Raw genomic sequence first — 57671 nt, forward strand, 5'->3', positions numbered from 1 at the left:
TAATCGAAGTCTTTTTAAATATACAGGCTCAGCTATTGATTCACTTGCAAAGCGTCGTAATACAAAGTTAGCCGGCAGTAAAACTAAGCTAAGCAACAAAACAAGGGTTGGTAGGCCAAACCATAGCCCAGGTATTAAGAACGATTTAGGCGCATCACTGGCTAAAGAAGCAAACAGTATAGGGGCAGGCGTTGGTACAAATTCCAGATAATCTGGTACCCCCACTCCTTTTTCCAGACAGCTTGCATCTACATTATTTGGATTTGGATTATCGAAAAATGCATTTAGTACAGGTCCGGCGCATTCTGACATCGAACGGGTAGGGCCATGACCGGCGTATGGGACTTCTATATAACGGCCATTGCTAAAGCCTGGTGCAATATATCGAGCAAGTACGGCAGGTGTCACTGGATCCCAGCTACCGTTTACAATTAAGGTAGGTATGTCGGTTTCAACAAAGCGATAGTCTGATCTATCTCTGGGAGCCAAGCCTGATTCTTCACACATATTAGCGGCATATTTTGCGCCAGTCTCAGTTCGGATCATATTTGCAAAACGCGGATTTTCAGCCAGATCTTCTTTGATTACATTTGCGCTTGCGTGGGTGTATCCGTCGTTACATCGAATAGCCTGACTCATGCCCTGACTTACGGATATTCCGTCAGTTTCTCCCATAGACTCAGCGAAAACCTTATAAAAATTCTGGTTGTCAGTTTCAAAATATTTTACAAGTGATTGCAAAACAGCAGGCATGGCCGGGTGTGAATCCTGCTCATACGCCATCATAAATACTGCATACGGCAGTACGCTTGCATCTACAAGCATTTCTTTTTGAGGGAAAAGTTCTGTATCTTCCAGCGTTACTCGCACCGGCTTGCCTCGCATTTTATCCAATACTGCATCAAAGCGCTGTTCCAGTCCCTCGCATACGTCTGTATCAGCACAGGTCGCAAACATATTCTCTAATACCAGGTTCACCCAACGACCAATACGCATCAAATCTGTTAAATCATTAGGCACGATGGCATCAATTACCAACGCCTGAATGCCTTCAGGGTCTTGTAAAACAAGCATTTGACCCAGGTGCGAGCCATAAGAAATTCCCCAAACATTCCATTTTTCAAAACCTAATGCCTGGCGTAATGCTTGTACGTCTCTGGCGTTTTCCACCGTGTTATATGCGGATAAATCGACGCCGGCATCACGCGCTGCCTCAAAGCAATTGCGAGTGACATCTGCAGCATTGCGCTGGGCTTCTTCAAGATCTTTTGCATGCACAAGATCTCGCTGGTAAGCACCATAAAAAGGACAAAAGTTTCCGCTTGCGCCGATGCCGCGGTGTTCTAGAATGTAGAGGTCTCTTTGTTTAAGCAGATCATGATCTTTTAATCGTTTTACATACGTATTTACGCCAACACCTGGCCCTCCGGTTAAATAAATAACTGGGTCGCTTCGATACTCTTCCTCTTCCCCGGTTGCGGCAATTTTTACAAAATGCAGGCGAATCATTCGTGTGTCAGGGTCTTCCCGGTTTTCAGGAACCGTAATAAATCCGCAGCTTATTTCGCCTGGTTCATAGTCAATACTGTTTTTAAATGGGCAAACAAAATCAACAGGCTCAGGTATTGGCCAGGTGAGTTCTATTTGTTTTTCATCGATGCTTGATAAATCCGGCGCCGTTTGTGTCGATGTTGAAGAAGCGTTTTGCGAGTAAGCAAACTGGCATATTAAAATTATGCTAAGAGCGAATAGTAGTCTGACAATCATTTTTTAATCTCCATATATCACAGCCTGGCAGGCCTGGCTCGTGAGATACTTGATATGCCTGCCCCGTTATCGACTCACATTATGAGACAGGCGGGCTTTCGTATTTTTCTTGTATTCAAGTGAACGTTACCCGAATTTTTCGTCGCTCTCTAGACATTAATGCATGAATTGTCATTTAATTAGATAAAACACTTCGTTTTTGCTTCAGAATCTGTATAATTCGCGGCCTGCCCAGTTACACCCACCGTTGGGACGGTGGAAGATCAACAGGCTCGAAGGGGTCAAAAGGTTGATATAATTGAAATTTATTTTATTTTCGGGTGAATATTAATGAAAACTTTTGTTGCAAAGCCAGAAAGCGTTCAACGCGACTGGTTCGTGGTAGACGCCACTGACAAAACGTTAGGACGCCTAGCGTCTGAAATCGCGCGTCGTTTGCGCGGTAAGCATAAGCCAGAGTACACACCACATGTCGATACTGGCGATTACATTGTAGTTGTGAATGCTGAGAAAATTACCGTAACGGGCAATAAAGCTCTGGGTAAAATGTACTACTCACATTCTGGTTACCCAGGTGGCTTGAAAGAAGCGACATTTGAAAAAATGATCGAGAAGAAGCCTGAAATGGTGTTAGAGAAGGCAGTTAAAGGTATGTTACCTAAGGGCCCTCTTGGTCGTGCAATGTTCCGTAAGATGAAAGTCTTTGCCGGTCCAGAGCATACGCATCAGGCACAGCAACCTCAAGCATTGGATATTTAAGGAGCGAGCAACATGGCAGATACTCAATATTACGGCACAGGCCGTCGCAAAAGCTCTACCGCTCGTGTTTTCCTTCGTCCAGGTAGCGGTAACATTGTAGTTAACAAACGTCCATTAGACGTATTCTTTGGTCGCGAAACAGCGCAAATGATTGTTAAGCAACCTTTGGAATTAGTTGAAATGAGCGACAAGTTTGACTTATATATCACTGTTTCTGGTGGTGGTATCTCTGGTCAGGCAGGCGCGATTCGTCACGGTATTACTCGTGCACTAATGGAATATGACGAGGGTTTACGCCCAGCACTTCGTAAAGCCGGTTTTGTTACGCGCGATGCACGTAAAGTCGAGCGTAAGAAAGTGGGTCTACACAAAGCGCGTAAGCGTCCACAGTTCTCAAAGCGTTAATTACGTTTCGAATTTTCAAAACCCCGCCTTTGCGGGGTTTTTTGTTTTCAGCAGCCAAGTTTAGTATAGCAATGCTTTTTGCTTATTCCCGCTTGTTGGATCGTTCTCTGTTATCTCTAAAAGTGTTATCCAAAAAAGTGTTATCCAAAAAAGTGTTATCCAAAAAAGTAATAAGCGACAGAAAAAATGATAAGCTGGATAAAAGTAAGTACCCAAAAGTAAATTCCCCAAACCAGAATTTTTATGCCTGTATTTTCCAAATTTGGTTTACGACGAACAAAAAAGTAGGCGCCAAGACTCGAAGCAATGCTGATGCCTATCAAATACCAGTGCCAATTCCACTTAAGATTACCGAATGCAAAAGCTGAAGGACTAAACAATATAAGGGCTAGGCCCGCGGTAAAAATTAATGCACTATTTTTTAACATGTATTTGATTCGACGTTTTATTTTTAATGAACAACGATAAACAAGCTCTGATAGAAAAGAGAATCGATTATGCTTCATTGCTTTGACTTAAACAAATCCCGATTAATATAAATGGAAAGTGCGGTACTTAAGGTCATACCAAGAACCGTAAGGGTATCGACAATGCGAATTGAAACTCCCATTTGCATTTGATTATTGAGCAGATAAGCTATGAAAGAATGTGGTAAGTCCCGCTCTCCCATAGCCAGCTTGACTTGCCAATGCCAGTCGGTCAAAAAACAATAGCCTAAACCAAAATGCAGACCCAAAACGAGCCAGGAAAACAAGGTGAAAGATAAAACAATTAGATGAGCTCGTCGCGTCTTTTGCCATATCCAACCAAGCAGGTTAAATAAAATAACGATGACGTGCAGCCACCACAGCAATATATCAATGAAAGCTTCAATCAATATCTTTATCTCATTCTTGCTTATTAGTTGAGGCACACGTAATCGGCATTCCAACAATCTTCGACATAAATCTTCGACCCAGGTCGATAGGCTTATTTACCATGAAAGGCCAAGTTTTGCTTAAAAAAGACCAATGTCTGATGTGCAAATTGGCAAGGGTGTGCAAAATTGTTGACTCAAAACTAGCATGACATGGCTTTTTTAGCACTAATTCCTTGTGTTTACTAAGTGTTTTCTTTTACCATACGCGGTGAAAAATTTTAGCTAAAAATCCAATTTTTTAATTTCTTAAGTGAAGAGCACTATGTCAAGTGCGCTTAAGACTGTAAACTGGATGACTTTGTAGCAGGCAATAGCCTGACTAACCCTCGGAGAACAGTTGATGAGTGAAGTATCAGTTGATGCCAAAGAATCATCGCAAAACCCGTCTAATCCGTCGAGTGAAGGCCGACGGAAATTCCTAACGGTGGCAACCTCGGTGGTTGGTGCAGTTGGTGTGGCAGGTGCAGCGGTCCCTTTTATTGCATCATGGCAACCAAGTGCGCGAGCTAAAGCCGCTGGCGCTGATGTGGAAGTGGATATTAGTGGTTTGCAAGAAGGACAGCTTATTCGCGTAATGTGGCGAAGTAAGCCAGTATGGGTCGTAAAACGCACCCCTGAAATATTGGCAGAACTGAGTAAGGTTGAAGATAAACTTAAAGACCCGAACTCACAAGCGGAGCAGCAACCAGCTTATGCTTCAAATCAATATCGTTCTATTAAAGAAGATATACTTGTCTTGGTAGGTATATGCACCCATTTAGGTTGTTCTCCACAGTTTTTGGCTGAAGGGGCGTTTACCGAGTATGAAGAGGGTGTAGAAAACGGGTTTTTCTGTCCTTGTCATGGTTCCAAGTTTGATATGGCTGGTCGCGTTTTCAAAAATGTACCAGCTGGTTTGAATTTGGTTGTTCCTCCTTACAACTTCATTGACGACAATACCATATTAATTGGTTCAGACGCGGAGGTTGCATAATGTCTGGTTTTTTATCTTGGATTGAACAACGCATCCCGATGATGCGTGTGGCGAATATGCACGCCATCCAGTATCCAGCGCCACGTAATATGAATATGTGGTATGCCTTTGGCTTTTTGGCCACCATTGTTTTAGTGAATCAGATTGTCACAGGGATCTGGTTAACGATGAACTTTGAGCCTTCGGCTGAGCGCGCGTTTGCCTCTGTTGAATACATAATGCGAGAAGTGGATTACGGCTGGTTGATTCGCTACATGCACAGTACCGGCGCATCTGCGTTTTTCGTTGTTGTGTACCTGCACATGTTCCGAGGCATGATGTATGGTTCATATCAAAAACCACGCGAATTGCTCTGGGTTTTCGGTATGCTTATTTACTTGGCGCTTATGGCAGAAGCTTTCATGGGATATGTACTTCCCTGGGGCCAAATGAGCTATTGGGGCGCACAAGTAATCGTATCGCTATTTAGCGCCATTCCTGTTATCGGGCCCGATTTAGTTGAATGGATCCAGGGTGACTATGTTATCTCTGGTGCAACACTCAATCGCTTCTTTGCCTTACACGTGATCGCGCTGCCACTGGTGATTGTTATTTTGGTATTTTTGCACATTGTTGCTCTGCACGAAGTTGGCTCAAACAACCCTGATGGTGTTGCTATCAAGCACAAGAAAGGCAGTTTACCTGAAAGTGAAAAAACCAAGTGGCAAATCCATGAATACTACACCAGCAAATACGATATTGCTGATGACGTTGTGCCGTTTTTCCCACATATTGTCTTAAAAGACTTGGTAGCTTTTGCCGTTTTCTTATTTGCGTTTTGCTACATACTTTTCTTTGCGCCTGAAATGGACGGTAAGTTCCTGGAACACCCAAACTTTGAAATTGCGAATCCACTTAAGACGCCTGAACATATTTTCCCTGTGTGGTATTTCACGCCTTTCTATGCAATTTTAAAAGCCGTGCCTGATAAACTTGGTGGTGTACTGACTATGTTTGCGGCCATTGGCTTTCTGTTTGCTTTACCATGGTTTGATCGTAGTAACGTTCGTTCATGGCGCTACAGAAGCGGACTGCATAAAGTCAATCTTTTAGTCTTTGCGGCAGTTTTCGTATTCCTTGGCTATCTGGGCGGAACACCACAAGAAAACTGGAAAATCACAGCGTCACAAATTTGTACGGTTATGTACTTCGGCTTCTTCATTCTTCTGTTTATTTACTCCAAGAATGAAAAAACGAAACCGGTACCAGAGAGGATCCCCAGATGAGAAAATGCCTAGCACTTTTATTATTGATTCCGGGGATGGCGCTTGCTGCTGGCTCTAATTACCCGCTTGATGATGTAGATATCGACTTGACCGATAAAGCCTCTTTGCAAAACGGTGCAAAGATATTTATGAACTACTGTTTAGGTTGTCACCAAATGCAGTATCAGCGATATCAGCGTACTTTTAACGATTTAGGTATTCCCGAAGAATTAGGCGAAGAATATTTGCAGTTTACTGGTGAAAAAGTCTCTGACTACATCACCACTCCAATGCCACAGGAAGGCGCAGCAACCTGGTTCGGCGCACCTCCGCCCGATTTGACCTTGGTTGCACGTGTGAGAGGCCCTGAGTGGTTGTACACATATTTGCGTACATTCTACAAAGAAGAAGGAAAAACATTTGGTGTTAACAATCTAGTTTTTCCAAATGTAGGTATGCCGCATGTACTTGAGCCGCTTCAAGGTACGCCAGTGAAAGTTTATCGTGAAAAAATGGTAGACGGCGAGATGCAAAAAACAGAAGTGTTTGATGTTGTAGCCACTGGAGGTGCATTAACACCTGAAGAATATGACGAAACCATTCGTGATCTTGTTAATTTTCTCGAATATACAGGGGAACCAACTCGTCTGAAATCTGAAGCAATAGGCCGAAATGTGCTTATCTTTATCGCAATATTCTTTGTTTTGGCTTACCTGCTCAAGAAAGAATACTGGCGAGACGTCAAGTAATACTCTATAATCGCGAGTCTTTTTTTAAAGGGGCATTATGCCCCTTTTTACGCATAAGCTAAATATTTTATCAATTCTTTGTTTCAAAGAATGCGGAGGTTTTAATGGCAGTGGCCACCAATAAGCGCTCAATAATGACTTTGTTTTCCGATAACATTGACATTTACTCTCACCAGGTTCGTATCGTACTTGCTGAAAAAGGCGTGGGTGTTGAAATACTTTTTACCGATCCTACTCAAATGAATGAAGAGCTTCTTGAGCTTAATCCTTATGGGACCGTCCCAACATTAGTGGATCGCGAGTTGGTATTGTATAAATCGCATATCATTATGGAATATCTTGATGAGCGTTTTCCGCATCCACCACTTATGCCTGTTTACCCTGTATCTCGTGGCACAAGTCGGTTAATGATGCATAGGATTGAGCAAGACTGGTATAGTCTGGCTGGTAGAATATTCAGAGATGAAGAGGGTGCAGAGGAAGCACGTAATGAGCTAAGAGAAGCCATTTTGAGTCTGGCTCCGGTTTTTGCTGAAACCCCTTATTTTATGAGTGAGGAGTTTAGCTTGGTCGATTGCTATTTGGCTCCATTGCTATGGCGTTTACCTGCCTTGAATATCAGTTTGAGCGGAACAGGCTCGCGTGAAGTAAATGCGTATATGAAGCGTATTTTTGAACGAGGATCGTTTAAAGCTTCTTTAACTGATCAAGAGCGCGAAATACATAACCCTCTTTAACGATTTGCAGGGCGCTTGAAGCGCCCTGCTTAAACAAGGAGCATTGTATGCACGGCATGACATCCAATCAACCTTACCTTCTTAAAGCTTTCTTCGATTGGATCATTGACAATGGCTTTACACCTTACATGGTAGTAGATGCGAATGTCGAAGGCACTGAGCTACCCCAGGATTTTGTCAAAGACGGTCAAATCGTTTTAAACGTCTCTCCTAATGCGTGTATTAATTTCTTCATGGATTTGGATAGCATATCGTTTCAGGCGCGTTTTGGTGGTCAGCCTATGGTCGTGAAATTTCCTTGCAAGGCGGTAACGGCTATATATGCCAAAGAAAATGGTGCTGGAACGGTATTTTCTCCCGCATTATTGGGTAGCGACGACAAGAACTCTTCAGAGCCAGAAAAACCAACGCCTCCAAGTGGTGGTAAAAAAGCCAGTTTACGTGTTGTGAAATAGCGATTTTACGCTAGCGAGCGCACACATGCTCGCCAGTGTTTGCTTTATTTTTTACTGTCTTTAGTTGATTAACTCCATCACTCGAACGACACGGCTAACGCCCTGAACGTTTCGCGCAATCTCCACTGCCGCGGTCGCCTCCTGTTTTGTCAAGCGACCCATAATGAATACTTCACTGTCTTCCACAATTAAGTCTAACTTCAGCAAAGGCACTTTTTCATCAGCGGTCATCAAAGTTCGGATTTTAGTACTCAACCAAATATCATTCATTGTTGAAGTGGCCGGTATGGGCGGACCAAGGCGAATTTGATTATGGACTTTATTAACATTAGCGACTTTAGTCGCCGCATTTGTCGCCGCATCGATTAAGGCCTGACTACGAGACTGTCCGGTCAATAACACCTGACCGTTATAAACATGAACGCTTATAGCGGAGTCCTCATCTACCTTCGGGATTTCTGCGATTGCAGCGTTAACCCTTGCTTCTGTGGTTTTATCGTCAATTTGCGTTCCTACTGTGCGTCGGTCGTTTGCGGATACCGCAGCGGTGCCTGCTGCGCCTACGGCAACCACCGACACACAACCACTTAAAAGCGAAAGCACTATCAAAACAATGCCCAGTCGAAGCATAAAACCTAGTCCTCCGAACTACTAATTGGAAATAAGGTATTATCAATGCATTCGCAAAGATTGTGAATAACAAGCAGATGCACTTCTTGTATGCGGGCGGTCCGAGAAGAAGGTACTCTGATTTCAACATCATTTTCGCCAATAAAACCGGCCATTTCCCCGCCATCTTTTCCGGTGAGAGCAACTATGGTCATATCGCGCGTTAGCGCAGCCTGCATTGCGTTTATAACATTTGGTGAATTACCGCTTGTTGAAATCGCCAAAAGAATATCACCTGGCTGACCAAGCGCCTTTACTTGCTTTGAGAATACCTCATTATACGAAAAGTCGTTTGCGATAGACGTTATGGTTGAACTATCTGTAGTAAGCGCAATAGCAGGTAAGGGCGGTCTGTCTCGCTCATATCTGTTCAATAACTCAGACGAGAAATGCTGAGCGTCCCCTGCTGAACCGCCGTTCCCGCAGCTCAAGATTTTATTGCCTCTGATCAACGCTTCTATCATCATTTTCGCGGCTTTTTCTATGGGCTCTGGAAGCTCTTCGGCAGCGGCAATTTTTGTTTGTATGCTTTCAGTAAAACTTTTTTTGATATTATCAAGCATGTGCAATTCTGCTCCTGTAACGACTTACACGTTTTTTATCCAATTGAGTGTCTTATCGTCAATAGCGATAAGATCTATGCGCATTGGTGTATGATGGCAGTTTAATTCATGTGCTTGCAAATAGCACATAATTGCCCGAACGAATTTACTTCGTTTTGATTGACTAAACATCTCTGCTGCGAAACCGTGGCTATCACTTTCGCGATATTTGACCTCAACAAATACCCATTGTTGCGCATCTTTGAAAATAAGGTCTATTTCACCCACATTCGCTTTATAGTTTTGTTCAATGAAGCGTAGTCCGTTATCGATTAAATAAGCCTTAGCTTGCTGCTCTGCTGCTGCACCGGTACTCGTTGCTTTCCATTGTACAATTGCCAAAGAACCTCCTTGTCTTTTTTATCTTCAAATCTTATGGTTGTTGAGTGGATGCGTGGTTAACTACCTTGAATAATTAGGGTATCGAGTTCACGCTGAATAATGCCATCTTGATCAACGCTTAAGCGACCGCTTATCCCTGTATCCTCGACATGGTCAAATATTTGCATTCTCAGAATTTGTTGCGTTAGCTTGGCGGCATCAAACCCAAAAGCAAACAGGCGTAAAAAGGTACTGGAGGGGGAGTTAAAGACCTCGTCTACTTGCTTGGCCAACGACGTTTCTCGCATCTCTGGCATTAAAAATGGCATATCTAAAAAGACGAGGTTCCGTAAGTCGCGCAAGCTATTTCTATTTTGCTTATGGTTATAGCTCATCGAACTAGCATATACAGGGATCTGTTCGTCACTAAAAAGACTCATACTGCTTTCTATAATCGGGTTGATTAATTCTACTTCGTTGGGACGGGCAAATACGACAAATGCATCAACATCCCGACGATTGCGTGTGACGCTATAAACACGCTCATTCGCAAGATTAGACAACTGACTTATTCGTTTTTCGCTTTGCAATACGTCAAGCGCTGAGGTAATTCCTACTCGCATTGATTGATTGTCTGCATAAGAAACAATACTCGGCTTGTAAAGTTTATCTTCGTTTTTAAGCATGCTTTTTTGTGTGGATGTCCACTCATCTAGAAAGGCATCCAACATTCGATGCGTAATACTGGCGTTATCATGAATGATGATCGGATGTTTAATCCCTTCTGTCTGAATTAATCGTGCAAGGTTCACTGCTTCTTGCTCCGGCGAAAGTGCAAAAAATGCAGAAAGCGTTTGATGTGCTTCTTCGGCGTTTGGTGTGATCGCCTGGCTTTGATTTAACGCATGTTCCGCTTGCAATGGCTCAGAGTAATTAACAAGCAGACCTGGCTCATTCTTATCCTCTGTGTCTGCTTCGATAGTATTCAATGCGATTAATAAGGTATTTTTATCCACCATGTTTTTAACCGCATCAATGTGGGGTTTAAGCAAAGGCCCGACAACGCTCGTATAGGCAGATAAGCGCTCAGCGTTAATTGAATCGTTGAGTGTATTTTCTGAGCCGGTATCGATGAATTCTACTAACGGTGAAGGCACAACCGAAATCTCATCAAAGGCCGCGCTATTTGAGGAAACTAAGTTCTGCATATAACCGGCAATAATGCCCTGTTTGATTGCATCTCCCTGACTCGCTAAACGACCACTTAAAGGAAGTAATACGGCTATTTTTTGCTGTTCCGGAACGTCAACGCTTAAATATTGAGTGATTGCATTGGGAATAAGCAGGCCGGGGTTGTTATTTTGCTGTTGTCTGATTAGCGCAAGCAACTGTGCCTGCCGCTGTTTATCATTAAGTGAGCTATCCTCTATTACACTTAACCATTGTTGTGCAACAAAAAGACTGGGATAGCTTTGCACCATGGCAACTCTTGAGACAGGATCAAGTCGACTGTACCACTTAAAAGCTGCATTTTGGCTTTTATTCACTAGCGGTGAATAAATCAATTTGCCATCTTCACCACTAAAGCGATTTTCAGTCGCTTCAAACAAACGCGTTAACGCAAGTTCATAATTACTTTTGTAGGCTTCCAAATAGGCATCTAAGATATGTTTACGATTGAGCCAGGGTTGCTCTAAAACAATAGTATCGGGAATTTGCTTGAGCCATGTATCTACCCTTAAAATCCCGGTGTGCACTTTATTTGCAAGAGGATTATTTGCAACATTTGCTAAAGTTTGAGTCTGGCTGTCTAAATCCGAGTGAGTGAGAAAGGCGCACTCACTTCGAAGAATATTGCTTTTGGCCTTTTCATAAGGTTCCAGGCCAATTTCGAGTAAGTGTTTTAGGATTATCTCAGCTTGATAACAGTCTTGTTTATCAGAGAAGTTCAACACGAGTGAATCAGCAGTGTTGAGTAGGCCCTCGATCAAGCTTTGTTTGTTTTGGTCCCTGTTAAATTGTCTGATACTTTGACCGACCGTATCAATCGCTTCGCTTTCTGATTCTGCGAGCACTTGTTCTGACGTTGTTTTAACATCCTCTTTGGTTTCACCTTGACTAACAGCCGAAGGTGTTGTCGTGCAGGCAGCTAATTTCGCCACTACAATAACAATAAGAAACAAGCGAACAAAACGAGTTGCCATACTGATTTTTCTTTCCCAAAGTGTCACTTTATCTCCTAAACTCAAGCCCTTAATCGCGATAAGCTGTTTGTAGTTAAGCCCTTAAATTCATTACTGCCCTTAGTCTATCTTTATCCGTAAAAAATGCTAGCAAGATTAGAAGAAACTCAGCTAAAGCTCAGGTAGAATGAACGAAAAATCCATAAAGATATCTGTATGTCAGACACTGCTTGTTTATATATTGTTCCTACGCCTATCGGAAATCTATCTGATATAAGTACAAGAGCATTGGAAGTTTTAAATACGGTAGACCTCATAGCGGCAGAAGATACCCGTCATTCATCCCGTCTGTTGCAGCATTACGGTATTCAAACACGCACAATCAGCCTTCATTCTCATAATGAATCGCAGCGCAGTAAGCAACTCATTGAAAAGTTGGAAGCAGGAATTTCCGTAGCGCTGATAAGCGATGCAGGTACTCCCCTGATCAGTGATCCTGGCTATGAATTGGTTAATGAATGTCGCTTGAAGAACATAAAAGTGTCAGCCTTGCCCGGACCATGTGCGCTCACCACGGCCCTTAGCGCCTCAGGTCTTCCTACCGACAGGTTCATGTTTTCAGGTTTTTTGAGTTTAAAAAAACAGGCAAAAGAACAGGCGTTACTCGATGCAGCAAATAGTAATATAACTCAGGTTTTTTATGAGTCGCCTCGGCGGGTAAAGGATACACTCTTGTTATGCAAATCAATACTGCCAGCGTCAACCCGGTATACCTTGGCAAAGGAACTTACGAAAACCTTTGAAACTTACGTAACAGGCTCAATCGATCAAGTGCTCGATTATTTGCAAGCTGACCCAAGTCATGAAAAAGGGGAGTTTGTATTTATGCTTTATACACCACTTACCTGTAAAAATGACATTCCTTCAGAAGCCATAAGTTTACTGGAACAGCTTTTTGAGGTACTGCCACCTAAAAAAGCGGCATCTATTGTTGCTCAGCACTATGACCTAAACAAAAAGTCTCTGTATGAATACGGGCTTAAAGCAAAAGAAAATAGATGAAAGCAAGCTCAAATGAAAACAAGCACGAATGAAAGTGTATAAAAGTCGCTTCAACAGTTTTAGACTGAATCGAACAAATCCTGGACTTTTTGTCGCAATATTTCGATTTTAGTAATGTCTGCGGGCGCAATGAAAATTGTATCATCACCAGCAATCGTTCCTAACACGCCATCGGTATGACTCAATGAGTCCAAAAGTCGGGCAATAAGCTGTGCAGCGCCAGGACTCGTTCGAATAATTACCATTACATTGTTGTGCACGATATCCAGAACCAACTGCTTGAGAGGGCTTTTTGCCGTAGGCATGCCAAGTTCAGGCGGTAGGCAGTAAACCATATCGCCACGCGCATCTCGAGCTCGTACCGCGCCGAATTTACTGAGCATGCGAGATACTTTAGACTGGCTGATATTATCAAAGCCCAATTTTTTAAGGGCGTTGACAATCTCACCTTGAGAGCCATAGCTTTCAGTGTTGAGTATTTCACGAAAGGCTTTTACCAAGGCGTCTTGTTTGTTTGCACTCATAATTTATTGGCGATGATTGATGATGATTGCATTGTGCTATATGAATTCATGATAAGCAATTTATGCAGCGCAGTTTTATCGCATGATGACAAATTTTACCAGGTAAAAATATGGCTCGTGCCGCTTATTGGTATGTGCTTTATGGAATTAAGTACGCTTTATTTCAGGAATAAATCGTATCAGACCATTGTGTCATTGAGATATCACCCTATATAGATTATTCTCTCACCCGATTTTAATGCCTTCAAAACAGGAGATTGAACATGAAAGTAGCCGTATTAGGCGCTGCCGGCGGTATTGGTCAAGCATTATCACTTTTATTAAAAACCCAGTTGCCAGCAGGCTCTGAATTGTCTTTATACGATGTAGCCCCTGTTGTACCGGGCGTTGCAGTTGATCTTAGCCATATTCCTACCGACGTTGCAGTGAAAGGTTATGGAAAGGACGATTTAGCAGATGCCTTGACTGGATGCGATATTGTGCTAATTCCAGCAGGTGTACCAAGAAAGCCAGGCATGGACCGTTCCGACCTGTTCAATATCAACGCTGGTATTGTAAAAAATCTTATAGAAGCATGTGCAGATAATTGTCCGAAAGCCTGTATTGGCGTGATCACAAATCCAGTTAATACTACCGTAGCGATTGCCGCGGAGGCGCTTAAAGCGAAAGGCGTTTACGATAAAAACAAACTTTTTGGCGTCACCACACTTGATGTGATCCGCTCAGAAACCTTTGTGGCAGAACTAAAAGGTAAGAGCACTTCAGACGTGCATGTGCCAGTCATTGGTGGCCACTCGGGCACAACGATTTTACCGCTTTTATCACAAGTTGAAGGTGTAAGTTTCTCTGAAGATGAAGTTGCCAGCTTGACTAAGCGTATTCAAAATGCAGGAACCGAAGTTGTAGAAGCAAAAGCAGGTGGTGGTTCAGCAACGCTTTCGATGGGGCAGGCAGCCGCTCGATTCTGCTTGTCTTTGGTCAAGGCAATGCAGGGCGAGCCTGTTGTTGAATATACCTACGTACAAGTAGATGGCTCAGATGACGCGCCATTTTTTGCTCACCCAGTTCGCTTGGGTAAAAACGGAGTAGAAGAGATTTTACCTTACGGCAAATTAAGCGCGTTTGAAGAGAAGGCAAAAAATGACATGCTTGACGGGCTGCGCGGCGATATTCAATTAGGCGTCGACTTCGTAAAATCCTAAGCCTAAATAAAACGTGTGTTTTGGTAAACGCACACACGAACTTAAAAAAAGCGCCTGTGCATGATTCGATATCATCCATCAGGCGTTTTTTTGTTTTTAAAGGTCAGAAGCCAAGAGGCGCTCACCTTTATTTAAATCGTCAGAACTACTTCGACAATCCTCCTTCTGTAAGCGCGGCAGGGTTCAGATAATGTTCAAGCTCCTCTCTGGAAAGTGAGGTCTTTTCAATCGCAACATCAATTACGGCCCGCTTGTCTTTGTATGCTGCTTTAGCAATCTCCGCGGCCTTTTCATAACCGATAATGGGATTCAAGGCAGTAACTAGCACGGGATTTTTACTCAATGAAGTTTCAATATTTTCCTTATTTACTGAAAAATCCTGAATGGCCTTATCAGCCAGTGTATTCATGCTGTTCGTGAGTAAATCGAGGCTTTCGATCAGATTGCTTGCAATCATAGGTAGCATTACATTTAACTCAAAATTGCCCGATTGTCCTCCGATTGTGATAGCGGTGTCGTTGCCGATAACCTGAGCCGCAGCCATTGCAACTGCTTCAGGGATAACCGGGTTGACCTTACCGGGCATAATTGACGAGCCAGGCTGCAAAGCAGGAAGGGAAATCTCAGCAATACCTGCAAGCGGTCCTGAGTTCATCCAGCGTAAGTCATTCGCAATTTTCATCAAGGTAACAGCAAGCGCCTTACACATGCCAGATAAAGTGACAACGACATCTTGTGAGGCTATCAAGGCAAAATGATTCTCAGCGGTTTTAAAGGGCACTGAACTGCGCTGCGCGAGAATCTGGCAAACTTTGGCGGCGAAATTTTTGTGAGTATTTACACCGGTTCCCACTGCGGTTCCACCGATCGCCAGTTGCTCAAGCTTGGGCATTAACGATTCAATAGCGTCTTTTTGCACCTGCAACTGCGAAGACCACGCGCTCATGCTTTGTGATAAACGAATAGGCATTGCATCCATCAGATGGGTGCGGCCGGTTTTACAGACATCATCCACGCTTTTTGCTTTTGTATTAATGCATGTAATTAATTTATTTATAGCGGGCAGTAATGAGGAATGAATTTGCAGGCAGGCGCTAATATGAATACAGCTTGGGATCACATCGTTACTGCTTTGACCAAAATTTACATGATCATTGGGATGAATTTGATTTTCTTGCTCGCCTTGCTCACTACTATTCTTCTTTAAATTCGCATTAGCTATGTGTGCAATAACTTCATTCGCATTCATGTTTGTGCTCGTGCCTGAGCCTGTTTGAAAAACATCCACCGGAAAATGTCTCATTATCTTGTCGTCGTTTTCGATTGCTTTACAAGCGTCTTGAATCGCAACGGCGATCTGATTTTCAATCAGGCCAAGTTCTGCATTCGCCTTTGCTGCCGTCAATTTAAGTAAAAGTAAACTTTTGATGAAGCGCACAGGCATAGGCTTTGCGCTAATAGGAAAATTATCAATTGCGCGCTGGGTTTGCGCGCCATACATTGCATCAACGGGCACTTTTACAATGCCCAGACTATCTTTTTCCTCACGATAACTACTCATTACACCCGACTCCTCTTGCTCATTGCGCTGCTTTGTTTTTAACATCTAAAGCTAATACTAGAACATATGCACAAAAGGTCCATTTGATTGCATTTAACAAAAATATAACAATTGATAGATATAAGCGATTAGGTCAATCGATTTAATTCGCAATCACTTATTCAAAAGCTCTCCTATACTTAGTGCATCTGTAAGGGTGCTGAATTGAAAGTGCTGAATTGAAACTTTAGTTAAGTACTCGCAGAGCATGACACACAACTTTATTGAGCAATAGCTCTCAACTTCAATACGAGGTATTGGATATGTTTCAAACAACAATCAAAAAAACAGTGGGAACGATTACTGCAGCGCTTTTATTAAGTTCTGCTAACGTTGCCTTCAGCCAGGAAATGAGCAAGCCCGCCGGCACAGCAGGCAAAGGCTCTTCAGTTTCTGTAAAGCCGAGTCAGGCAAAATCCAATCAATTTTGGTGGCCAGATCAGTTAGACCTTTCATCGCTTCGCGACCATGACGCACGATCAAATCCTTATGGGCCGGACTTCGATTACAAAGAGGCCTTCAGTAAGCTTGACCTTGATGCCGTCAAGCAAGATATTGATGCGCTTTTAACCAATTCACAAGATTGGTGGCCAGCAGACTTTGGCAACTACGGTCCGTTTTTTATTCGTATGAGTTGGCATAGTGCCGGTACTTACCGTACTCTCGATGGTCGAGGCGGTGCAGGCGGCGGACAAATGCGTTTTGACCCTCTCAATAGCTGGCCAGATAACGGCAATCTAGACAAAGCTCGGCGATTACTTTGGCCGGTTAAGCAAAAATATGGCGAATCCTTGTCTTGGTCAGACTTAATGGTACTCGCCGGTAATGTTGCGCTGGAAAACATGGGCTTTGAAACCTATGGTTTTGCCGGTGGGCGCGCTGATGATTGGGAACCCGATTTAGTGTACTGGGGGCCTGAACTAGAAATGCTCGCCAGTGACCGCGAAGACAAAGATGGTCAATTACAGCGTCCGCTTGGCGCAACTCACATGGGCCTTATTTATGTAAATCCAGAAGGACCTCGTGGAAAACCGGATCCAGTGGGTTCGGCGAAAAATATTCGCGTGGCCTTTGGTCGAATGGCAATGAATGACGAAGAAACCGTTGCGCTCATTGCTGGTGGACACACCTTTGGTAAAATGCATGGTGCCCACAAACCTCAAGACTGTATGGGTGCAGAGCCCGGCGCAGCTGGCATAGAAGAGCAAGGTCTTGGTTGGAAAAACACCTGTGGCAAAGGCCATTCAGAAGATACCATTACAAGCGGCCTAGAAGGCGCGTGGACACAAGCCCCCACTCGATGGACAACCCTGTATTTAAGTAATTTGCTTAACAATGAATGGGAGCAAACCCGTTCTCCGGCAGGCGCAATTCAATGGGTACCTAAAGATAAAGCAATGCACACCGCTGTTCCCGATGCCCATGTTGAAGGCAAGCGCAATCCGCCAGTTATGACCACGGCAGATTTGGCGCTTAAATTTGACCCTGAGTATCGTAAAATTGCCGAACGCTTTTTGGCGAATCCCGAAGAGTATCGATTAGCCTTTGCAAAAGCCTGGTACAAGCTTACGCACAGAGATATGGGACCTCCAAGCAACTTCTTAGGAAACGAAGTACCTGACGAAGTGCTTATTTGGCAAGACCCGATTGATCAAGACAGCTATTCACAATTGAGTGATGCAGACGTTCAAAAATTAAAAGACGCCTTAGCTGATACCGACTTAAGCTCGCAAGAGATGGTTAAAGTGGCTTGGGCATCCGCTGCCAGCTATCGGGCTTCTGATATGCGCGGCGGTGCCAACGGTGCAAGAATTGCCTTAGCCCCACAAAATACCTGGGCCGTGAATAATCCACAAGAACTGAATAAAGTGATTGGCGTTTATAAGGAAATTCAGTCAAAAGCGAACAAGGGAATGATAAGTGGCAAGGTATCACTTGCTGATTTGATTGTGTTAGGGGGTGCGGTTGGCATTGAACAAGCGGCAGAAGCTGCGGGCTATGACATTAACGTTCCTTTTATGCCAGGAAGAGGTGATGCGAATCAGGCGCAAACAGATGTGAACTCGTTTTCACTTCTTGAGTTAAACGCTGATGCGTTCAGAAATTACTATGATGCTCAGGCAAGCTATCAGTCTCCCACCGAAATGCTTGTTGATAAAGCGGACCAGTTAAATTTAAGCGTGCCAGAATTAACAGTTCTGATTGGCGGTATGCGAGCCATGGATGCTAACTTCAACGGTTTAAAACATGGCGTATTAACAACAACACCAGGGGCATTGAATAACGCATTTTTTGTGAATTTAATGGATATGTCTACGGTTTGGAAAAAAGCAGATGAAGAAGGCGTTTATGTTGGATTAGATCGGGCGAGCGGTCAGGAAAAATGGACAGCCACACCAGTAGATCTTATCTTTGGCTCCAATTCTGAATTGCGCGCCGTAGCTGAAGTATATGCTTATGACACGTCGAAGCAAAAATTTGTGGATGATTTTGTTAAGGCGTGGACGAAGGTGATGAATTTAGACCGGACGTAAAACTATCTATGTAAAGCCTGCAGCAGCGGACACTAGGTCCGCTGACTGCTCTTTTTAGCCTTTTCTTGATGAGAAACATATTCATCCAACAGCTGTCGGATCAATTTCTGGTACTGCATTTCGTTATTAGTCGCCTCTCTTTTAAAATATTCAACACTTCTTTTACTCAGAGATATCGTAATTTTGGTGTTTTCATTTCGCTCTTTTAACTCTTTAGGTGATGGTAAAAAGTCAGTCAAAAACTTAACATCACCAATATCTTCATCGCTGTAAATTATTTCTTTGGTCATAAAGTTTCTTTCCTTTCCTCCAGTAGCCTGCACCGAAGATTCTTATCTTTTTGTTGCGATATGTGAAGCTCACAGTCAGAACACCATTATTGTTACGATCTTTACCGAAGCAAAAGTATCGTTTCTCTAATTCCGTGCTGTTTTTTTGGGCCAAAGCGATAACTCGAAAATCGTCATAAAAAGCATGAACTGCTTCTTGAAACGTTACTCCATGCTTTTGGAGATTTTCGTCATTTTTTGCTTTATGCCACTCAAAATCCGTTTTATTCATGATGAAAATATAATTGGAATATGGCTAAATAGCCATACTGATTTCAATAAGAAGACTCACAGAAAGCTTAGCTCCACCATCTAATATGTTGGTGGCGGTAAAAATTTTCGATGCAGTGTAAAAATTATGTTGCCAAAATGTAACGCCCCTGCTAGCTTGAAGATCTTACAATTCAAGGATGTCGATATGGAACATCGAATATTGTCCAATCTTTCGCAAGTTACACCAAACACGAGTATTTACCCTTTGGTGTGATTGAAAAAGTCATCAAGGCCTACGATACGCCGCTTGAGCAAGTTTATAAAGAATATGAGTACGACTACTGGCGCAATATTACGGCGGTGACAGACGCTAACAACAATCGCACTGAATACACCTATGACGATGAAAATAGACTCGAAAAGTGGATATTCCCACACAAAACCAATCCTGGCGCGGTAAATACCGGCGATTATGAGCAGTATTTTTACGATAACAACGGCAACCAAACCCGCTTGCGCAAGCGCGACGGCCGCTCAATTTACTATGAGTATGATGCCCTCAATCAAATGACGCTTAAAAATGTGCCCGGCACAAGTGCAGATGTGTATTACCAGTACGACAACCGCGGACTTGAGACGCGCGCCCGTTTTGGCTCAATCAGTGGCAGTGGGATTACGACCACCTTTGACGGTTTTGGGCGCATGACACAATCCAGCTCAAACGCCACTGGCGTAACGCGTACGCTTAAATACAGTTATGATGATAACAGCAACCGCACACGTATTACTCATCCTGATAATCAGTATTTTAGCTATGAGTATGATTTTAAAGACCGTTTAAGACAAGTTCATAATGGGGCGAGCACTGATTTGCTCATTCAAAGCTTTGATTCGCAGAGCCGTTTGAGCGCCATGCAGCGAAATATAGGCGCTACCAGCTTAGCCTACGATGGAGCCTCACGCTTAAGCAGTATCAACCATAACTTAAGTGGCAGTGCCAATGACCTGACCACCAGTTTCGTTTACAACCCCACCAGTCAAATCAAGGCATCAACGCTGAGTAACACGGCCTATCATTACACTAGGGGCGGGAATCGCGTAGGCGACTATGCAGTGAATGGTTTAAATCAATACACAAGTGCAGGCGGGCTCACCATCACCCACGATAGCAATGGCAACATGACCGGTGACGGTGAAAACACCTACACCTACGACATTGAAAACCGCTTAACCCAAGTACAAGGCAGCAAAAACGCCAATCTCTACTACGACCCGAAAGGGCGCTTAATTCGCATCAACAGCGGCGGTGCCAATACGTACTTTATGTATGATGGGGATGCGCTCATTGCTGAGTACAATCATTCACAAGCCATGACCAAGCGCTACATCCATGGCAGTGGCGTTGACCAGCCGCTCGTTTATTTTGACGGCAGTAGCACCAGTACCAGCAGTGCCAAATACTTACATGCGAATCATCAGGGCAGCATTATTGCGCTGAGTGATTACAATGGCAACAAACTGGCGATAAACACCTATGATGCCTTTGGAATTGCACAAAACGGCATAAGTGGCCGATTTGCCTATACCGGACAGCTCTGGCTACAGGAAATTGGGCTATACTACTACAAAGCACGGATTTATCACGCAAAGCTGGGGCGATTTTTACAGACTGACCCCATCGGGTATGAAGATCAAATGAATCTGTATGCTTATGTGGGGAACGATCCGCTTAACATGAATGATCCTACCGGAATGTATGGTCGTGGAAGTGGGTGGAGTGATAAAGACTGGGAGAAATTTGATAAGGCACAAAAGCAAGCTGCAAGCGATATGTCGTCAGCAGCGTCTTCAATGCGTGAAGAAGCTGCCGGCCTAAAAGATGGGGCAACGAGTGCAGATGGTTATTCAACATCAGAATTAAACTCAATGGCAGATAATCTGGATGCTGGCGCAGCAGCATTAAATGATGATGGCTCCGATGGACATTGGGCAAACGCAGGTAATACTAAGGATACGGGAGGCTACTTTGCTCGAATGGATAAGGTGGGAGGTAAAATATTAACGATGGATGTTACAAACAATCAGTTCGGTGGTGAACGGATGCCATTCGCAGTAGGACATGAGTCTCTGCATAGCGCCGGTTTAGATGACCAGACAGACATAACCGGTAAGTTCAAAGCTTACAGGTATGGAACAAATTCTATGAATAGAACAGCATTCTACGGCCTTCCGCACAGTAAAAAAATAATGAACCCTGATCATCACATGTGTATGGTATACAAATGTTAAAATTTGCGTTTTATTTAATACTTTTTTTAGGTAATCTTTATCAAGTAAAAGCATCCTCTTGCATTTACGATGAAAAAACTACCGATTATTATTTGTCACGTCACATTAATAGTCTTGAAATTACAGTATCTCAAGGCGAAATTCACAACGCAATATACATTTATTTTCAGCAAGAACTCGATGGTTATGAACTTACTGGAGCAAGTTTTGAAATTGAAAGCAGAAAATCACCTAATGCAATTTTGGTTTCTGTACCCTTAGAGATAAGAAATAATAAATCTGGCAAAGTTCTGTCATTCCTTGTCGACAAAGAAAATTATAAAAATTCAAGAGTTTCGATTTTTTACAAAAGATGTGGTCTGGTTTTAGTTGTACCGTTAGCAAATCTCGATACAGAACCTCTATCTCGCAGAGTTACATTTAAGTAAAAAGTCCAGCGAGTCTGTTAGAAAAGATGATTACGATAACAATGTTTTTGCGGTAAAGGCACGTGCTAAACATTTTGAATGTAGATGCCGGGTCTTCAATAATTTAGAAAATACATTGCACGTTGCTTACTCGGGGCGACCAGCAAACCGAGCCGATTGGATACGAAGACCAGATGAATCTGTATGCTTAGGTGGGGAACGACCCGATAAATATGAATGATCCTACCGGAATGTATGGTCGTGGAAGTGGGTGGAGTGATAAAGACTGGGAGAAATTTGATAAGGCACAAAAGCAAGCTGCAAGCGATATGTCGTCAGCAGCGTCTTCAATGCGTGAAGACGCTGCTGGCCTAAAAGATGGGGCAACGAGTGCAGATGGTTATTCTGCATCAGAGCTAAACTCAATGGCAGATAAGCTGGATGCTGGTGCAGCCGCATTGAATGATGATGGTTCTGATGGTTATACCGCACATGCTGTAACTAATTTTGATAATCCATTAAAATACGGTGAAGCCACTGGTTCTAAAACCATTACGATAGCAACGGAACATCCAGATTTTACCAATTCAGATACTTCGAGGCTTCGCTGGAATGCAGGTCATGAATCACTTCATAATGCAGGTATGTCTCATCCAAAATGGAGAGGATTCGTCCCCTACAGATATGGCATATTTGGACAAAGAAAAAGCTTTGAAGATTTACCCCAAGACAGAAGGTCGTCCAATCCAGACCATTTACTCAAAAGGGTATATCCATGAGAAGTCTTTCTTTGTTTTTCCTTTTACTACTTGCTATTAATGAATGTCATTCAGCTGGGTGTTCATACACCGAGGAAATGATGAGTCAGAATAGTAAGAAATATGAACACTTTTTAAAAACAAATATTAAACAGATTAATAATGGTTTCAGTATTAATATAAGTGCTCCTTCTCTTTTAAACGATAGTGAGCTTCAACAAGCTTACATTGTAAAATTCGACGACAGTAATAAGAAAGAAATATTTGTATTCCCTATATCTATGTATGAAGAGAACATGTATCTAAGTGGTTGGTTTAACATTGATGCAAGTTTGTTTGACAATATTTTTTTGTATGTTGACTATGGCAAGGGGTGTGGATTTTCTGTAAGAAAAATGATCGAGAAGTAGTATTTTATCCCTGAGCAATAAATCAGCAGTAACAATATTGTTCGAACGTGAGCGTCCAGCGACCACCATCTAGCCAAGTTACACATTTTACGGTAGTAGTTGCTAGATGTCCGTTTACATTCGCTGAACTGGTGTAGTGCGTGCATCAATTAATCGAACCGTACCAGTCCACTTGCTTTCGATACTCAGATTATGCTGTAAAGTGTGGCTGTGGCGTTTGCGCCATAAAAATAAAGGAGGTGCAATTAATGGACTTAAAATTCATCATCTTTTTTCCTTTTGTGTTACTAATTATCTTTTCTTGCTCTGAAATTAATTACTCAGAAAACCGTCCTCCCAATGTGCCTGAATCCGCTGTAGCGATTGGTGGGTTAGATGGTTGGAATTGGATAAATTGCGAAATTACTGGTTCAGCGCAAACACAATGCGATATTTATTTGCAAGATGGCACATTCGATCGAACATCTTTCTTACAAGTTTGTTTAAATCTTAGCTACGGCGAAAAACATAGCAAAATCAATCAGAATATTGCTAAGACCATCTTTTTATCAAATGTTTTGCTGTTCGAATATAAACCATCGCAATTTAGGAATTCGAAAAGCGGAGAAAAAGCTTTGAAATATTATAACTTGCTTGGTGTCGATGAAAATTGTGATCCAGCTAGTAATCAAACCGAATTAGAATATAAAGTTTCTTTTTAGGTTTTTTTATCTACTATCTGTCAGAGATTTTTGTCATCGGTAATTTCAATTAAGCATTAACCACGAGGCAAAAATGTAGTAAAAAATAACGGTTTTGAGTTACTAATATTTCCGTAATTTTTTAAGTTGGCTTGTATTAGATTCACGAATCTGGCTTATTTTCAGTGAAACGAATGGATGCAAATAAGGAAATTGATACGGTTACGTTTTACTCGGCTAGTCAAATCAAGGCATCAACGCTGAGTAACGCCGCCTATCATTATTCCAAAGGCGGGAATCGCGTAGGCGACTATGCAGTGAATGGCTTAAATCAATACATCAGTGCAGGCGGGCTCACCATCACCCACGATAGCAATGGCAACATGACCAGTGACGGTGAAAACACCTACACCTATGACATTGAAAACCGCTTAACCCAAGTACAAGGCAGCAAAAACGCCAATCTCTACTACGACCCGAAAGAGCGCTTAATTCGCATCAACAGCGGCGGCACCAATACGTACTTTGTGTACGATGGGGATGCGCTTATTGCTGAGTACAATCATTCACAAGCCATGACCAAGCGCTACATCCATGGCAGTGGCGTTGACCAGCCGCTCGTTTATTTTGATGGCAGTAGCACCAGTACCAGCAGCGCCAAATACTTACATGCCAATCATCAGGGCAGCATTATTGCGCTGAGCGATTATAACGGCAACAAACTGGCGATAAACACCTATGATGCCTTTGGAATTGCACAAAACGGCATAAGTGGCCGATTTGCCTATACCGGGCAGCTCTGGCTACAGGAAATTGGGCTATACTACTACAAAGCACGGATTTATCATCCGAAGCTAGGTCGTTTTATGCAAACTGACCCCATCGGATACGAAGACCAGATGAACTTGTATGCTTATGTGGGGAATGATCCGATTAATATGAATGATCCTACCGGAATGTATGGCAGAGGAAAAGGTTGGAGCGATGAAGATTGGAAAAAGTTTGATGCTGCACAACAACAGCTATCCAAAGATATGTCGAATGCCTCAGCCTCTTTGAAAAAAGCAGCCTCAACTTTAGCGGAAGGCGAGCTTACATCAGATGGATATTCTTCATCCGAGCTAAATTCGATGGCAAGTAAGCTAGATTCCGCTGTTACTGCACTTAATGATGACGGTGCAAATGGTTATAAAGCTCATGCTGTTTCTAGTTTTTCTGACTCGAATCAATATGGATACGCCCCAGACAGTAAAACAATAGTAATGGCCACACAACATCATGACTTTACAAAATCAAACACCTCCAAGCTACAATGGAATATTGGTCATGAGTCATTACATAACGCAGGCTTATACCATCCAAAGTATCAAGACCAGACACCATATAAATATGGAAACGTTTATCAAAGAGGTGCATTTAGAAACTTGCCAAAAGATTTAAGAGCTACAAATCCAGATTACGTAATGAGCCAAGTTTACCCATGAAAATAGTAATTATTCTGTTGATGCTTAACGTGATAAATGACGCCTATGCAGGGTGTTCAACCTCGCAAAAGACTGAAGATTTATACACCAGAAAATACGCCCATCATATAGAAATTAGTAAACATGCTGAGCAGGGTATTTTTGACTTTAAAATTACAGTACCTAAAGCAATTGAAAACGAGGAACTTGTTGGCATTGCCGTTACGCGAGAAGCGAAGACCACTTTTACTTTTCCTCTTGCACTATTTGAAGAGGAAAGAAGCTTTACGGCATGGTTCTCTGTCGACTCAAGCTTGTTGGAAAACACCGACTTAAAAAGTGTGTACGGGGATGACTGCGGTTTCACGATATCAATCAAATTGACAAATATTGACAACTAAAGAGCCATTTCTCGACACATTCTCGTTGCTCAAACCATAACTTAAGTGGCAGTGCCAATGACCTGACCACCAGTTTTGCTTATAACCCCGCCAGTCAAATCAAGGCATCAACGCTGAGTAACACGGCCTATCATTACACTAGGGGCGGGAATCGCGTAGGCGACTATGCAGTGAATGGCTTAAATCAATACATAAGTGCAGGCGGGCTCACCATCACCCACGATAGCAATGGCAACATGACCGGTGACGGTGAAAACACCTACACCTACGACATTGAAAACCGCTTAACCCAAGTACAAGGCAGCAAAAACGCCAATCTCTACTACGACCCGAAAGGGCGCTTAATTCGCATCAACAGCGGCGGCACCAATACGTATTTTGTGTATGATGGGGATGCGCTTATTGCTGAGTACAATCATTCACAAGCCATGACCAAGCGCTACATCCATGGCAGTGGCGTTGACCAGCCGCTCGTTTATTTTGACGGCAGTAGCACCAGTACCAGCAGCGCCAAATATTTACATGCTAATCATCAGGGCAGCATTATTGCGCTGAGCGATTACAACGGCAACAAACTGGCGATAAACACCTATGACGCTTTTGGAATTGCACAAAACGGCATAAGTGGCCGATTTGCCTATACCGGACAACTCTGGCTACAGGAAATTGGACTATACTACTACAAAGCACGGATTTATCACGCAAAGCTGGGGCGTTTCCTGCAAACTGACCCCATCGGGTATGAAGACCAGATGAATCTGTATGCTTATGTCGGGAATGATCCTATAAATCTGATTGACCCAATGGGGATGTGCAAATCCAGTAATGGAAATCCTTCTAATGATTGTTCTACCAAAGAAGATGATAGCTCTGAGGAGAGTTCTGAGGATGAAAACGAGGATAAGACTGAAACAATAGAAGTTATAGGTCAGCCACCTCCTAGAATGGAAGCTCCGAGTATAACTATCACGTCATCTTCAACTTCGTCCGATGGAGGCGATGAAGGTCAAAGTTGGGGAAACTGCATGATTAACTACCTATTAATGCCTGAAGTTACAATGGGGCTAATTGCACCAGCCGCGAGTTTAAAAACACCTTCAGAATTTAAGGGAAAAGGAGGTTTTAGTGGTGGAAATGGTAAATCACCATTTACTAGCTTAGATAGGCGCATGGGTCGTTTTGGAAATATTAACTCTGGTGCAACTGTTACTAGGGGATCAGTCGGTCGCGTGAAGTTTGTTGGTAGAAATGCAACAATCGCGGCTAGTATGGCTGCATTTTCTGCCGGGTATGTGGCCGGGGCTTCCATTCATTGCGTTATACAGTGAGTATTGAAAGTGGATTTACTAATAGTTTTAATATTGCTTTTTTTCGTCGGTTTTTTGGGATATTTAATTACCGACTTCATGAATCATGGAATACGAGCTTTAATTCACGAGGCTCAAGAAAAAGCAATCAATAAACTAAGAAAAAGAGATGCTGTCTCAGTTGACCAATTTATCGAATTAAATAAATCGTTTGCCGGAGATAAAGAAGTGTTTTCTAATTTAGTGACTGGCCTACCGAAAATATTTCGTATAAATGAAGGATTTCCATTTCATGCTGATGAAAAGCTTTCTTGTGTATTTAGAATTGACGAATCTGAAATCCAAGAAAATAAAGTCTCGTGGAAAAAAGCAAAACTAAAAAGCTTTATTGAAGTTTACGTCGATGAATTGATAATAGTTACCAAAGAAACTATAGGTACTAACGAATTCATGAGTCGTTTTAGCAGTGTCGATAACATTGAGTCAGAAGACGACATAAAGGGTTTTTTGATGGAAATGACATTCATTGAGTATCTTAGCTTTTTCTCCAAAAAACGTGATATCAGCTAACTGATATAGGCACAAAGCATAGTCTTTTTAAATTTCTAGTTTTTAGCATTGTTGCTAGTGAGCACCAATTTTAGCGGCAATGAAGAAGTCACCATTATTTATGAGTATAGGCCGACCACAGAGACGAACAATTTATTTTTGAACGGCAAAGCGGACACGGAAAATGGTAAGACTTTACGCACCTGCTTTGAATTTGATGCCTATGGCAATCAAATTGGCGAAATTGCGCCCAAAGCTAACTTGTCGCGCTATTTTTGAGGCGTCACGGATGGATTTTCTTTATCAGTTTATTAGTAAATTATCAAAGCAAACTACTAAACCCACACTAAAGCACTGATTTAAAAAAGTGTTCACGCTAGTTGTAAACACCTTATCAGCCTCATCAGCATATTTATTCGCACTTTGTTTATCCTGGTAGATTTATACGCTGGACAAGAGAATAACCGTTATAAAATCGACAAGAAATATTTTATGACGAGATAGTGGTTAGAATTTTGCTAATCGTTCGATGATAATTTGGTTATTAACACCCATATCATTCGGTTTTTAATTAGAGGGGGTTTCATGAAGAGATTATTAGTTGCTCCATTGCTTTTTTATTTTTTTCATGCTCCTGTTTACGCTTGCAGTTGCGCTGATTTCGACGTCGAGGAAATGTTTAAATCTTCTGATACAGTATTTATAGGTAAAATGGCGAAAAAGAGCAGGTTTTATTCCTTTGTCGACAATCGATATACATTCGAAGATTTTGAATTATTTAAAAGTAGGTTACTTAAAAAGGATATTGTCATCTGGAGTGAAAAAAATACACGATCGTGCGGAGCGAATTTTCAAAAAATAAGTCATACGTAGTTTTTGTTTACCAAATTGAAAAAAGCGAGAAGCTACGAACATCTCTTTGTCATTCATGGAGTCTCTCAAGCGAAAACAAAAAGTTAACGAATGCTCTTTACCGTCAAGCAGAATCTAAAGATGATTTAGTTAAATAGCTTTAATTGGCTAATATTTGGCAGTTGTCGTTTAAAGAGTTTTTTCACAACCGGCTAAAACGCTTTGATATTGACGATTGCACCAGTAATGTGTGGTTTTTGGTCATCCGGCATGATGCGTTACAAATACTTTGGATAGCGAGTGATGGGTAATAAAAAGTTAGTTAAAAGCGGTGGTGTTGGGTTTATAGTAATTTCTCTGATTCTACTTTTTGGCCTATATTGGGTCCATGATCTCGGTTCGCTTTCAGTAAAGGGAATAGACGCGAATAAACAAGATGATACATTTGCTTTTTACTTCATATTAATATTCCTAGCGGTATGCTGCTTTTATCTATTGTGGGAAGGGTTAAGAAAGATATTTGCCGGTTAGACATTGATAGATAACATTTTTAACCAGTAACAAATACTAATTGCAATCGCGCGAGCACAACACAATTTATTTAAAAGGATTTATTCATGAAAAGTCTTTTAATAGTTATTCTTTTAGCGGTTGTGCTTGTTATTAAACTGTATCTAAGCCAAGCAGAAATTTTAGTTTTTATCGAACCCTCACTGCATGGCGAAACAGAATGGAAAATATCGGCTTGCGATGAATCACTATTATTAGAGGATAATTTTATTCATCTAGATGTTGAATGCGAAGGTGGTATTTCTGTGGTAAGTGAAATTTATCAAACTGAAGTTTTTTATGTAGATAGTGGCTCTTCAATTTTCATTAGCGTATATAGAGAGAACAATTATATACAAACTTTTATGCAATATTATTGATGAGTCATAGATTTGCTACAGTATGAAAGTTTTGAAATACCTCTACTGCAAACGCAAGAGCCAAATTACACCCAAAATAGATAACCTCAAGGCAGTTTGAGCTAGCAGACCTGTCACTAAAAAAAAGTGAAAGACAAAATACATTGGTAAATCAAAGTATAATTATTAAAGACTATTATAGGATCGCCCAAGCCATTTCGTAAATTCTTCATCTGCACTCTGTATCCCTTACACTCAATTTAAAAAAATCGCTTTTAAAATGCACTCTTCAACTATGGAATGACTTTTGAATACTGACTCCCATAATTTAAAAAGGAGTAAGTAAAATGAACAAGACAAGTATTGCATTAGTGACATCTGTTTTAGTTGCTGCAGGCAGCATCTCAGGTTGCGCAAACCAAAATTATTCAAATACACAAAAAGGTGCCGCTATCGGCACGGTGGTTGGTGCCATAGCGGGTAAAGGCACAGGTGATAATGATAAAAGCCGCTATTTATGGGGCGGAATAGTGGGCGGTTTGGCGGGCGCAGCCATTGGTAATTATATGGACAAGCAAGAGCAGCAAATGCGCGAAGAATTGTCAGATACCGGAGTCGATGTGTATCGAGAAGGCGACAACTTGCGCTTGGTCATGCCCGCAAATATCACTTTTGACACGAACAAAACCACACTCGACCAGTCTTTTTATCCGGTGCTGGAAGATGTCGCCACGGTTATCAACGAATACGAAAAAACGACTTTGCGTATTGTAGGTCACACCGATAGCACAGGAACCGCAGAATATAATAAGCAGCTCTCCCTTGCGCGTGCTGAAAAAGTAAAGTCTGTTCTTAATCAATACGGCGTGGATGACCGCCGCGTTGTCACATCAGGGCAGGGTGAGTTTGACCCAATAGCCAGTAACGAAACCGCTCAAGGTCGCGAACAAAATCGCCGTGTGGAACTTATGATTGTACCGTTGAGAGAGACGAGTTAAACCATCATAAATGGGTCAAAGATTATTCTTATTGTCTCTAACACGCTTAATAAAGTCGCTTGAGTGAGGGTAATCGCGCTTACTCAAGCGATCATACAAAACAACATTTGCCGTAGCGGCCAAATTCATGCTGCCAAATGTCGGTATATAAACCACATCATTGATTTGACTTACAATATCTTTGGGTACCGAGGCATCTTCGGGTCCAAAAATGTAAAAGGCGTTTGCGGGGTGGGTGAACTCTGGCAAAGGGATTGCACGCTCTGCTAGCTCCACGACAACAGGTGTAGCATCTTTAGGAACAGCGGTTAATAAGTTATCTACGCCCACCAACGGAATTTTAGCGCGCATGTTTTTCGTATCTAATCGAAACAAAGCTGCATCTGAAACATTTTTCACATGATCTTTTGCATAACGAAAGCGCTGTCCACTGTAAAAAACACTTTTTACGCCATAGCAGCCTGCCGCCCGCAAAATAGCGGCCACATTTGTGGCCGATTTTGGGTTGACTAAACCTATGCTGACTAAATCATCTGCAGTCAAAGTGCTACCTTTAAACGATTATTGTCGATGTATTCACATGAACACTCGATTGATTTACTAACCGGTATTGCGAATACCCACCGCAATGCCGGTTATCGCAACCATCATTGCGCGTTCAAGGGTAGCAACGTCATTATCTTCAAATTGAGACGCCTCAGCTTTTCGAATACGATCTAACAGTTCAATTTGCAGGTAGTGCAAAGGTTGTAAATAGCCCGCGCGGATATTCATTGAGTTTCGTCCAAGTGGGTCGTCTTCCATCATATGCTCATGGCCGGTAATGCTTAACAGCGATTGCATACTTTCAATGAGTTCATCTCGCAATGCTTCCCCAAAATGCGCAAGATTTTCTGGAACAAGGCGTTTGTCGTAAGCCTCGCTTATTGCAGGGTCAGCCTTTTTAAACACCATATCGAGCATAGAAAGTCGTGAGGCAAAAAAGGGCCACTGCTCAATCATTTCCTGCACAGTTTGCTGATTCTCTTTGGTGTTCACTTCTTCAATTGCGCGCATTACACCGAGCCATGACGGCAGAACAAGACGCGTTTGTGCCCACGCAAAAATCCAGGGTATGGCGCGCAAGCTTTCGATGCCGCCGCTCGGTTTACGTTTGGCAGGACGACTGCCTAATGGCAGTTTTCCAAGTTCTTGCTCTGGAGTCGCAACTCTGAAATAAGGTACAAACTCCTCATCGTATCGAACGGTTTTACGGTAATTTTCACAGCCTATTTCTGCCATTTTGCCAATCAGATCGCGCCATTGTTGCTTTGGCGCAGGAGGAGGCGAGGTGACGGCTTCCACCACAGCAGATGCATAGAGCGACAGGCTGCGCTTGGCCAGTTGCGGCATACCAAATTTATACCGAATGGTCTCGCCCTGTTCGGTGACTCTGAACCCACCTTTCAGTGAACCCGGAGGTTGAGAGTGAATAGCGGCTTTTGCAGGCAGACCACCGCGACCAATCGTGCCGCCACGGCCGTGAAAGAGCGTTAACTGTATATTGTGTTGTTCAGCAATCTTAACTAAGGCTTCTTGTGAACTGTATTGCGCCCAGCCAGCCGCCAGTGAACCGGCGTCTTTCGCTGAATCTGAATAGCCAATCATGACATACTGTCTACCGTTGATGTATCCGCGATACCAGTCAACGCTAAGTAGCGCATTCATCACATCAGGAGAGTTGTTTAAATCGTCTAGCGTTTCAAACAGGGGGGCTACCGGCATCGGCCAGTCCACACCTGACTCTTTTAAGAGTAACTGTACTGCCATTACATCAGAAGGCTGACTGGCCATTGAAATGATGTAAATACCGAAACCTGCCTGACCATGACTGGCAATCACTCTGCAGGTATCGAGCACTTCCTGCACTTCTTCAGAGGGCGACCACTTGCTTGGTATCAAAGGGCGCCGAGAGCCAAGTTCGCGCAGTAAAAAGGCTTGTTTGTCTTCTTCTGACCAATGATTGTAGTCACCCATACCCAAATAACGGGTAAGCTCACTAAATACATCTGCATGGCGCTGAGAATCTTGTCTGATGTCGAGTTTGAGTAAATGTACGCCAAACGCATGAGCCCGGCGAATGGTATCAAGCAGGGCCCCGTTTGCAATCACTTGCATGCCGCAATCAATCAGGGATTGGTAACAAGTGATTAATGGATGCAATAATTCATCGTTGTTTTGTAGCCACTCGCTAGTAGGCGCGCGACCATCGCGCGTGACTTCCAACTTTTCTACCAGTGGCTTGAGCAAGCTACGATATGGTTCTCTTACATCACCAACTTGCTCGCGAAGCGCTTCATTACAGTCATTCATTGAAAGCTCAACGTACAGCTCATTTAAATCCTGTAAAAATAGTTTGGCAGCACGACGGCGCGCTCTTAATAACACTTCTTCCGTCACTTTTGAGGTTACGAAAGGATTGCCGTCTCTGTCACCGCCCATCCATGAACTAAACTGCACCGGTTTTGCGTTAAGTGGCAGTTTGGTATCAAATTTTGTCTGCAGAAAATCGTCCAGGTCTCTTAGAAAATCAGGAACAGCTTCCCAAAGTGAGCTTTCGATGACTGAGTAGCCCCATCGCGCCTCATCTACAGGCGTAGGGCGCACAGAACGAATTTCTTCTGTGTGCCAGGCCTGGGCAATTAAATCAGCAATACGCGCTTTAACCTTTCGTTCTTCCACTTCGCTTAAATCACTGCTATGAAGTCGCTGAAGTTGCGTGGCTAGCGCTCTGTGTTTGTGAATAAGCGTCCGGCGAGTAACTTCGGTCGGGTGCGCGGTTAACACCAAATCAATATTCAGCGCTTCGATCGCATCTAAAATGTCTTTTTTACTTACTCCCTCGTTAGACGCACTAATCAGTGCATTTAAATATTGAGACAGAGATTGGTCTTCTTGCGCTTTGCTATTAAATTCCTGTTCCGCGATGTTTGCCAGATTAAGAAACTGGGCAAATGCGCGGCCTATGGTCAGTAAAGATTGATTATCAAGACGGGAAATGGTCTTGGCTAAACGTTCTGTGCTTTGTTTATCCCCCCGAGACGAATGTCTGCCATCGTGTCGAACCTGTTCTATACGCTCAAGCCATTCGCGACCTAGCTCGGCTTCAATAGTTTCGCCCAGGGTAGCGCCCAAATACTTTATCGTGTCTCTTAACTGTTCAGCGAGGGAATCTTTCACCTCATTCTCGGCATTCTGCTCATCGTTATGAATTTCAGTATTCATTTACGGAAAAAACTCCACAATTATCTAAGGAATCCTCACACCCTACCGTAGAAAAGGTATTTAAGTCTATGCTTCAAATCGAATTTAGTATTATGTTTATTTATTGAAAACTTTCATTACCACATTCATGTTGAAAGGCTCTCGGTTCTAAGCTCTGTGTGTAAAATAGTGCTGTGCTGTGTTACCCTCTGCGCCTTTAAATTGGTAAATAGCCTTCTTTTAGGCATTTTGGAGAAGATGTGTCAGATAAAATCAATGGTGTAGAACAGCAAGCAAGTTATGGTATTGGCTATCAAATGGGTGAGCAACTGGCTTCAAACCCCTTTGATGGATTGTCATTAGACATGGTGGCCAAAGGTATTGAAGATGGCTTCAACCGACAGCAGCCAGCGGTAAGTAATGATGAGTTACGCGTCGCGTTTAACGAAATACATCAGCGCCTGCAAGCCGCCAAGCAAGAAAAATTTGCCGCGGTAGTAGAAGAAGGCGAAACCTTTTTAGCAGACAACGCAAAGCGTGATGAAGTTACGGTGACCGAGAGCGGTCTTCAATATGAAGTGATCAACAAGGGTGAAGCCTCTGAATCTCCGAATGCCGCTTCTACTGTGCGTACTCACTATCATGGCACTTTGTTAGACGGCACCGTGTTTGATAGCAGCTATGAGCGAGGCCAAGCGGCTGAATTTCCCGTTGGTGGCGTAATAAAAGGCTGGACAGAAGCTTTGCAAATGATGAGCGTTGGTGACAAATGGCGTCTTTATGTACCGCATAATCTTGCCTACGGTGAGCAAGGAGCGGGTGGTGCAATAGGTCCGTTCCAAACACTTATTTTTGATGTTGAGTTGCTTGAAATAATCAGCTAGCGCTTAAACAGCTACAAGGCTCAAGGTGCTTGCGTTCATCCCTGCTTATGTCACAATGCTTTCTTAAAATAACAAGAAGACAAAAGCTAAACAGCAGGTATGCGCAAGCACATAGCCAAACTTTCTAAAGGAATCGATGCAATAAATACCGCGTTAGGGCAATTTGTTGCATATGCTACGTTTCTCATGGCGATCATCATGTTCGCCATCGTTGTTTTGCGATACGGATTTAATCTTGGCTGGATTGCCATGCAAGAGTCTGTCACCTATCTCCATGCCGCGGTCTTTCTCCTTGGCAGCGCGTTTACCTATCAGCAGAACGCCCATGTGCGGGTGGATGTGTTTTACCGTCAATTTTCCGAGCGAAAAAAAGCGTGGGTTAACCTTATTGGCAGCTTAATATTTATGCTTCCTGTTTCTCTCTATATCGGGATTATTTGTTTTGAGTATGTGATTGACTCATGGGCTTTGCTTGAGGGCAGCAGAGAACCTGGCGGCTTGCCATTTGTGTATGTTTTAAAGTCTTTTTTGCTTGTATTCGCAACTAGCATGGTGCTTCAGGCATTGTCAGACATTGCAAAGCAAGCGCTTAGCTTAAGGGAGCTTGGATAAGATGGAATGGCTTTCCCTGGTGTTATTTGCTGCAGTGTGCCTTACCCTGCTCTTTGGTTATCCTGTCGCGCTGACCCTGGCAGGAGTCTCACTTATTTTTGCAGGTATGGGGGCCGCCTTAGGCGTATTTGATGCTAACTATTTACTCACTGCACCATCACGATTATTTGGCATCGTTAGCAATACAACGCTCATCGCCGTGCCGCTTTTTGTATTTATGGGCGTCGTGCTTGAGCGCTCAAAAATTGCCGAAGATTTGCTCATTTCGATGTCTGCTGTATTAGGCAAATTTAAAAGTGGATTAGGTGTCTCGGTTATCCTGGTAGGCATGCTTTTAGCAGCAAGCACTGGCATCGTGGGCGCCACGGTGGTAACGATGGGCTTATTGTCATTGCCTACAATGTTAAAGCGCGGCTACTCGCCCGAATTGGCAAGCGGTACGATTTGCGCAACGGGTACTTTAGGGCAAATTATTCCACCGTCAATCGCTTTGGTATTACTAGGCGATGTGCTATCCAGTGCTTATCAAAAAGCGCAACTGGATATGGGAATATTTTCTCCCGATAGTGTTTCGGTGGGTGATTTATTCGTAGGCGCGCTCGTGCCCGGGCTTATTTTAGTTATTTGCTATTTGCTCTATTTATGGGGCGTAAGTGCATTCTCGGCCAAACAAGTCCCCGTTGAAGGACAAAAGAATGAGCACGCATCCCTTGCCGCATTGCTCAATGCATTACTTCCACCGCTTATTCTGATTATCGCCGTACTTGGTTCGATTTTATTCGGTTTTGCTACACCTACAGAGGCTGCCGGCGTGGGTGCAGTAGGTGCGCTTATCTTAGCGGGAGCAAAAAAGCAGTTAGGTAAAGATAATATTCGTTACGTTGTGCAAGAAACGACAAAAGTGACCTGTATGGTATTTCTCATACTGATCGGCGCTTCGATTTTTTCACTCGTATTTCGTGGATTTGGCGGAGAGATCTTGTTAAAAGACTTTTTTACCTCATTGCCTGGTGGCGTGTTTACCGCCATGCTCCTGGTAATGTTTATCATCTTTTTATTGGGGTTTATACTGGACTTTATCGAAATCACCTTTGTGGTCGTACCGATTGTGGCCCCTATTTTGATTATTATGGGTGTTGACCCTATATGGCTTGGAATTATGATCGCTGTTAATTTGCAGACGTCTTTTTTAACGCCTCCTTTTGGCTTTGCCCTGTTTTACCTGCGAGGAGTGGCAAGTGACCTGGTAAAAACAGAGCAAATTTATAAAGGCGTTATTCCCTTTATTTTAATTCAGCTAGGTGTGTTGGTATTAATGGCAATCTGGCCATCTTTGGTCACCTGGTTACCTGATACGATGTATAATTGAAAGTTAGAGCAAAGCAATATGTCTTTGTTAACGAGGCAAAATAATGAAACCTGTACTGCGACTTTTTACCCTCTTTTTTTTGTTGTGTTCACTTCTTATGCTGCAGGCTTGCTCAAAAAGCGATCAAGCAAGTCAGCCCAATAATGATGTAAGCGCTCAGCCTGACAAAATCTACAAATGGAAACTGGTCACCTCATGGCCAAAAAACTTCCCTGGACTTGGCAAAGCTCCTGAAACCTTTGCCACTTATGTCAACGAGATGTCGGGAGGCCGTTTGCAGATAACTGTTTATGGCGCAGGCGAACTGGTGCCTGGCTTTGAAGTATTTAATGCGGTATCAAGCGGCAGTGCCGAAATGGGGCATGCCGGTGCATATTACTGGAAAGGAAAAATCCCGGCTGCACCGATTTTCTCTGCCATCCCCTTCGGAATGAACGTCACGGAAATGAACGCATGGCTGCACTATGGTGATGGGCTGAAATTATGGCGCGAGTTATACGCACCCTTTGGCGTAATTCCTTTTGCCGGTGGCAGTACTGGCGTGCAAATGGCTGGCTGGTTTAAAAAAGAAATTAATTCGGTTGAAGACTTGCAGGGGCTCAAAATGCGCATTCCCGGCTTAGGGGGTGAGGTGTTTAAACAGGTGGGTGGACTCCCTGTTACGCTGACTGGCGGTGAAATATTTACCTCACTTCAAACTGGAGCAATTGATGCGACCGAGTGGGTAGGGCCTTACAACGATCGCTCTTTTGGTTTGCACAAAGCAGCTAACTATTATTATCACAGTGGTTGGCATGAGCCAGGCACAACGCTTGAGTTTATCGTAAATGAAGAGGCATTTAATGCACTGCCTGGCGATTTACAAAAAATCGTTGAAGTGGCGACTCGCGCAGTTAACCAGGATATGTTGGATGAATATACGGCGGCTAATCATAAGGCGCTGCAACAGTTGGTGGAAGAAGATTCGATAGAGGTTCGTCCGCTGCCAGATGATGTGTTAGCTGCACTGAAAACAGCTACAGAGCAAGTGATTGCGCAGGCACGAAACGAAGATGAAGATTTTGATCGAATTTATGCATCTTATGAAGATTTTTATAAAAAAGTGAAGCGTTATCACGCTTTATCAGAGCAAGCTTATTACAATAACCGCTAGGGCAAGCAACAATTTTATTGGAATGTCTGACATTTCCCAGTGGACTGATTTGTTTAAGACATGCGTCACTATAGAATGCGCGCTTTATTTATTTTGCTGTAAATGACTTAGGAGCAATGATGGTTATCAAGCCAAAAGTAAGAGGATTTATTTGTACCAACGCTCACCCTGTGGGTTGTGCAAAAAGTGTAGAAAATCAAATTGAGTATATTAAATCCCAGCCATTTGCAGGCGAATCAAAAGCAGATGAAAGTCCTCAAAATGTGCTCGTCATTGGATGTTCAACGGGGTATGGACTGGCATCGCGTATTACAGCAGCATTTGGATATGGCGCAAAAACCTTAGGCGTGTGCTTCGAAAAACCTCCTACCGAGCGCAAGACGGGTACCGCTGGTTTTTACAATACCGCTGCCTTCCATGAAAAAGCGCAAGCGCAAGGTCTATACGCTCAAACAATCAACGGTGATGCGTTTTCTGATGAAATCAAGCGCGAAACGATTGATAGAATTAAAGCGGATATTGGTCAAATTGACCTCGTAATTTATAGCTTGGCCTCACCTCGCCGCACCGATCCTGAAACGGGTGAGGTGTATAAATCGACGTTAAAGCCAGTAGGGCAAGCATATACAACAAAAACCTATGACACCGACAAAGACTTAGTGCACGAGGTAAGTTTAGAGCCAGCCAATGAAGACGAGATCGCACAAACCGTTAAAGTGATGGGTGGGGAAGATTGGGAGCGCTGGATGTCGCAATTAGGTCAAGCAGGAGTGCTGGCAGATAATTGCAAAACAACCGCATATACTTATATTGGCAAAGAATTAACCTGGCCAATCTACGGGCAAGCAACTATTGGTAAGGCAAAAGAAGATCTTGATCGCGCCGCTGCTGCGATCATGAAGCAGCTCCCCGACAAAAATGTCCAGGCAAATGTTTCATCTTTGAAAGCTTTAGTAACGCAGGCAAGCTCAGCCATTCCGGTTATGCCACTATACATTTCATTAATCTACAAGGTGATGAAGGAGGAGGGCACGCATCAGGGTTGTATTGAGCAAATTGCAGGCTTGTTCAGCGAGCGACTATATGCTGAAAATCCGCCCACAGATGAAATGAATCGTTACCGTATGGACGGTATTGAAACAAACGATGCTACTCAAGCTAAAATAAAAGGCTTATGGGATCAGGTAACACAAGATAATTTCCATGAATTATCTGATTATGAGGGATACCATCGTGATTTCCTGAATCTTTTTGGCTTTGAGATTCAAGGTGTAGATTACGAGGCCGATGTAGACCCCTTAGTAGAATGGTCGTAGGTTTTTGTTTAAACTAGCGACGCGACTTGCACTTAAAATTGTGTGAAAGGGGTTTGCGAGCCCCTTTTTCATTGTCGGAGACGGCTTTTGTATTAACTTTGGCTTGAAAAATGGCGCTTTCATCAAAGTTTAAGTGGAATTATTTATTCACAATGCATTTGCTTTAAATACGCTTTTGGTATAATTCCAATAGCCTTTTGGGGGTGGTTAATGCTAAAATCGCGCCCATTCAATAAGTGCATGTTCATCTGATAAAACATCACTAACGCGAATAAACGTCTAATTTCAAAAAAAGCATAATAATAATAGTAACTTAGGTTGGATTTTGTTCACCCGAGCTTTAGCTTGTAAAATCATACCTATAGTTTGGTTTTAATACCTATGAGGGTAGTGGTCAATTTAAACTTGCTTGAATTTTAATCAGCTTAATTAGCTTGATAGGAATAGCACAGGTGAGACGTTCCATACAGTGGATTGAGGCACGTTTGAATTGGTTTTTACATTAAGAGTAGTCAATTGCATATGATTAAGATTAAAAAAGGTTTAGACCTTCCCATCAAAGGAGAGCCGGAGCAGAAAATTGTGCAAACAATCGATGCTCAAAAAGTGGCAATTCTTGGTGAGGAATATATTGGTATGCGACCGACCATGCATGTTCAGGTGGGAGACGTCGTTAAAAAAGGTCAGCTGCTGTTTGAGGACAAGAAAAATCCCGGCGTGAAGTTTGTCTCGCCTGCAGCAGGTGAAGTGGTTGAGGTTAATCGCGGTGCTAAACGCGTTTTACAATCGGTCGTCATTGGCGTTAAAGGTGATGATGCCATTGAGTTTGCAAAATTCGATGAAGCTTCATTAAAGAGCGCAGATCGTCAGGCTATCGTAGATGTTCTTGTAGACTCCGCTCTATGGACAACGATTCGTACGCGCCCATTTAGCAAGATCCCGGCAATTGACTCTGCACCTAAATCGATATTCGTGACGGCTATGGATACCAATCCTTTAGCAGTTGACCCACAAATAGTATTGGCTGAACGCGAAGCGGATTTCGCTTTTGGTTTAAACGTTCTGGCGAAATTGACTGAAGGTAAGATTTTTGTCAACAAAGCGCCTGGTGCCAGTGTTCCGGCGTCTGGTGAACGAGTTGAAGTCAATGAATTCGCAGGGCCTCATCCAGCCGGTTTGCCAGGCACTCACATTCATTACCTTGATCCGGTTGGTTTAGGTAAAACGGTGTGGCATATAAACTACCAGGACGTGATTGCAATAGGTTCAACACTTCAAACGGGTAGTTTAGATGTGACCAAGGTCGTGTCGATTGCCGGACCGATGGCAAAATCACCAAAAATTGTTCGCACTCAACTAGGCGCTAACGTAAATGAGTTGATTGAAGGTCAAACATCAAACGAACCAACGCGAGTAATCTCAGGCTCGGTTCTCAATGGAACCAATGCTTCAGGACCGCACGCCTATCTTGGCCGATATCATTATCAAGTGTCGCTCATCAAAGAGGACAGAGAGAAGAAATTCTTTGGTTGGATCATGCCGGGAAGTGACAAACACTCAGTCACGCGTGCTTATCTTGGTCACTTGGGTGGTAAAAAGAAATTTGACATGACCTCAACGACAAACGGTTCAGATCGCTCAATGGTGCCAATTGGCAATTATGAGAGAATTATGCCGCTTGACGTCATCCCAACGCTGTTGTTGCGAGATATCTTATCTGGTGATACAGACGGCGCACAAAAACTTGGCGCATTGGAGTTGGACGAAGAGGATTTGAGTTTATGTACCTACGTGTGCCCTGGAAAATATAACTATGGACCAGAGCTGCGCGAATGTTTAACCAAAATTGAATTAGAGGGTTAAGTGATGGGTTTAAAAGCATATTTAGAAAAAATCGAGCCTGATTTTGAAGCAGGTGGTAAATACGAGAAGTTCTACGCGCTTTACGAAGCGGCAGCAACCATCTTCTATACCCCAGGCAAAGTAAACAAAGCCAATACGCATGTAAAAGATGCCATTGATTTAAAACGCATCATGATAATGGTGTGGATGGCCACGTTCCCAGCAATGTTTTATGGCATGTATAACGTTGGTTTGCAGGCATCTTATGCGATTGAGGCAGGTGGCGCTTTGTATGACGGTTGGCAAGCTGGACTGTTTTCAGCCATTGGTGGAACACTAACTGCTGATTCTGGCTGGTTTATGATGATGCTATATGGCGCATGTTTCTTTGTGCCAATTTACGCTACGACTTTTATCGTTGGTGGATTTTGGGAAGTGCTATTTGCATCGGTTCGTAAACACGAAGTCAATGAAGGGTTCTTTGTAACCTCTGTTTTGTTTTCTTTAACCCTTCCGGCAACGATCCCGCTATGGCAAGTTGCTTTAGGTATTACATTTGGTGTGGTGATTGCAAAGGAAATCTTCGGTGGAACCGGACGTAACTTCCTAAATCCAGCGCTTTCAGGACGTGCGTTTTTGTATTTTGCTTATCCAGCACAAATTTCTGGTGATCAACCCTGGGTGGCAGCTTCAATGCCTGATGGCTACTCAGGCGCAACATGGCTTAGCAACGCGGCAAATGGACAAATGGATTACACCGATATGACGCTTTTCGCCAATTCTTTCCTGGGAAATATTCCTGGCTCAGTAGGAGAAGTGTCGTCGCTAATGATTATGATAGGCGGCCTATTCATTATATACATGGGAATTGCAAGTTGGCGGATCGTAGCAGGTGTAGCACTAGGTGTTGCGTTTTTTGCAACCTTATTAAACCTGTTTGCCAGTGACCCAAGCTCTATTATGGCGATGCCATGGTATTGGCATATGGTGATTGGTGGCTTGGCATTCGGTATGTTCTTTATGGCAACTGATCCGGTGTCTGCATCGTTTACCAATCAAGGTAAATGGATGTATGGCTTCTTTATTGGCTTGATGACAGTGCTAATTCGTGTGCTCAACCCCGCCTTCCCTGAAGGGATTATGCTGGCGATTTTATTCGCTAATTTGTGGGCACCACTATTTGACTACTTCGTTGCTCAAAGCAACATCAAACGGAGGCTTGCACGTGTCGGCTAAAAAAGAAACCTTAGGAAAAACGATTCTCGTCGTTGTAGCAGTGTGCTTAGTCTGTTCAATTGTAGTATCAGGTGCAGCTGTTGGATTACGCTCATTGCAAGAAACCAACGCAGCGCTTGATAAAAAGTCGAATATTTTGAACGCAGCAGGCTTGCTTGCGAACGCATCCAGCAAAGATGAAATCGCACAGATTTATGCAAATCGTGTTGAAGAAAAATTTGTCGATTTGTCGACGGGTGAATATGTAGAAAAACCTTCAGAAGATTTCGATATGTATAAGGCCGCAAAGCAGCCTGAGTTTTCGGTAAAAGTCGATACTTCTGAGGTAAAACCCGGCTTTCTGCGCCGCTCTAGCATTGCCAGCGTTTATCACGTAAAAGATGAAGCCGGTAAGGTAACTCGCATCGTGTTGCCTGTGCACGGCTCTGGCTTATGGGATTTAATGTACGGCTTTTTAGCATTAGATGAAGACGGACAGACCATTCGTGAACTGATTTACTATCAACATAAAGAAACACCGGGACTGGGTGCTGAAATTCAAAATCCCGAGTGGCAAGCAAAGTGGGATGGCAAGCAGCTTTACAAAGATGGTGAAGTCGCTATTAGTGTTGATAAAAATGTAGGCAACGGTAATCAGTACGCTGTTGATGCGCTGTCTGGCGCAACACTTACCAGTAACGGTGTAGAAAATACGCTTCAGTACTGGGCAAGTGAAAACGGCTACGGAAATTATCTTAAACGTCAATCTTGGAAATCATAAGGCACGAACATGGCTGATACAAAAGAAATGAAAAAAGCCCTCTTCGGGCCGATAATCGACAGTAACCCAATTGCGCTGCATGTGTTGGGTATCTGTTCAGCACTAGCAATTACAACAAAACTGGAAACGGCTTTGGTAATGTCATTGGCATTGACATCCGTTGTTGCTTTTTCAAATTTGTTTATTTCACTTATTCGAAATCAAATTCCATCAAGCGTGCGGATCATTATTCAAATGACTATCATCGCTTCTTTGGTGATTGTTGTAGACCAAATCCTTAAAGCGTATTCATACGAAATTTCCAAGCAACTTTCGGTCTTTGTTGGATTAATTATTACCAACTGTATCGTAATGGGACGAGCGGAAGCTTACGCTATGAAATCACCACCGTTTATGAGCTTTTTAGACGGGATAGGTAATGGTTTGGGTTATAGCTTTATACTAATCGTGATTGGTACGGTCAAAGAGCTGTTTGGTTTTGGCACGATTTTGGGTTATGAAATTCTTCCTCTTGTACAAAACGGTGGATGGTATCAAGGAAACGGTCTTCTTATCCTGCCATTTAGTTCGTTCATTCTAATTGGCTTAATGATTTGGGCCATCAGAACGATTCGTCCTGAACAAGTCGAGCCTAAGGAATAATTGCGATGGAACATTATTTATCACTTGCTATAAGAGCCATTTTTGTTGAGAACATGGCGCTATCATTGTTCTTGGGAATGTGTACTTTCCTCGCGGTCTCCAAGAAAGTCAAAACCTCCATGGGCCTCGGTGTTGCGGTAATCGTGGTTTTAGGTATTTCAGTACCCGTAAACCAAATTATTTACGTAAATATATTGGCCCCGGGCGCACTGGCTTGGGCTGGATTTCCTGATGCGGATTTGAGCTTTCTTAATTTCTTGACCTTCATCGGCGTTATTGCCGCTTTGGTTCAGATACTGGAAATGACACTGGACAAGTTTTTCCCGGCTTTATACAACGCATTAGGGATCTTCTTGCCGCTAATTACCGTAAACTGTGCCATATTCGGTGGTGTTGCGTTTGCTGTTCAACGTGAATATACACTTGGTGAAAGTGTTGTTTACGGCATTGGCTCAGGCATTGGATGGGCATTAGCCATTGTATTGTTGGCAGCAGTGCGTGAAAAACTTAAGTATGCCGACATGCCAGACGGTATTCGAGGTTTGGGTTCAGTGTTTATGATTGCAGGCTTAATGGCATTAGGTTTTCAATCATTTACCGGTATTTCACTGTAAAGTGGACAGGAGCAAATAATGAATCAAGTAGAAATTTATCTTGGCGTTGGGATGTTTATTGCGATTGTACTTGTACTCGTATTTATCATCACTTTCGCTAAATCAAAACTTGTCCCAACGGGTGACGTTAAGATTATGATTAACGATGACCCTGACAAAGTGATTACAGCCTCTCCAGGTGGCAAACTTTTAGGAGCCCTGGCAGAATCAGGTATCTTTGTGTCTTCTGCTTGCGGTGGTGGTGGTTCGTGTGGTCAATGTCGTGTGGACATAAAAGAGGGCGGTGGCGAGATCCTTCCTACTGAACTTGATCACATTACCAAGCGCGAAGCTAAACAAGGGTGTCGTTTATCGTGTCAGGTTGCTATTAAGCAAGACATGAAAATCGAACTGCCTGAAGAAGTGTTTGGAATCAAGAAATGGGATTGTGAAGTTATTTCAAACAATAACGAAGCTACGTTTATTAAAGAGCTTAAGCTTCAGATCCCTGACGGTGAATCTGTGCCGTTCAGAGCGGGTGGATACATTCAGATTGAAGCGCCTCCTCATCATGTAAAGTATAAAGATTTTGATATTCCAGAAGAATATCGCCCCGACTGGGAGCGTTTTGGATTCTTTGATGTTGAGTCTAAAGTAGATGAAGAGACTATCCGTGCTTACTCTATGGCTAACTACCCAGAGGAAGAAGGGATTATTATGCTTAATGTGCGTATTGCAACGCCGCCGCCTAATAATCTAAGTTTACCTGCAGGTAAAATGTCCTCTTATATCTGGTCTCTTAAGAAAGGGGATAAGGTTACAATATCAGGTCCATTCGGTGAATTTTTTGCGAAGGAAACCGACGCTGAAATGGTATTTGTTGGCGGTGGAGCAGGTATGGCGCCAATGCGCTCGCATATCTTTGATCAACTACGTCGAATTAAAACCGACCGTAAAATAAGCTTCTGGTACGGTGCACGCTCGCTTCGCGAAATGTTTTACGTAGAAGACTTTGACATGCTTCAGGAAGAAAATGAAAATTTCAATTGGTATGTAGCATTGTCAGACCCGCAGCCAGAAGATAATTGGGATGGTTACACGGGCTTTATTCATAACGTATTGCTTGAAAACTACTTAAAAGACCACCCAGCTCCAGAGGACTGTGAGTTTTACATGTGTGGTCCACCTATGATGAATGCCGCTGTTATCAACATGCTAAAAGATTTAGGTGTTGAAGACGAAAACATCATGCTTGATGATTTTGGTGGTTAGACATTATCGTTATTGAAAAGGGGCATTTGCCCCTTTTTTTAACTGTGTTTTGCGTATCGCTCTCCCTTGTATTCACATAAAGAATTTTTATGAAACATGATGGTTTAAAAAACTTCTCATTAGCCATACTTTTAATCTGTAGTTTAGCGCTAACAGCGTGTGCCCCCTCTCACGAAAAGGTCCATTCCCTGACGGGCAAAACAATGGGGACGACTTTTAACGTCAAATTCGTTGCAGACGGCAGCGCAGCTGAGCTTGATAAAGATTTGCTCTTATCTGATATTGAAACTCGATTGCTGGAAATTAATCAGTTGATGTCGACCTATATTGAGGATTCGGAGTTATCGCGTCTCAATAAGGCGCCTGCCAACACAGCTTTTACGATCAGCGACGAAACAGCCTATGTAATTGAAGAAGCGCTTCGTCTGACACGCTTAAGTGACGGGGCTTTAGATATCACTGTAGGACCTATTGTTAACCTTTGGGGGTTTGGCCCCGATCTAAAGCCTGAAACGGTGCCGACTGAAACACAAGTCGCTCAAGCGAGAGCATTAGTTGGTCCTGATAAATTCACCCTTCAGAATAATCAAGTTATTAAGGCGCATCAGGATGTGTACATTGACTTATCGACTATCGCAAAAGGATATGCGGTTGATGAACTGGCAGAAATGTTAGAACAGCGAAATATTACGAATTATTTAGTCGAAATTGGCGGTGAAATGCGACTCTCCGGGCAAAAACCTGAAGCTCAGGATTGGCTGGTTGCTATAGAAAAACCTGTTAGCTCTGAGCGCGCTGTACAGCGTATAATACATATTGGTGATAACGCGATTGCTAGTTCAGGTGATTATAGAAATTACGTGGAAGAAGCGGGAAGACGCTTTTCACACTTAATCGATCCACAAACGGCTTATCCCATCGATCATAACCTAGTGTCGGTGAGCGTGATAGCGCCTACTTGTATTGAAGCAGACGGATTGGCTACTGCGCTCATCGTAATGGGGTTTGAAAAAGGTATGGACTTGGCTGAGAGAGAAGGCATAGCTGCCCTATTTATCACAAAAGAAGGGAATGAATTTGTTGAATATCGGTCTAATGCTTTTAGCCGCAGTGTTAAAATAATGCAATAGTGAAAAGCACAGCAAACTGATGACTGACTAACATTATTTAAAGGTGAATTTTGAGTACATTTATTCTAGCGTTCGCATTTTTCCTGCTCATGGTTGTTGCTATGGGAGTGGGATATATTTTTCAAAAGAAGAGTATTTCAGGCTCTTGTGGTGGCTTGGGCGCCTTAGGTGTATCTAAAGCTTGCGATTGCCCAGAACCATGCGACCGGAAAAAGGAGCGCATGGCGCGAGAAGCTGCGCGTGAAGAAAAGCTAAAAGAGTGGAAAGATAATCAGATAATTTAGTTTAGTAATAAGGGCGTGTTGATCTTTGCTGCAAAATCATACAGCAAAGATCAACACGCCCTAACAATAAGATACGAAGCTTTTTGGTATTTGAGGCTTCGTTTTCACGGTTATTTGTTAGTTTCATCCTAGTCGTTCAAGCGCGGAAGTCGCATTTTTATTCACAATACTTTTCATTTCACACCAACTTGCGCATAATGCTGTCTGTATATACAGGTCAAGGTCAGCATGCGTAAGATTATTCATGTGGATATGGACGCGTTCTATGTGTCTGTAGAAATTCGAGACAAGCCTGAACTTGCCGGTCATCCCGTTGCAGTAGGCGGAAAGACTGCAAATAGGGGAGTCCTGACAACGTGTAATTATATTGCACGTGAATTCGGTGTGCGTTCTGCAATGCCGGCCGCCATCGCCTTACGTAAGTGTCCAAAGCTAATTATTGTTCCTGGTCGAATGAAGGTTTATCAAGAGATTAGCCAACAAATTCGCGCCATTTTTGCCAGATATACAGCACTGATAGAGCCGCTTTCCCTGGATGAGGCCTACCTAGATGTAACAGACTGTGAGCATTTTAAAGGCTCTGCGACGCTTATTGCACAAGATATTCGTCGTTCAATTTATGAAGAATTAGGCTTAACGGCATCGGCGGGGATCGCCCCGATAAAGTTTGTGGCTAAAGTAGCCTCTGATATGAATAAGCCAAATGGACAATATGTGGTAACCCCAAGTCAGATAGATGAATTTATTGAAGCTCTTCCCTTAAACAAAATACCAGGAGTAGGAAAGGTTACCTTTGAAAAGCTGCAGCAATTGGGTTTGCAGACCGGAGCAGACATACGCGCATTACCCGAATCTGAATTGGTTGAAAAGTTTGGTAAGTTCGGTCGCTCTTTGTGGCAAAAATGCCAAGGAAACGATTATCGACAAGTCGAGACATCGCGCGTTCGAAAATCCGTAGGCGTTGAGCGAACGTTTAGTGAAGATAAAACGACAGAGCAGGAATTGGCAGACTATTTAACTCAGCGCCTTGTTCCTGAAGTAAAAGAGCGGGCACAAAAATATTTGGTAAAGCGAGGCATTGATAAAATAGGGGTGAAAGTCAAGTTTCAGGATTTCCAACAAACAACTAAAGAAGCCAAGTTTGACCAAATTGATGAGGACCTTTTATTACGGTTATTACACGAAGCTTTGGAGAGAGGACAGGGAAAACGTGTGCGTCTGCTAGGAGTCCAGATTGGACTAAAAGATGAGCAGGAAGAGTTTCCACAAATGAGCTTTAAATGGTAAGCTTCAGGCAACTAACTGCTTACTTTCCCATCCTTTAAATCTTCATTTAAACCAAGGTTTTACAGCAAAAAAAAACTTGGCACATATGCGATTTTATGTGTTAGGCGAATAATAATTTGCATTTCTAATGCTTTCAAAGTCGTTGAAGCGAACGCCGTTTTCAGCCATCACCTTGTTTATTTTCTTGCTAATAAACTGTCGGATATAAAAGGGTTGATTGGGCACATAATGATGAATCGTATGGGTACGTCCAAAATTAAAGCAGAAAAGATGAAAAGGGGTAAACAAGCGACTGCTTAACACATGTGTCTGTTCGTGTAGATTATTTACGCCACCATAATAATGCATGCATGAAGTAACAAAATTGAGCGAGCTTGAACGAATGATATTAGGGATAATTAACACAACCATTAAAAACTCAAATACCTGCATAATCGAAAGCGCCCAGGCAGGGGTGCTGCTTTCAATTGGGAAAAACAAATTTAACCCATGAAAGGCGAGAACGCTGTAAAGCACTATAAAGTACAAAGTGGTCACAGGAAAGCCAGCATTAAATACTTCAGCAAAACTAAAGCCCTTGATTTCTTTTTTGAATCGCCGACGATTAATGATCAAGCCCAAAAGACCGTCAACGATGACCAATGCCCGTAAAAAAGGATTACGAATACCATTGCCAACCAATCTTTCCTCAAGATCTTGCTGCGTCCCCGAATGCTGATGGTGGTGCAAATGTATCTTTCTGCGATACCAAGGATTGATTGTGTTTGGTCGCATTAACCAAACTGCCAACATCATAAAATTTTGCCAAAATGGCTGCTTACTAAAGTATTGGTTGTGTATCAAGTCGTGCTCTAACTCATGTGAGATAGATGTCACTACGGCCGCCAATATAATACAAAGCCAAGCCGGAATGAGCCCAAAGTAATAGAGGCTTCCAAGGCCGACAAGCGCACTGAAAGACACGAGTAATGTAGCCATACCAATGGTATTTTGCTGGTTTAAAATCGGGAATCGGCTTCGTAGAGATTGCTCTTCCGTTTTTATTGCTCTTACGATCGTTCTGATATTCTGTCTAATGTGGTCGTTTGTCATGTGAGTCGCCATTGAGTGTAATGTTCAAATGCTATTTGGCTGCGCTTTATTTAAATACGGTAGGTTCGTATATTGCAGATTCATATACGGTCAAACGCGCGCAATAGTAGCAAAGGTTTTTTCACGGTGAAATACCTCCATAGTTGTAAGCGTAAGAATATATATACGTTATCGATAAATAAGCAATTGGCACTTTTTATAAAAAGTAAATGAAACAGGTTTGGTTAAAGTGAAGTATCTATCTATACTTTCAGTATTTAACCCTTATTTACACCGCAGTTATTAAATTTTGTTCAGGAGTATTATGTCATTTCCTCAACCTAAGGCTGTCGCACTAAAAGATGCGCTTGCTCATCACGAAGATTACGATTTGAGCATTGTTGTTAGCGCTTCATTAAGTTCAAATCAATTTGAAGATCTGGAAGAGGCCTTGTTGGAAGCGCAGCGTACTGACCCAAGAATAGGTAAACGCCCCTCTTTGGTTTCCCACGCAAAAATGCCCGGCGGCAGATGTTTGCACGTTCCGATAGGTGAGCTTGCAAGAGACTACGATGATGTTCGTCGTTTTTTTGATATGGGAAAAGCGATCGCTGAAGTACTGTCAGAAGTGGATGCGATTAATCCTTTACTAATACTTGACCAGACTGAATGGCCCACGCATAAGGCAAATGCCTATCAATTTGCTTTAGAAAACGTTTACCTGGGTATTTGCCAACAGCTTTGGCAGCCCTTAGAGGCGAGGCAAAATAGCGGGGCTGAGGGTGCCTTTGATACAAACGTGCTTGAAACGGTTCATGCGATTGCGCTGGTGGGAATAGGTGAGAGACGCGCCACGCAATTGGCGGCACTGGAGTCGGGTAAACGCGTAGCAAGAGATTTATGTGGAACTGAGCCAGAGCGCATGGCACCTATCGGCTTTGCAAACTACTGTGAAACGGTGTTTAAAAACTCCCCGGTGCAACTTGACGTCATTAGCGACCTACACACCTTAAAAACGGACTATCCGTGCTTACATGCGGTTGCACGAGCTTCTTTAGCCGTTGAGCGTCATCATCCCCGAGTCATTACCTTGCGCTACGATTCTGGCAAAGTACATGGGGAACAAGACAGCGAGCTTGTTCAAACTCTGTTTTTAGCAGGAAAGGGCATCACCTACGACACCGGAGGCGCTGACTTGAAGGTTAATGGTCATATGGCCGGAATGAGTCGTGATAAAGGAGGGGCGGCTGCGGTTGCTGGATTTATGAAAACTATAGCTCAGTTAAAACCAAAAGGGATTAAAGTTGTAGCAAGTATTGCAGCAGTTAGAAATTCCATTGGCGCTGACGCATATGTCCCTGATGAAATCATCACTTCACATGCGGGTGTGCGAGTAAGAGTGGGCAATACCGATGCTGAGGGCAGAATGGTGCTAACCGATATTTTGTCTCATATGCGAGAGGAAGCACTCGGTTCAGCAAGTCCGCAGATATTTTCCATAGCTACTTTAACCGGGCATGCGGCAATCGCCTTTGGGCCTTACACGGCTTTGCTAGAAAATCAGGTGGCCATCAACCAGTCGGTGAGTGCAAATTTGATTGATGCAGGGGAGCGTTGGTCAGATCCTTGCGAGCAATCGCGAGTGCGGCGAGAAGATTATGATTTTATCAAGCCCAAAACAAAAGCTGATGATGTGCTGTCTTCAAACAACGCGCCTTCAGTTAGTACTGTGAGAGGACATCAATTCCCTATGGCGTTTCTCAGTATCGCATCGGGTCTGGATAAACATAACATTGATAGTGACAAGCCCTTGCCCTACACCCATGTGGATATCGCAGGCTCTGGCGTGGAAGGGCTCAATTGGCAACATGGTAAACCAACCGCCGCGCCGGTGGCGGCTTTTTTTGCAACATACATACTGCCACAACTTGAAAAATAGGAGCTTGTTGAACTACAAGCGATTTACAAGAGGAGGCTAAAGATGAAAGTCATACCAGGTATTTACAAGCATTTTAAAGGCGGATTATACAAAGTAATTGATACGGTCACGCATTCTGAAACCGAACAGACACTTGTGCTGTATAAACCACTTTATGATCGGACAAGCGACAAAGCAAACGATGATCAAGGTTTATGGGTTCGGCCCATTGCGATGTTCAAAGAAACGGTTGAACATGAGGGTCATAAGGTCCCGCGATTTGTGCGCGTTAGTGCAAGTTAAGCCCATTGAAAATAATACTAAGCAAAAATGGAACAAATATGAAAAAACACATTTTAGGTTTGGCACTTGCCATGATTGCAGCTAGCACTGCAACAAGTGCTATCGGCCAGGACGACAGATTTGCCGATGTTGAAATAAGCAGCACGCATTTAGGCGGCTCTGTTCATATGCTAGTTGGCGCAGGCGGTAATATTGGTGTCTCAGCAGGTGAGGATGGCATTTTGATGATTGACGATCAATACGCTCCCCTAGCGGAGAAAATTACCGCTGCTATTAGTGACTTAAGCGATGCGCCTAAACGGTTTGTGGTGAATACGCATTATCATGGCGATCACACCGGCTCAAATGCGTTTTTTGCTGAAAATAAAGGCGTTACCATTTTTGCTCACGAAAATGTGCGCATACGCCTAGCTTCTGGTGAGGATGTTAATCCAGCCATGCTGCCAGTCGTGACGTATCAAGACGGCATCAAGTTTCACTTAAATGGTGAAACGATCCATGTATTTCATTTAGCTGATGGGCATACTGATGGCGACAGTGCCATTTGGTTTGAGCAACCTGACGTATTACATACGGGAGATCTATTTTTTAAGGATATGTTCCCTTATATTGATTTGGGGGCCGGTGGCTCGGTAACGGGTTACATACAGTCAGTAGAAACCTTGCTTGGCAAAATTGATGACGATACAAAAGTCATTCCGGGTCATGGTACTTTAGCGAACAAAGATGACCTACAGCGCTTTGTTAATATGATCAAAGAAACTCACGCTTTCGTGCAGTCCAAAAAAGCGGAAGGTTTGAGTGAGCAAGCGGTTTTGGATGCGGGCCTGCCAGAAAAATGGGATAGTTGGGCGTGGCGGTTTATTAATGAAGAGAGATGGATAAAAACACTTTATCAATAAACCAGATAATAAAATGGTGTTGATGCTAAAGCACACGTTTAGTGTGCTTCATCCTGATACATCATGTTACCGTTTACCCATGTCTGTATGACTTTGGTATCTCGGATTTCTTTAGGTTCGATTGCGAATATATCGCGATCAATCACTATAAAATCCGCTTTTTTCCCTGGCTCTAAGGAGCCAATTAGATTTTCCTGAAAGCCAGCGTAAGCAGCATCAATGGTGAATCCTCTGAATGCTTCAATCACAGAAACGGATTCTTCAGGTATCCAACCTTCTTCGGGCTCATTGTCTGCATTCTGACGCGTCACTGCTGCATGAAGCCCGTGAAATGGATTTGCCAGTTCAACCGGAAAGTCACTGCCAAAGGCAATGGGTGAACCTTGTTCCAGAAAGGTTTTCCATGCGTATGCGCCTTTAAGGCGTGTTTTGCCAATTCTATCTTCAGCCATGTTCATATCGCTTGTTGCATGTGTTGGCTGCATTGAAGGAATAACACCATATTCTTTAAACAAGGGAATATCTTCTACGGCAACCACTTGGGCATGTTCGATACGATGACGTTCCTTGTTTTCAGGAAAATTCTTGAAACTGCGGGCAAATTGTTCAAGCGCGAGTCTATTGGCTCTATCGCCAATCGCATGAAAGTTTAGCTGAAAGTTTGCGCCAATTACGGTATTAAATAACATGGGTAAACGTTCTTCTGGGGTGACGAGCAAGCCCATGTTGTCCGGATCATCCGAATAGGGAGCCAGTAATGCTGCTCCTCGACTGCCCAGGGCTCCGTCTCCATAGGCTTTTACGCTCCTTATCGATAAAAAGCCGTTTTTATCAGCATAGTGACCATCTTGTAGCATAGATTCGATGTTTGGATCTGTAGCAGCTAGCATGGCATAAATCCGAAAACGTAAAGTCTCTTGCTCAGCTAAAGCGATAAATAGGTCTCTCACTGTCTCGCTAATTCCAGCGTCATGTGCACTTGTTATACCGAGCGAAAGTAAGTGGTCACTTGCAGCATTTAATTGTTGAAGAAGATTCTCTTTGCTTGCTTGAGGAACATGTTTAGCAACCAGGTAGCTAGCGTTGTCTATCAAAAGTCCAGTCGGTTCTCCATTTTCATCTTTGACGATTTCTCCTCCCGTTGGCGAGGGGGTGTTGCCAGTAATGCCGGCAATTTCGAGCGCTTTTGAATTCACCCAGTCTGCATGACCGTCTACACGGCTTAACATCACAGGCGTGTCGGGGAAAGCTTTATCGAGACTGGCTTTAGACGGAAATTGTTTGTTCGGCCACAAAACCTGATTCCAACCCCGACCAATGATCCATTGATTTTCATTATTTTTTTCGGACGGTGGGCTTTCTGTGGTTGAAGATATGCCGCTTACATGCGCTTTAATTTTCGCCACAGCATCCTCTTCACTTGAGCTATCCCTTAAATCCACAAGAAGGAGGTTTTCACCTAAACCCAGTATATGACCGTGAGCATCAATTATCCCTGGTAGCATAACAGCATTTTTCATGTCTTTTTGCTGTGCCTTGTCGCCGACTTTCAAGTCGTGGCCTATGGCCTGGATGAGGTCATCTTTGATGAGCATTTGACTAAATTCAACAAGTTCACCTCTCTCATTTAAGGTATAGCCTTTTACATTGTTAAAGCGAATGCCTTCATCCCATGTATCAGACGTGGCACTGTTAGCGTGTCCAGCAATAGCTAGCATTGAAATGAAAAAAAAGGCTAAGAAGACTTTTCCCTTAAAATGAGAGAGTTTTGGACTTTTCTGCATGCGTATTTCCTATTTAGAATCAATTTTACTTAACGCTTAAACCACTATTTAGCAAGCTCAAGCGAAGGTACTGTGCTTAGATGGTCGCTTTGCCATATCGTATGCATAGACTGCTGAGATATGTTGCCACCAGAAATAATGACCATAACCCGTTGTTTTTCCGGTTGACCCCGATTCTTAGAGGCTGCCAACTCATTGACCACGGCCTGCATCGTCATCGCGCAGGTGGGTTCGATATGTAACTTGAGCAAATGCTGCAACCACTGTGTCCAATAAGCAATATCGGTTTCATTCACTTCATAAAACGCGTTTACTTGTTTGATAATCTCAAAGGTATGCTCACCTATTGAAGGCGTTGCCGCACCATCTGCTAACGTAGTTGGAGTACTTTTGAGAGAAACAATGCTACCTTGCCTTAGAGATTGGGCTGCATCGTTCGCCGCAAGCGGTTCAGCACCGATTACGCGCAGATCCCGTTTACTCGCTCGCGCAGCAACAATGCTTCCGGATAAGAGTCCTCCGCCACCACAAGGCGTTGCCAACATATCAATATCCTCACACTGCTTTAGCGCCTCAAGCGCGGCGGTACCTTGCCCGGCAATAATATAGGGATGATTAAAAGGCGGGATCCATACGGTATCCTGTTCCTGAGAGGCTCGTTGTACAGCTTCATCGGCCATTACGCGAGTCTCAAAGGTGCTAAGCTTTGCCCCATAATATTGTGTAGCAGCAGCTTTTATAGGTGATATATTTGCAGCGCTGAAAATTTCTACCGGTACTTTAAATAAGCGCCCGGCATATGCAACTGCCTGAGCGTGATTTCCTGATGAATTGGCGACAATACGTTTAGGTAATTGCTTCTGCTTTTTTAACTGTGCCAAAAAATGGCATGCCCCACGCAGTTTAAAAGCGCCGGTGGTCTGCAAGCATTCAGCCTTAAAAAAGATTTCATGACCTAGCCACGAATTGAGTAGGCTAGAGCTCACAACCGGCGTCTGTTTAATAAATGGTCTAATTAAGCTTTGTGCTTGTTTAATGTCATCGATGGTGACCATAAGTTTCAGTTATCCAGGTGGGTATCGAAAAAGTTAGTAATAGTATGATACAAATGAATGCCGGTATTTGTTCCTCTGATGCTATGTTTTTTGCCTGGATAGTCCATGGTATGAAAGGGAATCGCTAAATCTTGCAAGTGTTTATACAGTTTGGTGGAATGTGTAAACAGCACGTTATCATCAGCCATGCCGTGGTAGATAAGCAAGTCCCCCTTAAGGTTTTTAGCATAGGGAAAGACACTGGAAGCCGTATAGGCATCGTCCACCTCACGAGGGTCGCCCATGTATCGCTCTGTATAGTGCGTATCATACAAACGCCAGTCAGTTACCGGTGCGCCTGCAACGCCAGCCGCAAAATAATCAGGCGCTTTAAACATAGCCATTAATGCCATATAGCCCCCGTATGAATGCCCGTAAACACCAATATTATTTGCATCTACATATTCAAGGCTATGCAAAAACTCAACACCCGCTACCTGATCGTCCACTTCTACAAAACCCATTTTCTGATACAAGTGGTCTTCGAACGCTTTTCCGCGATAATTAGAGCCACGATTATTAAGGGTAAAGACAACGTAGCCTTTGTTGACCCAGTGTTGCATTAATAAGCCGCGTTTGCCTGCCCACTGATTTGTCACCATTTGAGCGAGAGGCCCACCATATAGGTAAACAATCGCTGGACGTTTGTCAGATTTTTGTTCCGAACCTTGATCAGTGCGCTGGCGTGGAGTATATAAGCGATAGTACAAATCTGTTCCGTCTTGCGCTTTGATAGTTCCAAATGAAGGCTTTATCCATGCCTGCATATAGGGTTTAAGCGGATGGTCATCGTTCACTTCGTTCTGTTCAAGCCACTCCAGCATTTCGCCTTCCTTGTTGTAAATAGCAACTTGTGGTGGTGTGTTTATATTGGAGCGTTTATTAACAAAAATACTTGCGTCATCGCTAAAGCTGGCGTCGTGATAAAAACCAGCTTCACTTAAGCGCTTGATTGATATTTTTGTTGCGCTTTTTGCCGATTGACGGGCCGTCTCGACATTAAGAGCATAAATATGCTTTTCAAGCGGGGTGTCTAGCCTGCCTTCGAAAAAGAGCATTTGAGAAGCTTGATGAAAGCCTCTGATCCTATCAACGACCCAACTGCCTTCAGTCAGTTGAGTAATTATCTCACCAGAAGCATCATGCAAATAAAGATGTTTATATCCGTCTTTCTCTGATGCCCAAATGAATTGTCCATTTTCTAAAAACAGCAGGTCATCGTGCAAGTTTAACCAGGTTGGGCTTGACTCATTGATTAGCACGGTAGTTTGTTCATTTGCAAGACTGTAGTTCATCAGGGTAAGTTGTTGCTGATTACGCGACTGCACTTGATAAGTCAAATTTGAGGGATTTTTCCATTTCACCCGCGCCAGGTAGATATCAGCGTTTTCACCTAATTCAATCCAGCTTGTGTCGCCCACAGTCAATTGTTGATTTGTCTTCTCAATCTGTTTTAAACCAAGCTCGATGTTGACGTTATTCGTTCCGGCTTTAGGGTATTTTTGCTCTATCATTTTTATGGAGTCAGCGTAAATTTCCGAACGCGTAATCGTTAAGACCGACGATTCATCAACTTTGGTAAATGCAATATGCTGTTCATCGGGAGACCACCAATACCCAGTCATTCGGGACATTTCTTCCTGAGCGACAAACTCAGCCATTCCCATTTTAATATCACCACCGCCTTGGCTTGTGATGGCGATTTCTTGCTTGGTTTCTATATCCATTGCATATAAATTTTGCTCGCGAATAAAAGAAATATAGTTGCCTTTAGGAGAAAATTTAATATCAGTTTCAAATTCAGGCGTGTCTACCAGTTTTATTGCCTGTTGTTGGCCTAACTGAAAATAGTAAACATCTCCTGCAAGCGGAAATAAAAGCGAATTGCCATCACTTGACCATTGATAATCAATAATGCCACTGCCATATACACGCATACGTTCCCTACGGGCTTTTTCCTCATCAGATAGTGCTTCTTCGCCAGTGTGAAGATCATCAGAATCAAATAGCAGTTGTGTTTTCCCGCTGGCGATGTGGTATTCCCATAAATCATAGCGATTCTGATCACTTTCTTTGCCACGGGTAAACGTCACCCTTTTTCCATCAGGACTGAGCTTTATATTCTTTGGTGAATGCCCCGACAATGCTGGAGATTGCATTATTCTCTTGATACTCAATGCTGCGTTTTGAGCTGTTTCGGCCTTAGCCTGGTCATCGTTTGCGCTTGCAGGATTTGCGATTAATAATAAACAGACGAGCAATGAGCCGGTCAAAATAAAAGTGAAATTGCGCTTTCTTCGCAAACCTAACGTATTGTTACAAACACTGGAAGGAGCTTGAATGTGATTAATTGAGGTATGTGTGATAGCTAATAGATTAAAAGAGTGATTCATAGAGATATGCTTATTCTTATAATTAAACCAAAATATGAGGAGCAGAGTTGTTTTAAGCTCCAAGCAGAAAAAGAAACTGTCCTCAAGAATTGAAACGAATATAAAAATTAAAAGTTGCGACAGAATTTCTTATTCCGAATTGAGATTATCACAGAATTTTAAATCCAGGGCGGTTTTTACTGGTAAAACCTAAATCTTGGTCAAGAGAACAAATAATCAAATGACAAAACAATACACAGCAATTGTATTAGGGGCAACAGGCTTGGTAGGAAAGGCCTTAGTCAATCAACTGTGTCAAGATGACCGGTATGAGC

56 protein-coding genes and 1 pseudogene (2 of these 57 running past the window's edge) are annotated in these 57671 nt (G+C 43.0%); 40 read left to right on the forward strand and 17 right to left on the reverse strand.

The window, feature by feature from the left end; translation table 11 throughout:
• Positions 1–1767: the 5' portion of an alpha/beta fold hydrolase gene (locus tag D6V41_RS16155; RefSeq protein ID WP_136252584.1), read on the reverse strand. It extends 303 nt beyond the left edge of the window; 1767 of the gene's 2070 nt are visible here — the first part of the coding sequence; its start codon is at positions 1765–1767; its stop codon lies off the left edge, out of view.
• Positions 1768–2097: 330 nt separating this feature from the next.
• On the opposite strand from D6V41_RS16155, the gene rplM reads away from it, so the two are divergent.
• Together rplM and rpsI are read left to right on the forward strand one after the other, a co-directional pair.
• Entirely contained in the window at positions 2098–2526 is a 429-nt protein-coding gene (gene rplM / locus D6V41_RS16160) for a 50S ribosomal protein L13 (RefSeq protein WP_136252585.1), read from the forward strand.
• Positions 2527–2538: 12 nt separating this feature from the next.
• Positions 2539–2931 carry a 30S ribosomal protein S9 gene (rpsI, locus tag D6V41_RS16165; protein WP_136252586.1) on the forward strand — a complete coding sequence of 131 codons (393 nt, stop codon included), beginning with the start codon at positions 2539–2541 and terminating at the stop codon, positions 2929–2931.
• A 155-nt stretch (positions 2932–3086) separates the two neighbouring features.
• Here the strand turns inward: rpsI and D6V41_RS16170 are convergent, their stop codons facing one another.
• Together D6V41_RS16170 and D6V41_RS16175 are read right to left on the reverse strand one after the other, a co-directional pair.
• Positions 3087–3359, reverse strand: coding sequence for a hypothetical protein (locus D6V41_RS16170; RefSeq protein WP_136252587.1), 273 nt, complete (start codon positions 3357–3359; stop codon positions 3087–3089).
• Between the two features lie 74 nt (positions 3360–3433).
• The gene (locus tag D6V41_RS16175) at positions 3434–3808 is read right to left on the reverse strand and encodes a DUF2784 domain-containing protein (protein WP_206663271.1); all 375 of its coding nucleotides are present in this window, start codon (positions 3806–3808) and stop codon (positions 3434–3436) included.
• Between the two features lie 382 nt (positions 3809–4190).
• Between D6V41_RS16175 and petA the strand changes: the two genes are divergently transcribed.
• The 5 genes from petA to D6V41_RS16200 all read left to right on the forward strand — a co-directional run bounded on the left by petA (position 4191) and on the right by D6V41_RS16200 (position 8008).
• Positions 4191–4823: a ubiquinol-cytochrome c reductase iron-sulfur subunit gene (petA, locus tag D6V41_RS16180; protein ID WP_136252588.1), complete on the forward strand. Its 633-nt coding sequence runs from the start codon at positions 4191–4193 to the stop codon at positions 4821–4823.
• Positions 4823–6088, forward strand: a complete 1266-nt coding sequence (locus tag D6V41_RS16185) for a cytochrome b (protein ID WP_136252589.1) — start codon at positions 4823–4825, stop codon at positions 6086–6088. Before petA ends, D6V41_RS16185 begins: the two co-directional genes overlap by 1 nt.
• Positions 6085–6816 carry a cytochrome c1 gene (locus tag D6V41_RS16190; protein WP_136252590.1) on the forward strand — a complete coding sequence of 244 codons (732 nt, stop codon included), beginning with the start codon at positions 6085–6087 and terminating at the stop codon, positions 6814–6816. The genes D6V41_RS16185 and D6V41_RS16190 overlap by 4 nt, the downstream gene beginning before the upstream one ends.
• 104 nt (positions 6817–6920) lie before the next feature.
• Positions 6921–7553: a stringent starvation protein SspA gene (gene sspA / locus D6V41_RS16195; RefSeq protein WP_136252591.1), complete on the forward strand. Its 633-nt coding sequence runs from the start codon at positions 6921–6923 to the stop codon at positions 7551–7553.
• 47 nt (positions 7554–7600) lie between these two features.
• A complete protein-coding gene (locus D6V41_RS16200) occupies positions 7601–8008 on the forward strand; it encodes a ClpXP protease specificity-enhancing factor (RefSeq protein ID WP_179952564.1) in 408 nt (135 codons plus the stop codon).
• Between the two features lie 60 nt (positions 8009–8068).
• Here D6V41_RS16200 and D6V41_RS16205 read toward each other — a convergent pair whose 3' ends face one another.
• Genes D6V41_RS16205 through D6V41_RS16220 form a run of 4 tightly spaced genes read right to left on the reverse strand, consistent with a single transcriptional unit; the run spans position 8069 to position 11831 of the window.
• On the reverse strand, positions 8069–8638 hold the full coding sequence (locus tag D6V41_RS16205; protein WP_136252592.1) for a BON domain-containing protein: 570 nt from the start codon (positions 8636–8638) through the stop codon (positions 8069–8071).
• A 5-nt stretch (positions 8639–8643) separates the two neighbouring features.
• The gene (locus tag D6V41_RS16210) at positions 8644–9240 is read right to left on the reverse strand and encodes a phosphoheptose isomerase (RefSeq protein WP_136252593.1); all 597 of its coding nucleotides are present in this window, start codon (positions 9238–9240) and stop codon (positions 8644–8646) included.
• Positions 9241–9264: 24 nt separating this feature from the next.
• A complete protein-coding gene (locus tag D6V41_RS16215) occupies positions 9265–9621 on the reverse strand; it encodes a YraN family protein (protein ID WP_241664578.1) in 357 nt (118 codons plus the stop codon).
• Between the two features lie 56 nt (positions 9622–9677).
• Complete coding sequence (locus D6V41_RS16220; protein WP_136252594.1) at positions 9678–11831, reverse strand: penicillin-binding protein activator; 2154 nt, start codon at positions 11829–11831, stop codon at positions 9678–9680.
• 168 nt (positions 11832–11999) lie between these two features.
• On the opposite strand from D6V41_RS16220, the gene rsmI reads away from it, so the two are divergent.
• Positions 12000–12845 (forward strand): 16S rRNA (cytidine(1402)-2'-O)-methyltransferase, encoded by an 846-nt coding sequence (gene rsmI / locus D6V41_RS16225; protein WP_136252595.1) that lies wholly within the window; start codon positions 12000–12002, stop codon positions 12843–12845.
• A gap of 59 nt (positions 12846–12904) precedes the next feature.
• Here the strand turns inward: rsmI and argR are convergent, their stop codons facing one another.
• Positions 12905–13369 carry a transcriptional regulator ArgR gene (argR, locus tag D6V41_RS16230; RefSeq protein ID WP_136252596.1) on the reverse strand — a complete coding sequence of 155 codons (465 nt, stop codon included), beginning with the start codon at positions 13367–13369 and terminating at the stop codon, positions 12905–12907.
• 263 nt (positions 13370–13632) lie between these two features.
• Here argR and mdh point away from each other — a divergent pair, with 263 nt between their 5' ends.
• Positions 13633–14571 carry a malate dehydrogenase gene (gene mdh / locus D6V41_RS16235; RefSeq protein WP_136252597.1) on the forward strand — a complete coding sequence of 313 codons (939 nt, stop codon included), beginning with the start codon at positions 13633–13635 and terminating at the stop codon, positions 14569–14571.
• 145 nt (positions 14572–14716) lie between these two features.
• Here mdh and D6V41_RS16240 read toward each other — a convergent pair whose 3' ends face one another.
• Positions 14717–16132 (reverse strand): class II fumarate hydratase, encoded by a 1416-nt coding sequence (locus D6V41_RS16240; RefSeq protein ID WP_136252598.1) that lies wholly within the window; start codon positions 16130–16132, stop codon positions 14717–14719.
• A gap of 302 nt (positions 16133–16434) precedes the next feature.
• Between D6V41_RS16240 and katG the strand changes: the two genes are divergently transcribed.
• Complete coding sequence (gene katG, locus D6V41_RS16245; RefSeq protein WP_136252599.1) at positions 16435–18705, forward strand: catalase/peroxidase HPI; 2271 nt, start codon at positions 16435–16437, stop codon at positions 18703–18705.
• Between the two features lie 32 nt (positions 18706–18737).
• Here katG and D6V41_RS16250 read toward each other — a convergent pair whose 3' ends face one another.
• The gene (locus D6V41_RS16250; RefSeq protein ID WP_136252600.1) at positions 18738–18995 is read right to left on the reverse strand and encodes a CopG family transcriptional regulator; all 258 of its coding nucleotides are present in this window, start codon (positions 18993–18995) and stop codon (positions 18738–18740) included.
• Positions 18967–19266 (reverse strand): BrnT family toxin, encoded by a 300-nt coding sequence (locus D6V41_RS16255; protein ID WP_136252601.1) that lies wholly within the window; start codon positions 19264–19266, stop codon positions 18967–18969. Before D6V41_RS16255 ends, D6V41_RS16250 begins: the two co-directional genes overlap by 29 nt.
• 251 nt (positions 19267–19517) lie before the next feature.
• Between D6V41_RS16255 and D6V41_RS16260 the strand changes: the two genes are divergently transcribed.
• The 12 genes and pseudogenes from D6V41_RS16260 (at position 19518) to D6V41_RS16315 (ending at position 30269) form a co-directional block, all read left to right on the forward strand.
• Positions 19518–21536 (forward strand): RHS repeat domain-containing protein, encoded by a 2019-nt coding sequence (locus D6V41_RS16260; RefSeq protein ID WP_136252602.1) that lies wholly within the window; start codon positions 19518–19520, stop codon positions 21534–21536.
• The gene (locus D6V41_RS16265; protein WP_136252603.1) at positions 21530–21964 is read left to right on the forward strand and encodes a hypothetical protein; all 435 of its coding nucleotides are present in this window, start codon (positions 21530–21532) and stop codon (positions 21962–21964) included. Before D6V41_RS16260 ends, D6V41_RS16265 begins: the two co-directional genes overlap by 7 nt.
• A 212-nt stretch (positions 21965–22176) precedes the next feature.
• The gene (locus D6V41_RS16270; protein WP_136252604.1) at positions 22177–22722 is read left to right on the forward strand and encodes a hypothetical protein; all 546 of its coding nucleotides are present in this window, start codon (positions 22177–22179) and stop codon (positions 22720–22722) included.
• Positions 22719–23111 carry a hypothetical protein gene (locus D6V41_RS16275; protein ID WP_136252605.1) on the forward strand — a complete coding sequence of 131 codons (393 nt, stop codon included), beginning with the start codon at positions 22719–22721 and terminating at the stop codon, positions 23109–23111. Before D6V41_RS16270 ends, D6V41_RS16275 begins: the two co-directional genes overlap by 4 nt.
• A gap of 248 nt (positions 23112–23359) precedes the next feature.
• Positions 23360–23812: a hypothetical protein gene (locus D6V41_RS16280; protein WP_136252606.1), complete on the forward strand. Its 453-nt coding sequence runs from the start codon at positions 23360–23362 to the stop codon at positions 23810–23812.
• Between the two features lie 173 nt (positions 23813–23985).
• A complete protein-coding gene (locus D6V41_RS16285) occupies positions 23986–25275 on the forward strand; it encodes an RHS repeat-associated core domain-containing protein (RefSeq protein ID WP_136252607.1) in 1290 nt (429 codons plus the stop codon).
• Complete coding sequence (locus D6V41_RS16290; protein ID WP_136252608.1) at positions 25272–25655, forward strand: hypothetical protein; 384 nt, start codon at positions 25272–25274, stop codon at positions 25653–25655. The genes D6V41_RS16285 and D6V41_RS16290 overlap by 4 nt, the downstream gene beginning before the upstream one ends.
• A 26-nt stretch (positions 25656–25681) precedes the next feature.
• Positions 25682–26983 (forward strand): annotated as a pseudogene (locus tag D6V41_RS16295) (RHS repeat domain-containing protein); the annotation flags it as partial.
• 9 nt (positions 26984–26992) lie between these two features.
• Positions 26993–27532 (forward strand): hypothetical protein, encoded by a 540-nt coding sequence (locus D6V41_RS16300; RefSeq protein WP_136252610.1) that lies wholly within the window; start codon positions 26993–26995, stop codon positions 27530–27532.
• A gap of 57 nt (positions 27533–27589) precedes the next feature.
• Entirely contained in the window at positions 27590–27790 is a 201-nt protein-coding gene (locus tag D6V41_RS16305) for a hypothetical protein (protein WP_136252611.1), read from the forward strand.
• A gap of 1190 nt (positions 27791–28980) precedes the next feature.
• A complete protein-coding gene (locus D6V41_RS16310) occupies positions 28981–29292 on the forward strand; it encodes a hypothetical protein (RefSeq protein WP_136252612.1) in 312 nt (103 codons plus the stop codon).
• A gap of 326 nt (positions 29293–29618) precedes the next feature.
• Positions 29619–30269 carry a YiaD family glycine zipper/OmpA-like lipoprotein gene (locus D6V41_RS16315; RefSeq protein WP_136252613.1) on the forward strand — a complete coding sequence of 217 codons (651 nt, stop codon included), beginning with the start codon at positions 29619–29621 and terminating at the stop codon, positions 30267–30269.
• Positions 30270–30284: 15 nt separating this feature from the next.
• Here the strand turns inward: D6V41_RS16315 and D6V41_RS16320 are convergent, their stop codons facing one another.
• Both D6V41_RS16320 and ppc read right to left on the reverse strand, forming a co-directional pair.
• A complete protein-coding gene (locus D6V41_RS16320) occupies positions 30285–30812 on the reverse strand; it encodes a TrmH family RNA methyltransferase (RefSeq protein ID WP_136252614.1) in 528 nt (175 codons plus the stop codon).
• A gap of 57 nt (positions 30813–30869) precedes the next feature.
• Positions 30870–33488 carry a phosphoenolpyruvate carboxylase gene (ppc, locus tag D6V41_RS16325; RefSeq protein WP_136252669.1) on the reverse strand — a complete coding sequence of 873 codons (2619 nt, stop codon included), beginning with the start codon at positions 33486–33488 and terminating at the stop codon, positions 30870–30872.
• A gap of 284 nt (positions 33489–33772) precedes the next feature.
• Between ppc and D6V41_RS16330 the strand changes: the two genes are divergently transcribed.
• The 14 genes from D6V41_RS16330 to dinB all read left to right on the forward strand — a co-directional run bounded on the left by D6V41_RS16330 (position 33773) and on the right by dinB (position 47892).
• Positions 33773–34396, forward strand: a complete 624-nt coding sequence (locus tag D6V41_RS16330) for a BamJ family beta-barrel-assembly machinery protein (RefSeq protein ID WP_136252615.1) — start codon at positions 33773–33775, stop codon at positions 34394–34396.
• Positions 34397–34495: 99 nt separating this feature from the next.
• Positions 34496–35008, forward strand: a complete 513-nt coding sequence (locus D6V41_RS16335; protein WP_136252616.1) for a TRAP transporter small permease subunit — start codon at positions 34496–34498, stop codon at positions 35006–35008.
• 1 nt (position 35009) lies between these two features.
• On the forward strand, positions 35010–36377 hold the full coding sequence (locus D6V41_RS16340) for a TRAP transporter large permease (protein ID WP_136252617.1): 1368 nt from the start codon (positions 35010–35012) through the stop codon (positions 36375–36377).
• Positions 36378–36420: 43 nt separating this feature from the next.
• Positions 36421–37530: a TRAP transporter substrate-binding protein gene (locus D6V41_RS16345; RefSeq protein WP_241664579.1), complete on the forward strand. Its 1110-nt coding sequence runs from the start codon at positions 36421–36423 to the stop codon at positions 37528–37530.
• A 119-nt stretch (positions 37531–37649) separates the two neighbouring features.
• Positions 37650–38846, forward strand: a complete 1197-nt coding sequence (gene fabV, locus D6V41_RS16350; RefSeq protein WP_136252671.1) for an enoyl-ACP reductase FabV — start codon at positions 37650–37652, stop codon at positions 38844–38846.
• A gap of 522 nt (positions 38847–39368) precedes the next feature.
• On the forward strand, positions 39369–40709 hold the full coding sequence (locus tag D6V41_RS16355) for a Na(+)-translocating NADH-quinone reductase subunit A (RefSeq protein WP_136252618.1): 1341 nt from the start codon (positions 39369–39371) through the stop codon (positions 40707–40709).
• Between the two features lie 3 nt (positions 40710–40712).
• Entirely contained in the window at positions 40713–41924 is a 1212-nt protein-coding gene (locus D6V41_RS16360; protein ID WP_136252619.1) for an NADH:ubiquinone reductase (Na(+)-transporting) subunit B, read from the forward strand.
• Positions 41914–42684 (forward strand): Na(+)-translocating NADH-quinone reductase subunit C, encoded by a 771-nt coding sequence (locus D6V41_RS16365; protein ID WP_136252620.1) that lies wholly within the window; start codon positions 41914–41916, stop codon positions 42682–42684. Before D6V41_RS16360 ends, D6V41_RS16365 begins: the two co-directional genes overlap by 11 nt.
• Before the next feature lie 9 nt (positions 42685–42693).
• On the forward strand, positions 42694–43326 hold the full coding sequence (locus D6V41_RS16370; protein ID WP_136252621.1) for an NADH:ubiquinone reductase (Na(+)-transporting) subunit D: 633 nt from the start codon (positions 42694–42696) through the stop codon (positions 43324–43326).
• Positions 43327–43331: 5 nt separating this feature from the next.
• Positions 43332–43940: an NADH:ubiquinone reductase (Na(+)-transporting) subunit E gene (gene nqrE / locus D6V41_RS16375; protein ID WP_136252622.1), complete on the forward strand. Its 609-nt coding sequence runs from the start codon at positions 43332–43334 to the stop codon at positions 43938–43940.
• 18 nt (positions 43941–43958) lie between these two features.
• The gene (nqrF, locus tag D6V41_RS16380; protein WP_136252623.1) at positions 43959–45191 is read left to right on the forward strand and encodes an NADH:ubiquinone reductase (Na(+)-transporting) subunit F; all 1233 of its coding nucleotides are present in this window, start codon (positions 43959–43961) and stop codon (positions 45189–45191) included.
• 89 nt (positions 45192–45280) lie between these two features.
• The gene (locus tag D6V41_RS16385) at positions 45281–46321 is read left to right on the forward strand and encodes an FAD:protein FMN transferase (RefSeq protein ID WP_168711067.1); all 1041 of its coding nucleotides are present in this window, start codon (positions 45281–45283) and stop codon (positions 46319–46321) included.
• A 50-nt stretch (positions 46322–46371) separates the two neighbouring features.
• Positions 46372–46605, forward strand: a complete 234-nt coding sequence (nqrM, locus tag D6V41_RS16390) for a (Na+)-NQR maturation NqrM (RefSeq protein WP_136252624.1) — start codon at positions 46372–46374, stop codon at positions 46603–46605.
• 228 nt (positions 46606–46833) lie between these two features.
• Positions 46834–47892: a DNA polymerase IV gene (dinB, locus tag D6V41_RS16395; protein ID WP_136252625.1), complete on the forward strand. Its 1059-nt coding sequence runs from the start codon at positions 46834–46836 to the stop codon at positions 47890–47892.
• Between the two features lie 93 nt (positions 47893–47985).
• Here the strand turns inward: dinB and D6V41_RS16400 are convergent, their stop codons facing one another.
• On the reverse strand, positions 47986–48984 hold the full coding sequence (locus D6V41_RS16400; RefSeq protein ID WP_136252626.1) for a fatty acid desaturase: 999 nt from the start codon (positions 48982–48984) through the stop codon (positions 47986–47988).
• Between the two features lie 304 nt (positions 48985–49288).
• Between D6V41_RS16400 and D6V41_RS16405 the strand changes: the two genes are divergently transcribed.
• Genes D6V41_RS16405 through D6V41_RS16415 form a run of 3 tightly spaced genes read left to right on the forward strand, consistent with a single transcriptional unit; the run spans position 49289 to position 52086 of the window.
• Positions 49289–50902, forward strand: a complete 1614-nt coding sequence (locus D6V41_RS16405; RefSeq protein ID WP_136252627.1) for a M17 family metallopeptidase — start codon at positions 49289–49291, stop codon at positions 50900–50902.
• Positions 50903–50944: 42 nt separating this feature from the next.
• A complete protein-coding gene (locus D6V41_RS16410; protein ID WP_136252628.1) occupies positions 50945–51184 on the forward strand; it encodes a DUF1653 domain-containing protein in 240 nt (79 codons plus the stop codon).
• 38 nt (positions 51185–51222) lie between these two features.
• Positions 51223–52086 (forward strand): MBL fold metallo-hydrolase, encoded by an 864-nt coding sequence (locus D6V41_RS16415; protein ID WP_136252629.1) that lies wholly within the window; start codon positions 51223–51225, stop codon positions 52084–52086.
• Between the two features lie 38 nt (positions 52087–52124).
• Here the strand turns inward: D6V41_RS16415 and D6V41_RS16420 are convergent, their stop codons facing one another.
• Genes D6V41_RS16420 through D6V41_RS16430 form a run of 3 tightly spaced genes read right to left on the reverse strand, consistent with a single transcriptional unit; the run spans position 52125 to position 57123 of the window.
• On the reverse strand, positions 52125–53870 hold the full coding sequence (locus D6V41_RS16420) for an amidohydrolase (protein ID WP_179952566.1): 1746 nt from the start codon (positions 53868–53870) through the stop codon (positions 52125–52127).
• Between the two features lie 44 nt (positions 53871–53914).
• A complete protein-coding gene (locus tag D6V41_RS16425) occupies positions 53915–54925 on the reverse strand; it encodes a serine/threonine dehydratase (RefSeq protein ID WP_136252630.1) in 1011 nt (336 codons plus the stop codon).
• Between the two features lie 5 nt (positions 54926–54930).
• Positions 54931–57123, reverse strand: coding sequence for a S9 family peptidase (locus tag D6V41_RS16430; protein WP_241664580.1), 2193 nt, complete (start codon positions 57121–57123; stop codon positions 54931–54933).
• A gap of 454 nt (positions 57124–57577) precedes the next feature.
• Here D6V41_RS16430 and D6V41_RS16435 point away from each other — a divergent pair, with 454 nt between their 5' ends.
• Positions 57578–57671: the 5' portion of an NAD(P)H-binding protein gene (locus D6V41_RS16435; protein ID WP_136252632.1), read on the forward strand. It continues 536 nt past the right edge of the window; only the first 94 of its 630 coding nucleotides appear in the window; the start codon lies at positions 57578–57580; the stop codon falls past the right edge of the window.

Origin of the sequence: Ningiella ruwaisensis, assembly GCF_004798935.1 — a bacterium.
GTDB lineage: Bacteria > Pseudomonadota > Gammaproteobacteria > Enterobacterales > Alteromonadaceae > Glaciecola > Glaciecola ruwaisensis.

Bases quoted from the DNA above. Each gene is read 5' to 3' on its own strand.
- D6V41_RS16275 (WP_136252605.1), top strand. From the start codon at position 22,719: ATGAGAAGTCTTTCTTTGTTTTTCCTTTTACTACTTGCTATTAATGAA.
- D6V41_RS16185 (WP_136252589.1), top strand. From the start codon at position 4,823: ATGTCTGGTTTTTTATCTTGGATTGAACAACGCATCCCGATGATGCGT.
- rsmI (WP_136252595.1), top strand. From the start codon at position 12,000: ATGTCAGACACTGCTTGTTTATATATTGTTCCTACGCCTATCGGAAAT.
- D6V41_RS16345 (WP_241664579.1), top strand. From the start codon at position 36,421: ATGAAACCTGTACTGCGACTTTTTACCCTCTTTTTTTTGTTGTGTTCA.
- D6V41_RS16210 (WP_136252593.1), bottom strand. From the start codon at position 9,240: ATGCTTGATAATATCAAAAAAAGTTTTACTGAAAGCATACAAACAAAA.
- D6V41_RS16290 (WP_136252608.1), top strand. From the start codon at position 25,272: ATGAAAATAGTAATTATTCTGTTGATGCTTAACGTGATAAATGACGCC.
- petA (WP_136252588.1), top strand. From the start codon at position 4,191: ATGAGTGAAGTATCAGTTGATGCCAAAGAATCATCGCAAAACCCGTCT.
- rplM (WP_136252585.1), top strand. From the start codon at position 2,098: ATGAAAACTTTTGTTGCAAAGCCAGAAAGCGTTCAACGCGACTGGTTC.
- D6V41_RS16405 (WP_136252627.1), top strand. From the start codon at position 49,289: ATGTCATTTCCTCAACCTAAGGCTGTCGCACTAAAAGATGCGCTTGCT.
- D6V41_RS16250 (WP_136252600.1), bottom strand. From the start codon at position 18,995: ATGACCAAAGAAATAATTTACAGCGATGAAGATATTGGTGATGTTAAG.
- sspA (WP_136252591.1), top strand. From the start codon at position 6,921: ATGGCAGTGGCCACCAATAAGCGCTCAATAATGACTTTGTTTTCCGAT.
- D6V41_RS16280 (WP_136252606.1), top strand. From the start codon at position 23,360: ATGGACTTAAAATTCATCATCTTTTTTCCTTTTGTGTTACTAATTATC.
- dinB (WP_136252625.1), top strand. From the start codon at position 46,834: ATGCGTAAGATTATTCATGTGGATATGGACGCGTTCTATGTGTCTGTA.
- D6V41_RS16355 (WP_136252618.1), top strand. From the start codon at position 39,369: ATGATTAAGATTAAAAAAGGTTTAGACCTTCCCATCAAAGGAGAGCCG.
- D6V41_RS16265 (WP_136252603.1), top strand. From the start codon at position 21,530: ATGTTAAAATTTGCGTTTTATTTAATACTTTTTTTAGGTAATCTTTAT.
- D6V41_RS16200 (WP_179952564.1), top strand. From the start codon at position 7,601: ATGCACGGCATGACATCCAATCAACCTTACCTTCTTAAAGCTTTCTTC.
- D6V41_RS16415 (WP_136252629.1), top strand. From the start codon at position 51,223: ATGAAAAAACACATTTTAGGTTTGGCACTTGCCATGATTGCAGCTAGC.
- D6V41_RS16205 (WP_136252592.1), bottom strand. From the start codon at position 8,638: ATGCTTCGACTGGGCATTGTTTTGATAGTGCTTTCGCTTTTAAGTGGT.
- D6V41_RS16410 (WP_136252628.1), top strand. From the start codon at position 50,945: ATGAAAGTCATACCAGGTATTTACAAGCATTTTAAAGGCGGATTATAC.
- D6V41_RS16400 (WP_136252626.1), bottom strand. From the start codon at position 48,984: ATGACAAACGACCACATTAGACAGAATATCAGAACGATCGTAAGAGCA.
- D6V41_RS16425 (WP_136252630.1), bottom strand. From the start codon at position 54,925: ATGGTCACCATCGATGACATTAAACAAGCACAAAGCTTAATTAGACCA.
- D6V41_RS16170 (WP_136252587.1), bottom strand. From the start codon at position 3,359: ATGTTAAAAAATAGTGCATTAATTTTTACCGCGGGCCTAGCCCTTATA.
- D6V41_RS16190 (WP_136252590.1), top strand. From the start codon at position 6,085: ATGAGAAAATGCCTAGCACTTTTATTATTGATTCCGGGGATGGCGCTT.
- D6V41_RS16315 (WP_136252613.1), top strand. From the start codon at position 29,619: ATGAACAAGACAAGTATTGCATTAGTGACATCTGTTTTAGTTGCTGCA.
- rpsI (WP_136252586.1), top strand. From the start codon at position 2,539: ATGGCAGATACTCAATATTACGGCACAGGCCGTCGCAAAAGCTCTACC.
- fabV (WP_136252671.1), top strand. From the start codon at position 37,650: ATGGTTATCAAGCCAAAAGTAAGAGGATTTATTTGTACCAACGCTCAC.
- D6V41_RS16310 (WP_136252612.1), top strand. From the start codon at position 28,981: ATGAAAAGTCTTTTAATAGTTATTCTTTTAGCGGTTGTGCTTGTTATT.
- D6V41_RS16430 (WP_241664580.1), bottom strand. From the start codon at position 57,123: ATGCAATCTCCAGCATTGTCGGGGCATTCACCAAAGAATATAAAGCTC.
- nqrF (WP_136252623.1), top strand. From the start codon at position 43,959: ATGAATCAAGTAGAAATTTATCTTGGCGTTGGGATGTTTATTGCGATT.
- D6V41_RS16370 (WP_136252621.1), top strand. From the start codon at position 42,694: ATGGCTGATACAAAAGAAATGAAAAAAGCCCTCTTCGGGCCGATAATC.
- D6V41_RS16385 (WP_168711067.1), top strand. From the start codon at position 45,281: ATGAAACATGATGGTTTAAAAAACTTCTCATTAGCCATACTTTTAATC.
- D6V41_RS16420 (WP_179952566.1), bottom strand. From the start codon at position 53,870: ATGCAGAAAAGTCCAAAACTCTCTCATTTTAAGGGAAAAGTCTTCTTA.
- argR (WP_136252596.1), bottom strand. From the start codon at position 13,369: ATGAGTGCAAACAAACAAGACGCCTTGGTAAAAGCCTTTCGTGAAATA.
- D6V41_RS16360 (WP_136252619.1), top strand. From the start codon at position 40,713: ATGGGTTTAAAAGCATATTTAGAAAAAATCGAGCCTGATTTTGAAGCA.
- D6V41_RS16255 (WP_136252601.1), bottom strand. From the start codon at position 19,266: ATGAATAAAACGGATTTTGAGTGGCATAAAGCAAAAAATGACGAAAAT.
- nqrE (WP_136252622.1), top strand. From the start codon at position 43,332: ATGGAACATTATTTATCACTTGCTATAAGAGCCATTTTTGTTGAGAAC.
- katG (WP_136252599.1), top strand. From the start codon at position 16,435: ATGTTTCAAACAACAATCAAAAAAACAGTGGGAACGATTACTGCAGCG.
- D6V41_RS16335 (WP_136252616.1), top strand. From the start codon at position 34,496: ATGCGCAAGCACATAGCCAAACTTTCTAAAGGAATCGATGCAATAAAT.
- D6V41_RS16340 (WP_136252617.1), top strand. From the start codon at position 35,010: ATGGAATGGCTTTCCCTGGTGTTATTTGCTGCAGTGTGCCTTACCCTG.
- mdh (WP_136252597.1), top strand. From the start codon at position 13,633: ATGAAAGTAGCCGTATTAGGCGCTGCCGGCGGTATTGGTCAAGCATTA.
- D6V41_RS16285 (WP_136252607.1), top strand. From the start codon at position 23,986: ATGGATGCAAATAAGGAAATTGATACGGTTACGTTTTACTCGGCTAGT.
- D6V41_RS16240 (WP_136252598.1), bottom strand. From the start codon at position 16,132: ATGAGTAGTTATCGTGAGGAAAAAGATAGTCTGGGCATTGTAAAAGTG.
- D6V41_RS16270 (WP_136252604.1), top strand. From the start codon at position 22,177: ATGAATGATCCTACCGGAATGTATGGTCGTGGAAGTGGGTGGAGTGAT.